The 57,671-nt window shown below is 69.5% G+C and carries 42 protein-coding genes and 7 pseudogenes (1 of these 49 only partly in view); 19 read left to right on the plus strand and 30 right to left on the minus strand.

Features of this window, described 5'->3' with window-relative positions:
• The 4 genes from IE124_RS04375 to IE124_RS04390 all read left to right on the plus strand — a co-directional run.
• A protein-coding gene (locus IE124_RS04375; RefSeq protein ID WP_189505017.1) for a carbohydrate ABC transporter permease crosses the window boundary here: on the plus strand, positions 1-617 show its 3' portion. It extends 226 nt beyond the left edge of the window; only the last 617 of its 843 coding nucleotides appear in the window; the start codon falls outside the window, past its left edge; it ends in the stop codon at positions 615-617.
• Positions 614-1,921, plus strand: coding sequence for an ABC transporter substrate-binding protein (locus IE124_RS04380; RefSeq protein ID WP_189505019.1), 1,308 nt, complete (start codon positions 614-616; stop codon positions 1,919-1,921). The genes IE124_RS04375 and IE124_RS04380 overlap by 4 nt, the downstream gene beginning before the upstream one ends.
• Before the next feature lie 142 nt (positions 1,922-2,063).
• Positions 2,064-2,618 carry a DUF1697 domain-containing protein gene (locus tag IE124_RS04385; protein ID WP_189505021.1) on the plus strand — a complete coding sequence of 185 codons (555 nt, stop codon included), beginning with the start codon at positions 2,064-2,066 and terminating at the stop codon, positions 2,616-2,618.
• A gap of 76 nt (positions 2,619-2,694) precedes the next feature.
• The gene (locus IE124_RS04390) at positions 2,695-3,327 is read left to right on the plus strand and encodes a mycothiol-dependent nitroreductase Rv2466c family protein (protein WP_189505023.1); all 633 of its coding nucleotides are present in this window, start codon (positions 2,695-2,697) and stop codon (positions 3,325-3,327) included.
• A gap of 21 nt (positions 3,328-3,348) precedes the next feature.
• Here IE124_RS04390 and IE124_RS04395 read toward each other — a convergent pair whose 3' ends face one another.
• The 14 genes from IE124_RS04395 to IE124_RS04455 form a co-directional block, all read right to left on the minus strand.
• Entirely contained in the window at positions 3,349-4,095 is a 747-nt protein-coding gene (locus IE124_RS04395) for a sirohydrochlorin chelatase (RefSeq protein WP_189505026.1), read from the minus strand.
• A gap of 8 nt (positions 4,096-4,103) precedes the next feature.
• Positions 4,104-5,006: an ABC transporter permease gene (locus tag IE124_RS04400; protein WP_189505028.1), complete on the minus strand. Its 903-nt coding sequence runs from the start codon at positions 5,004-5,006 to the stop codon at positions 4,104-4,106.
• On the minus strand, positions 4,993-5,787 hold the full coding sequence (locus IE124_RS04405; RefSeq protein WP_189505031.1) for an ABC transporter ATP-binding protein: 795 nt from the start codon (positions 5,785-5,787) through the stop codon (positions 4,993-4,995). Before IE124_RS04405 ends, IE124_RS04400 begins: the two co-directional genes overlap by 14 nt.
• A gap of 34 nt (positions 5,788-5,821) precedes the next feature.
• On the minus strand, positions 5,822-6,931 hold the full coding sequence (locus IE124_RS04410; protein WP_189505032.1) for an aliphatic sulfonate ABC transporter substrate-binding protein: 1,110 nt from the start codon (positions 6,929-6,931) through the stop codon (positions 5,822-5,824).
• A gap of 204 nt (positions 6,932-7,135) precedes the next feature.
• Positions 7,136-8,485 (minus strand): sulfate adenylyltransferase subunit 1, encoded by a 1,350-nt coding sequence (locus IE124_RS04415; protein WP_189505034.1) that lies wholly within the window; start codon positions 8,483-8,485, stop codon positions 7,136-7,138.
• Positions 8,486-8,487: 2 nt separating this feature from the next.
• Positions 8,488-9,423, minus strand: coding sequence for a sulfate adenylyltransferase subunit CysD (cysD, locus tag IE124_RS04420; RefSeq protein WP_189505036.1), 936 nt, complete (start codon positions 9,421-9,423; stop codon positions 8,488-8,490).
• Positions 9,420-10,010 (minus strand): adenylyl-sulfate kinase, encoded by a 591-nt coding sequence (gene cysC / locus IE124_RS04425; RefSeq protein ID WP_189505038.1) that lies wholly within the window; start codon positions 10,008-10,010, stop codon positions 9,420-9,422. Before cysC ends, cysD begins: the two co-directional genes overlap by 4 nt.
• On the minus strand, positions 10,010-10,726 hold the full coding sequence (locus tag IE124_RS04430) for a phosphoadenylyl-sulfate reductase (RefSeq protein WP_189505040.1): 717 nt from the start codon (positions 10,724-10,726) through the stop codon (positions 10,010-10,012). The genes cysC and IE124_RS04430 overlap by 1 nt, the downstream gene beginning before the upstream one ends.
• Entirely contained in the window at positions 10,723-10,902 is a 180-nt protein-coding gene (locus IE124_RS04435; protein ID WP_189505042.1) for a hypothetical protein, read from the minus strand. The genes IE124_RS04430 and IE124_RS04435 overlap by 4 nt, the downstream gene beginning before the upstream one ends.
• An 88-nt stretch (positions 10,903-10,990) precedes the next feature.
• Positions 10,991-12,688, minus strand: a complete 1,698-nt coding sequence (locus IE124_RS04440; RefSeq protein WP_189505043.1) for a nitrite/sulfite reductase — start codon at positions 12,686-12,688, stop codon at positions 10,991-10,993.
• Positions 12,689-12,814: 126 nt separating this feature from the next.
• Positions 12,815-12,898, minus strand: coding sequence for a putative leader peptide (locus tag IE124_RS35595; protein WP_312846743.1), 84 nt, complete (start codon positions 12,896-12,898; stop codon positions 12,815-12,817).
• Between the two features lie 143 nt (positions 12,899-13,041).
• Positions 13,042-13,611, minus strand: a complete 570-nt coding sequence (locus IE124_RS04445; RefSeq protein WP_189505045.1) for a GNAT family N-acetyltransferase — start codon at positions 13,609-13,611, stop codon at positions 13,042-13,044.
• 261 nt (positions 13,612-13,872) lie between these two features.
• Positions 13,873-15,174: a GAF domain-containing protein gene (locus tag IE124_RS04450; RefSeq protein WP_189505047.1), complete on the minus strand. Its 1,302-nt coding sequence runs from the start codon at positions 15,172-15,174 to the stop codon at positions 13,873-13,875.
• A gap of 337 nt (positions 15,175-15,511) precedes the next feature.
• Complete coding sequence (locus tag IE124_RS04455; protein WP_189505049.1) at positions 15,512-17,191, minus strand: acyl-CoA dehydrogenase family protein; 1,680 nt, start codon at positions 17,189-17,191, stop codon at positions 15,512-15,514.
• A 17-nt stretch (positions 17,192-17,208) separates the two neighbouring features.
• Here IE124_RS04455 and IE124_RS04460 point away from each other — a divergent pair, with 17 nt between their 5' ends.
• Together IE124_RS04460 and IE124_RS04465 are read left to right on the plus strand one after the other, a co-directional pair.
• On the plus strand, positions 17,209-18,333 hold the full coding sequence (locus IE124_RS04460) for a YihY/virulence factor BrkB family protein (protein ID WP_150264975.1): 1,125 nt from the start codon (positions 17,209-17,211) through the stop codon (positions 18,331-18,333).
• A 32-nt stretch (positions 18,334-18,365) separates the two neighbouring features.
• The gene (locus tag IE124_RS04465; RefSeq protein WP_229832134.1) at positions 18,366-19,157 is read left to right on the plus strand and encodes a helix-turn-helix domain-containing protein; all 792 of its coding nucleotides are present in this window, start codon (positions 18,366-18,368) and stop codon (positions 19,155-19,157) included.
• A gap of 66 nt (positions 19,158-19,223) precedes the next feature.
• On the opposite strand, the gene IE124_RS04470 is transcribed toward IE124_RS04465, so the two are convergent.
• Positions 19,224-19,646 carry a VOC family protein gene (locus IE124_RS04470; protein WP_189505051.1) on the minus strand — a complete coding sequence of 141 codons (423 nt, stop codon included), beginning with the start codon at positions 19,644-19,646 and terminating at the stop codon, positions 19,224-19,226.
• A gap of 350 nt (positions 19,647-19,996) precedes the next feature.
• Here IE124_RS04470 and rsgA (IE124_RS04475) point away from each other — a divergent pair.
• The 5 pseudogenes from rsgA (IE124_RS04475) to IE124_RS04490 all read left to right on the plus strand — a co-directional run.
• Positions 19,997-20,464 (plus strand): annotated as a pseudogene (gene rsgA / locus IE124_RS04475) (GTPase RsgA); the annotation flags it as partial.
• A 403-nt stretch (positions 20,465-20,867) separates the two neighbouring features.
• A pseudogene (locus tag IE124_RS34625) lies at positions 20,868-21,145 on the plus strand (DUF6332 family protein).
• Positions 21,146-21,154: 9 nt separating this feature from the next.
• Positions 21,155-21,379 (plus strand): annotated as a pseudogene (locus IE124_RS04480) (transposase); the annotation flags it as partial.
• A gap of 169 nt (positions 21,380-21,548) precedes the next feature.
• Positions 21,549-22,239, plus strand: a pseudogene (locus IE124_RS04485) (transposase).
• Between the two features lie 7 nt (positions 22,240-22,246).
• Positions 22,247-22,882: pseudogene (locus tag IE124_RS04490) on the plus strand (IS5 family transposase); the annotation flags it as partial.
• Between the two features lie 76 nt (positions 22,883-22,958).
• On the opposite strand, the gene IE124_RS04495 reads toward IE124_RS04490, so the two are convergent.
• The 5 genes and pseudogenes from IE124_RS04495 to IE124_RS35600 all read right to left on the minus strand — a co-directional run.
• Positions 22,959-23,579, minus strand: coding sequence for a hypothetical protein (locus tag IE124_RS04495; protein WP_189505054.1), 621 nt, complete (start codon positions 23,577-23,579; stop codon positions 22,959-22,961).
• An 867-nt stretch (positions 23,580-24,446) separates the two neighbouring features.
• Positions 24,447-24,953 carry an Imm1 family immunity protein gene (locus IE124_RS04500; protein ID WP_189505056.1) on the minus strand — a complete coding sequence of 169 codons (507 nt, stop codon included), beginning with the start codon at positions 24,951-24,953 and terminating at the stop codon, positions 24,447-24,449.
• The gene (locus IE124_RS04505; protein ID WP_229832189.1) at positions 24,950-31,936 is read right to left on the minus strand and encodes a polymorphic toxin-type HINT domain-containing protein; all 6,987 of its coding nucleotides are present in this window, start codon (positions 31,934-31,936) and stop codon (positions 24,950-24,952) included. The genes IE124_RS04500 and IE124_RS04505 overlap by 4 nt, the downstream gene beginning before the upstream one ends.
• 200 nt (positions 31,937-32,136) lie before the next feature.
• On the minus strand, positions 32,137-35,781 hold the full coding sequence (locus IE124_RS04510) for a LamG-like jellyroll fold domain-containing protein (protein WP_189505059.1): 3,645 nt from the start codon (positions 35,779-35,781) through the stop codon (positions 32,137-32,139).
• Positions 35,782-36,425: 644 nt separating this feature from the next.
• Positions 36,426-36,943 (minus strand): annotated as a pseudogene (locus IE124_RS35600) (transposase family protein); the annotation flags it as partial.
• A 228-nt stretch (positions 36,944-37,171) separates the two neighbouring features.
• Between IE124_RS35600 and IE124_RS04520 the strand changes: the two are divergent.
• Complete coding sequence (locus tag IE124_RS04520; protein ID WP_189505061.1) at positions 37,172-37,759, plus strand: hypothetical protein; 588 nt, start codon at positions 37,172-37,174, stop codon at positions 37,757-37,759.
• Positions 37,760-37,960: 201 nt separating this feature from the next.
• On the opposite strand, the gene IE124_RS04525 is transcribed toward IE124_RS04520, so the two are convergent.
• The 6 genes and pseudogenes from IE124_RS04525 to IE124_RS04550 form a co-directional block, all read right to left on the minus strand.
• The gene (locus tag IE124_RS04525; protein ID WP_189505063.1) at positions 37,961-38,509 is read right to left on the minus strand and encodes an SMI1/KNR4 family protein; all 549 of its coding nucleotides are present in this window, start codon (positions 38,507-38,509) and stop codon (positions 37,961-37,963) included.
• A 222-nt stretch (positions 38,510-38,731) separates the two neighbouring features.
• Positions 38,732-38,974: a hypothetical protein gene (locus IE124_RS04530; protein ID WP_189505065.1), complete on the minus strand. Its 243-nt coding sequence runs from the start codon at positions 38,972-38,974 to the stop codon at positions 38,732-38,734.
• Positions 38,975-39,091: 117 nt separating this feature from the next.
• Positions 39,092-39,337, minus strand: coding sequence for a hypothetical protein (locus IE124_RS04535; RefSeq protein ID WP_189505067.1), 246 nt, complete (start codon positions 39,335-39,337; stop codon positions 39,092-39,094).
• A complete protein-coding gene (locus IE124_RS34630) occupies positions 39,313-40,203 on the minus strand; it encodes a hypothetical protein (RefSeq protein WP_229832136.1) in 891 nt (296 codons plus the stop codon). Before IE124_RS34630 ends, IE124_RS04535 begins: the two co-directional genes overlap by 25 nt.
• Positions 40,115-41,065: a hypothetical protein gene (locus tag IE124_RS04545; protein ID WP_229832138.1), complete on the minus strand. Its 951-nt coding sequence runs from the start codon at positions 41,063-41,065 to the stop codon at positions 40,115-40,117. Before IE124_RS04545 ends, IE124_RS34630 begins: the two co-directional genes overlap by 89 nt.
• 12 nt (positions 41,066-41,077) lie before the next feature.
• Positions 41,078-41,550, minus strand: a pseudogene (locus tag IE124_RS04550) (hypothetical protein).
• A 433-nt stretch (positions 41,551-41,983) separates the two neighbouring features.
• On the opposite strand from IE124_RS04550, the gene rsgA (IE124_RS04555) reads away from it, so the two are divergent.
• A complete protein-coding gene (rsgA, locus tag IE124_RS04555; protein ID WP_189505070.1) occupies positions 41,984-43,105 on the plus strand; it encodes a ribosome small subunit-dependent GTPase A in 1,122 nt (373 codons plus the stop codon).
• A gap of 94 nt (positions 43,106-43,199) precedes the next feature.
• On the plus strand, positions 43,200-44,594 hold the full coding sequence (locus IE124_RS04560; RefSeq protein WP_306432380.1) for a DNA-3-methyladenine glycosylase 2 family protein: 1,395 nt from the start codon (positions 43,200-43,202) through the stop codon (positions 44,592-44,594).
• A gap of 4 nt (positions 44,595-44,598) precedes the next feature.
• Here IE124_RS04560 and IE124_RS04565 read toward each other — a convergent pair whose 3' ends face one another.
• The gene (locus tag IE124_RS04565; RefSeq protein ID WP_189505074.1) at positions 44,599-45,081 is read right to left on the minus strand and encodes a DUF456 domain-containing protein; all 483 of its coding nucleotides are present in this window, start codon (positions 45,079-45,081) and stop codon (positions 44,599-44,601) included.
• Positions 45,082-45,231: 150 nt separating this feature from the next.
• Between IE124_RS04565 and IE124_RS04570 the strand changes: the two genes are divergently transcribed.
• The gene (locus IE124_RS04570) at positions 45,232-46,422 is read left to right on the plus strand and encodes a hypothetical protein (protein ID WP_440862305.1); all 1,191 of its coding nucleotides are present in this window, start codon (positions 45,232-45,234) and stop codon (positions 46,420-46,422) included.
• A gap of 23 nt (positions 46,423-46,445) precedes the next feature.
• On the opposite strand, the gene IE124_RS04575 is transcribed toward IE124_RS04570, so the two are convergent.
• On the minus strand, positions 46,446-47,429 hold the full coding sequence (locus tag IE124_RS04575) for a helix-turn-helix transcriptional regulator (RefSeq protein ID WP_189505076.1): 984 nt from the start codon (positions 47,427-47,429) through the stop codon (positions 46,446-46,448).
• A 233-nt stretch (positions 47,430-47,662) separates the two neighbouring features.
• Here IE124_RS04575 and IE124_RS04580 point away from each other — a divergent pair, with 233 nt between their 5' ends.
• The 4 genes from IE124_RS04580 to IE124_RS04595 all read left to right on the plus strand — a co-directional run bounded on the left by IE124_RS04580 (position 47,663) and on the right by IE124_RS04595 (position 55,264).
• Positions 47,663-51,424 (plus strand): S8 family peptidase, encoded by a 3,762-nt coding sequence (locus tag IE124_RS04580; protein WP_189505078.1) that lies wholly within the window; start codon positions 47,663-47,665, stop codon positions 51,422-51,424.
• Positions 51,425-51,560: 136 nt separating this feature from the next.
• Positions 51,561-53,006: a protein phosphatase 2C domain-containing protein gene (locus IE124_RS04585; protein WP_189505080.1), complete on the plus strand. Its 1,446-nt coding sequence runs from the start codon at positions 51,561-51,563 to the stop codon at positions 53,004-53,006.
• Positions 53,007-53,033: 27 nt separating this feature from the next.
• The gene (locus tag IE124_RS04590; RefSeq protein WP_189505081.1) at positions 53,034-54,776 is read left to right on the plus strand and encodes a pyruvate dehydrogenase; all 1,743 of its coding nucleotides are present in this window, start codon (positions 53,034-53,036) and stop codon (positions 54,774-54,776) included.
• Between the two features lie 83 nt (positions 54,777-54,859).
• A complete protein-coding gene (locus tag IE124_RS04595; RefSeq protein WP_150274242.1) occupies positions 54,860-55,264 on the plus strand; it encodes an ATP-binding protein in 405 nt (134 codons plus the stop codon).
• Between the two features lie 36 nt (positions 55,265-55,300).
• Here the strand turns inward: IE124_RS04595 and IE124_RS04600 are convergent, their stop codons facing one another.
• Positions 55,301-56,428 carry a DUF2637 domain-containing protein gene (locus tag IE124_RS04600; protein WP_189505083.1) on the minus strand — a complete coding sequence of 376 codons (1,128 nt, stop codon included), beginning with the start codon at positions 56,426-56,428 and terminating at the stop codon, positions 55,301-55,303.
• Between the two features lie 204 nt (positions 56,429-56,632).
• Positions 56,633-57,508 carry a (2Fe-2S)-binding protein gene (locus IE124_RS04605; protein WP_189505085.1) on the minus strand — a complete coding sequence of 292 codons (876 nt, stop codon included), beginning with the start codon at positions 57,506-57,508 and terminating at the stop codon, positions 56,633-56,635.
• Positions 57,509-57,671 lie beyond the last annotated feature (163 nt).

The raw sequence follows: 57,671 nt of genomic DNA on the forward strand, positions 1-57,671 counted from the left end.
GCCTGGTCGCCGCGCTCGCCGCGGCCCTGATCGCCGTCCTCATCGCGACCCCGCTCGCCTACGTCACCGCCCGCCACCGGGGCCGGCTCGCGACCGCGGCCACCGGCTGGGTCGTGATCAGCCAGGCCTTCCCCTTCGTCCTGGTGATCATCCCGCTCTTCCTGATCCTCAAGAACCTGCATCTGATCAACAGCGTCCCCGGCCTCGTCATGGTCTACGTGGTGTGGTCGCTGCCCTTCGCGCTCTGGATGCTCATGGGGTACGTCAGGGCCGTGCCCGCCGAACTGGAGGAGGCCGCGGCCGTCGACGGCGCCGGCCGGCTCCGTACCCTCGTCTCCGTCACCGCCCCGCTGCTCGCCCCCGGCATCGTCGCCACCGCCCTCTTCGCCTTCGTCACCGCCTGGAACGAGTTCTTCTTCGCGCTCGTCCTGCTCAAGACCCCCGAGAAACAGACGCTGCCCGTCGTCCTCACCCACTTCCTCGGTGCCGAGGGCGTCGCCGACCTCGGCCCGCTGGCCGCCGCGGCCTTCCTCGCCACCCTGCCCTCCCTCGTCGTCTTCGCCGTCCTCCAACGCCGCATCGCCGGCGGCATGCTCGCCGGGGCGGTGAAGTCATGAGGCGACGGCTCCCCACCACCCTCACCGGCCTCACCGCCGCCCTCGCCCTGCTCCTCACCGGCTGCGCCGGCGGCGACGGGCACCCCGACGACGGCGTCGTACGACTCCGCTTCCAGTCGCTCGCCTGGCAGAAGGAGTCCGTCGACGCCAACAAGCAGCTCGTCGCGGAGTGGAACGCCGCCCACCCGAAGGTCCAGGTCGACTACGTCCAGGGCAGCTGGGACTCCGTCCACGACCAGCTCCTCACCTCCTTCGAGGGCGGTGAGGCGCCGGACATCATCCACGACGCCTCCGACGACCTGGCCGACTTCGCCTACGGCGGCGACCTCGCCGACCTGCGCCCGCTGCTCCCCGAGCGGCTGCGCGCCGACATCCCCGCCCGCAGCTGGGAGACCACCACCTTCGGCGAGGGCGTCCACGGCATCCCGTTCCTCCAGGAACCGCGCATGATCATCGCCAACCGGAAGATCCTGGAGGCCTCCGGCGTCCGCATCCCCACCCCCGAGAAGCCCTGGAGCTGGAGCGAGTTCCGGCAGATCGCCCGCGACCTCACCACGGCCATGGGCCCCGGCCGGTACGCGGTCGCCTGGCCGCTCAAGGAGCCCGTCTCCGTCAGCCTCAACCTCGGCGTCTCGGCCGGCGGCGGCCTCTTCCACCGCGGCGCGGACGGCCGGGTCACCGTCGACTTCACCGAGGCCGACGCCATCGTCCCCGGCACGGTCCACGACCAGGTGGTCACCGACCGGACCGCCCCGCGCACGACCCTCGGCAGCGGCGGCTCCGACACCCTGCCCGGCTTCTTCGCCGGCAAGTACGCCATGGTCCCGCTGGGCTTCGCCTACCGGCAGCAGATCGCCCAGCAGGCCCCCAAGGGCTTCGCATGGACGGTGCTGCCCGCCCCCGCCGGGAGCGAGGGCCTCGCCCAGGGCGTCTCCCCGCAGACCCTGTCGATCGCCGAGGACAGCCCGTACAAGAAGGAGGCGATGGAGTTCCTCGACTTCTTCCTGCGGCCGGCGAACATGGTGCGGCTCGCGCGCGGCGACTGGATGCTGCCCACCGGCAGAGCCGCGCTCGCCGACCCCTCCCTGCGCACCGCCCGCGACGGATGGGCCGTCGGCGCCGAGGTCGCCGAGCGGCTGCGGCCCGCCCCCGCCCAGGGTGTGCGCGGCTATCCGGAATGGAAGGACAAGGTGGCGACGCCTGCCTTCCAGGAGTACTACAGCGGCGCCATCGACGGCGCCGAGCTCCGCAGAAGGCTGGTGGAGGACGGCAATCGGGTCCTCGCCCGCTATCAGCGCAAATGATGGATTCGTCATTACGAAACCTTGTTGAATAAGTCACAGATGAGTGAAGGGTCTTCTCCCGGATCACTTCCATCGGAGAGTGTTCGAACCGGCCACCGTGCCGCCCCCCACGAGGCGCGGTGGCCGCCCTAAGGTGAACCCCATGGCGAAGACATACGCGGCCCTTCTCCGCGGCATCAACGTGTCCGGACACCGCAAGGTCCCCATGGCGGAGCTCCGTTCCGTCCTGGAGGACCTCGGCCACCGGGACGTCCGCACCTACCTCCAGAGCGGGAACGCCGTCTTCACCACGGACTCGGCCGCCTCCGACGCCGAGCTCACCACCGCGCTGGAGGACGCGATCGAGGCCCGCTTCGGCTTCCGCGTCGACTGCCTCGTCCGCGACGGCGACTACCTCGCGGCCGTCGCCGAGGCCTGCCCCTTCCCAGCCGCCGAACTCGAAGGCAAGCAGCTCCACGCGATCTACTACTCGGGACCCGCCGAGCCCGATCGCTTCGCCGCGATCGACCGGGAGGCGTACCTCCCGGAGGATTTCGCCCTCGGCGACCGCGTGCTCTACCTCTACGTCCCCGAGGGCCTCGGCCGGTCCAAGCTGGGCGACGTGCTGTCCCGCCCGTCGGTGGTGAAGGGGCTCGTGGCCACGGCCCGGAACTGGAACACCGTGGTCAAGCTCGTCGAGATGACCCACGAGGACTGAAGGCGCGAAGTGGCCCAGCCGGCCGACTGCCGATTGGCCCAGGCCGACGGGCCACCCGCTGGCTAGATTCGGTCATATGACGAGCACCGCGACCGCCACCGGACCCCGCACCACCGTCGACTTCTACTTCGACCCCGCCTGCCCCTTCGCCTGGATCACCTCCCGCTGGATCCTGGAGGTCGAACGCCACCGGCCCGTCGACCTCCGCTTCAAGGTGATGAGCCTGTACTTCCACAACGAGGGCAACACCCTGCCCGACTGGTACCGCGCACTCGTCGACGCCTCGATCGGCCCGGTGCGCGTGGCGGCCGCCGCTGCCGAGCAGCACGGCGAGGAGATCCTGCGCCCGCTCTACACCGCGTACGGAACCCGCATCCACGAGAAGAAGCAGAAGGACTTCGACGCCGTGATCGCCGAGTCCCTCACCGAACTCGGCCTCCCGCCCGAACTCGCCGCCGCGGCCCACGACCCGGCCCACGACGAGACCGTCCGCCGCAGCCACGACGCGGGCAAGGACCCCGAGGCCGGAGCGTACGTGGGAACCCCGACGATCCACGTCGACGGCACCGTCTGGTTCGGCCCTGTCCTCCGCGCCGTCCCGCGCGGCGAGAAGGCCGCCGAGCTCTTCGACAGCTTCCGCGTCCTGGCCGCCCACCCCGACCTCTTCGAACTGAAGAGGACCCGCACGGGTGGGCTCGACTTCAGCTGACCCGAGCGGCCGACGGGGTCGCTAGCCGGCCGCTGCGGTCAGGTACTCCGAGGCACGCACCGCGCCCTCGTACCGCTCCACGAGGAGCGCCGCCAGTTCGGGCGACGGGCCCAGGACGTCCGCCAGGACGTCCGCCTCGGCCGCGCCCGCCGCGATGCGGTCCGGGAGGCGGCCCGGGGCGATCACGTACGGGGCGACGGCCACCCGGCGCACCCCGGGGTCGGTACGGACGAGCCGGACCGCCTCCTCCGTGCGGGGGAGAGATGCGGAGGCGAACGCGGGCCGCACGGAGCACCAACCGGTGCGCCGCAGCTCCCGCGCCGTTTCTGCGATCACCGCGATCGCCTCCGGGTCGGTGGAGCCCGCCGAGGCCAGGACGACCCCGGTCGCGCTCTTGTCGCCGGGCCTGAGCCCGGCCTCGTACAGCCGCCGTTCCACCGCTGCGATGAGCAGGGGCGAGGGGCCGAGGACCTCCGCCTGCCGGATCCGCAGCGAGGGCGGGGCCTGCCGCAGGACGGCGGGGATGTCGGCCTTCGCGTGGAAGGCCCGGGTCAGCAGCAGCGGCAGCGCCACCACGTCCCGTACCCCCTCGGCGGCGAGCCGGTCGAGGACCCCCGCCACCGACGGCAGGTTGAAGTCCAGGAACGCCGTCTCCACGCGCAGCCCCGGCCGCAGCGAGCCCGCCCGGCGCACGAGCGCCTGGACGGTCGCCGCGTGCCGCGGGTCGCGGCTGCCGTGGGCGATGACGAGGAGGGAGGGCCTGTTCACGGTGCGGCTCAGCCCTTCGCGAGCAGGCCGCGGCGGCGCAGCACCGCGCGCTCCAGCGGGCTGAAGATCAGCAGGTCGATGGCGATGCCGACGATCAGGATCAGGATGATCGCCAGGAAGATGCCCGCCATGTCGATGTTGTTGCGGCCGTTCTCCAGGAGCTGGCCGAGGCCGAGTCCCAGGTCGGGCGAGGAGGCGATGATCTCCGCGGCCATCAGCGAGCGCCACGAGAACGCCCAGCCCTGCTTGAGGCCGGCGAGGTAGCCGGGCAGTGCGGCCGGCATGACGATGTACCAGGCGCCCTTGAGACCGGTCGCGCCGAGCGTCTGGCCGGCCCGCAGGTAGAGCGGCGGGACCTGGTCGACGCCCGCGACGAGGCCGTTGGCGATCGACGGGACGGCGCCGAGCAGGATGACCGCGAACATCATGCTGTCGTTCAGGCCGAGCCAGAGCACCGCCGGTGCCACCCAGGCCACCGAGGGCAGCGACTGGAGGCCGGAGAGGATCGGGCCGATCGCCGCGCGCACGAACTTCACCCGGGAGACCAGCAGTCCCAGCGGGGTGCCGATGGCGAGCGCCATGAGGAAGCCGAGCAGGGCCCGGGACACGCTGGTCCACAGGACTTCGAGGAGCGTGCCCTCCAGCCACATCGTGGTCAGGCTGTCCCAGACCGCGGACGGGGCGGGGAGCTTGTACTCGTCGGTGACCTTGCCCCAGACCAGCAGCTGCCACACGACCAGGATCAGCGCGACCGCGATGACCGGCGGGAACACCTTCTTGAGGAGGACCTCACGGACCGGGGTCCGCCGGATCTGCACGCTGTCCAGGGCGTCCAGACCGGCTTCCAGGCCGGCCAGGTCGTCGGCCTTCCCCGTCTTGGGGGCCTTAGGAGTGGTGTCAGTGCTGGCCATGACGGCGGATCTCCCCACGCAGGTGCTCGGTGATCTCGAGGGACAGCTCCGCGACGTCGGAGTCCTCGATGCGGCGCGGCTGCGGGATGTCGATCTTCCACTCGTGGGCGATCCGGCCGGGCCGGGACGAGAGGAGGACGACGCGCTCGGCCAGCCGCACGGCCTCGCGGACGTTGTGGGTGACGAAGAGCACCGACACGTTCGTCTCCCGCCAGATCCGGGTCAGCTCGTCGTGCAGCACGTCCCGGGTGATGGCGTCGAGCGCGGCGAACGGCTCGTCCATGAGGAGCAGGTCGCTGTCCTGGGCGAGCGCGCGCGCCAGGGCGACCCGCTGGCGCATGCCGCCGGACAGCTCGTGGACCCGCTTGCCGTACGAGCCGCCGAGCCGCACGAGGTCGAGCAGCCGCTCGGCCTCCCCGCGCCGCTCGGCCTTGGGCACCCCGCGCAGCCGCAGGGCCAGTTCGATGTTCTTGCCCGCGGTCAGCCACGGGAAGAGGGCGTGCTCCTGGAACATCAGGGCCGGCCGGCCGCCGGGGGTCTCGATGGACCCCGCGGACGGCCGGTCGAGTCCGGCGACCAGGTTGAGCAGTGTGGACTTGCCGCAGCCCGAGGCACCCAGGAGGGTGACGAACTCGCCGGGGGCGACATCGAGAGAGATGTCGTCGAGGACGAGCTGCCCGCCGGCGGGTCCGGCGAAGGACTTGGAGACATGCTCGATGCGGGCGGCATGGGTCACCGCCGCACGGTCCTCGGCCTTGGCGAGCGTCGCGGTCGTGGCCATGGTCGTCACCTCCTGGGAATGAGCTGCGGGCTGGTTACTTCGCGCCGAGACCGGCGTCGGACACCTCGGGCCGGCCCGCGGCCTTCAGGACCTGGTTGAGCGGCTTCAGGTCGTAGATGCCGGTGAGCTCGGGCTTCTCCAGGAGACCCGCCTTCACCGCGTGGTCGGCCTGCGCCTGCAGGGTGGCCGCCAGCGGGTCGTTGGTGAACTGGATCGACGGCCACGCGGCGTCGATCACCTTGTCACCCAGAGCCTTGCCCGAGAGACCCTTCAGCTTGGCGTTGGCCGAGGCCTTCGCCTTGTCCGGGTTGGCGTTGATCCACTCGTTGGTCTTCACCGCGCCGCGCAGGAAGGCCTCGACGACGTCCGGGTGGGCCTTGAGGAACTTCTGCGACACGATGATGTTCGTGATGACGAACTTCTTGTCCGGCCACAGGTCGGACTCGTCGAGCAGCACCTTCGCACCGTCGCTGACCAGCTTGGACGCGGTCGGCTCGGGCACCCAGGCACCGTCGATGGCGCCGGAGGCGTAGGCGTTCGGCGTCACCTTGTTGTCCGTGCGGACCACCGAGACGTCGCCCTTGCCGCTCTGGGCGTCGACCTTCCAGCCCTTCTCGGAGATCCAGTTGAGGAAGGCCACGTCCTGCGTGTTACCGAGCTGCGGCGTGGCGATCTTCTTGCCCTTGAGGTCGTCGAGCGTCTTGACCTTCGCCGGGTTCACCACGAGCTTCACGCCGCCGGAGGCCGAGCCGCCGATGATGCGGAGGTTGGAGCCCTTGGTCTTGACGTAGCCGTTGATGGACGGCGACGGGCCGATGAAGCCGATGTCGATCGAGTCGGCGTTCAGCGCCTCGATCTCGGACGGACCGGCGTTGAAGGTGGTGGGCACCAACTTCGTGCCACCCAGCTCCTTCTGGAGGATGCCCTCCTGGTCACCGACGAGCGCGGTGGCGTGCGTGAGATTGGGGAAGTACCCGAGCCGTACGGTGTCGGCGGAGAGCTTCTCGCCCTCGGCGGCCACCTTCTTCTCGTCGTTCTTGGCCTCGGAGCCGTATCCGCAGGAGGCGAGTGCGCCGATCAGCAGCGGCAGGGCGGCAGCGGCGGCGAGGCTGCGGCGCAGGGTGGTACGGGTGGTGGCAGGCACGGGAGGTGTCCCCTCGATGTCAACTTCTGCGAAGTCTGCGTTTATGTCGTTCGGGGTGGAGCGGGTGGAGCCGCGTCGCACCGCTCGCGCGGTGCGTGGAGGTCGACGCGCGACATCGCGCAACGCCTCCCTGGCCCGTGCCGAGGGTGCCGCCGCCCACGCGACCACCCTCCTTGGCGAAGGTGGCGTAGATGTCCTGGAACATCAGAAGTCCCACCCCTCCTCGTCCTCGACGACCGCGACGGCCTTGGCGGTGGCGAAGGACTCGCCCGCCATGCCCGCCGCGAGCGTGGTGCCGTCCGCCGGGTCGATCAGCAGGAAGGAACCGGTGCGGCGCGAGTCCGCGTACGCGTCGAGCGCGAGCGGCTCGGCGGTGCGTACGACGACCCGGCCGATGTCGTTGGCGACCAGCTGCCCGGGGTTCGGGTGCTGGGAGAGATCGTCCAGCGTCAACCGCGAGGGGATCTCCTTGACGATCGCCTTGACCGTGCGGGTCGTGTGCTTGAGCAGCACGCGCTGGCCCACGGCGAGCGGCTGGTCGGCCACGTGGCAGACCGTCGCCTCGACGTCCTGGCTGGTCGTCGGGGCGTCACCGACCGGGGCGAGCAGGTCGCCGCGCGAGATGTCGATGTCGTCGGTGAGCCGGATCGTGACCGACTGCGGGGCCCAGGCGATGTCCACGGACTCGCCGAGGGCGTCGATACCGCTGATCGTGGTGGTCTTCCCCGACGGCAGGACGGTGATCTGCTCGCCGACGCGGAAGGCGCCCGCCGCGATCTGACCGGCGTAACCCCGGTAGTCGGGGTGCTCGGCGGTCTGCGGGCGGATCACGTACTGGACCGGGAAGCGCGCGTGGCAGGCCGTCAGGTCGTGGCTGACCGGGACGGTCTCCAGGTGCTCCAGGACCGTCGGGCCGCCGTACCAGTCCATGTTCGCGGACGGCTCCACGACGTTGTCGCCGGCGAGCGCCGAGATCGGGATCGCGGTGATCTCCGGGACGCCGAGCTCGGAGGCGTACGTCGTGAACTCCTCGGCGATCGTGGCGAAGACGGGCTCCTGGTAGTCGACCAGGTCCATCTTGTTCACGGCCAGGACCACGTGCGGGACACGGAGCAGCGCGGCGACGGCGGCGTGCCGGCGGGTCTGCTCGACCACGCCGTTGCGGGCGTCGACCAGGACGACGGCCAGCTCGGCGGTGGAGGCGCCGGTGACCATGTTCCGGGTGTACTGCACGTGGCCCGGGGTGTCCGCGAGGATGAAGCGGCGGCGGGCGGTGGCGAAGTAGCGGTAGGCCACGTCGATCGTGATGCCCTGCTCACGCTCGGCCCGCAGGCCGTCGGTGAGGAGCGCCAGGTCGGGCGCCTCCTGGCCGCGCTTGATCGACGCGGCCTCGACGGCCTCCAGCTGGTCGGTGAGGACCGACTTGGAGTCGTGCAGGAGACGGCCCACCAGCGTGGACTTGCCGTCGTCGACGGAGCCGGCGGTGGCGAAGCGCAGCAGGGTGGTCGCCGAGACGTCGGCGAACTCGGCGAACTGGTCGGTCGTGTTCGTCATGGCTAGAAGTACCCTTCGCGCTTACGGTCTTCCATCGCGGCCTCGGACATCTTGTCGTCGGCGCGGGTCGCGCCCCGCTCGGTGAGGCGGGAGGCGGCGATCTCGGCGATGACGGCGTCCAGCGTGGTGGCGTCGGAGTCGACGGCACCGGTGCAGGACATGTCACCGACGGTGCGGTAGCGGATGAGCCGCTTCTCGACCGTCTCGGTGTCCTTCGGGCCGCCCCACTCGCCGGCGGTCAGCCACATGCCGCTGCGCGCGAAGACCTCGCGCTCGTGCGCGAAGTAGATCTCCGGCAGCTCGATGCCCTCGCGGGCGATGTACTGCCAGACGTCCAGCTCGGTCCAGTTGGAGAGCGGGAAGACCCGGACGTGCTCGCCGGGCGCGTGGCGGCCGTTGTAGAGCTGCCACAGCTCGGGGCGCTGACGGCGCGGGTCCCACTGCGAGAACTCGTCGCGCAGCGAGAACACCCGCTCCTTGGCGCGGGCCTTCTCCTCGTCGCGGCGGCCGCCGCCGAAGACCGCGTCGAAGCGGTGCTGCTGGATCGCCTCGGTCAGCGGGACGGTCTGGAGCGGGTTGCGGGTGCCGTCCGGGCGCTCGCGCAGCTTGCCCGCGTCGATGTACTCCTGCACGGAGGCGACGTGCAGCCGCAGCCCGTGCTCGGCCACGACCCGGTCGCGGTAGGCGAGGACCTCGGGGAAGTTGTGCCCGGTGTCGACGTGCAGCAGCGTGAAGGGGACCGGCGCCGGGGCGAAGGCCTTCAGCGCCAGGTGCAGCATGACGATGGAGTCCTTGCCGCCGGAGAAGAGGATCACCGGCCGCTCGAACTCGCCCGCCACCTCGCGGAAGATGTGGACGGCCTCCGACTCCAGGGAGTCGAGGTGCGACAGCGCGAACGGGCTGTCGGTCGCCTCGTGGGCATTCACGACGGTGGTCACAGCAGACCCCTCTCGGTGAGCAGCGCGTGGAGCTGCGCCGCGGACTCCTGCACGGTCTGGTTCTGGGACTCGATCCGGAGATCGGGCGTCTCGGGGGCTTCGTACGGGTCGTCGACGCCGGTCAGGCCGCTGATCTCGCCGGCGGCCTGCTTGGCGTAGAGGCCCTTGACGTCGCGGACCGAGCAGACCTCGACGGGGGTGGCCACGTGCACCTCGACGAAGGTGGTGCCCTCGGCGGCGTGGCGCTTGCGGACCGCCTCGCGGCTGTCGGCGTACGGGGCGATGACCGGCACCAGGACCTGCACGCCCTGGGAGGCGAGCAGTTCGGCGACGAAGCCGATGCGCTGCACGTTGGTGTGCCGGTCCTCGCGGGTGAAGCCGAGGCCCGCGGAGAGGAACTCGCGTATCTCGTCGCCGTCGAGGATCTCGACGCGGTGGCCCTCGTCGCGGAGGCGGCCGGCCAGCTCGTACGCGATGGTGGTCTTTCCGGCGCTCGGCAGGCCGGTGAGCCAGATGGTGGCACCGGTCACGTGGTTCTCCTGGGAGGTGTGGGAGGTCTCGGGGGAGGTCCGAGGGGTGGGGGTCATCAGCCGTGGAGCCCGCACTCGGTCTTGGTGCGGCCCGCCCAGCGTCCGGCGCGGGCGTCTTCGCCCTCCAGGACGCGACGGGTACAGGGGGCACACCCGACGGAGGCGTAACCGTCCGTCAGGAGAGGGTTGGTGAGGACCCCGTGCTCCATGACGTACGCGTCGACGTCGTCCTGCGTCCAGCGGGCGATGGGGGAGACCTTGACCTTCTGCCGCTTCTCGTCCCAGCCGACGACCGGGGTGTTCGCCCGGGTCGGGGACTCGTCGCGGCGCAGGCCGGTGGCCCAGGCGCTGTAGGCGGTCAGGCCCTCCTCCAGCGGCTTGACCTTGCGCAGCGCGCAGCACAGGTCGGGGTCGCGCTCGTGCAGCTTCGCCCCGTACTCGGCGTCCTGCTCGGCCACGGTCTGACGCGGCGTCAGAGTGATGACGTGGACGTCCATGACGGCGTCGACGGCGTCCCGGGTGCCGATGGTCTCCTCGAAGTGGTAGCCCGTGTCGAGGAAGACGACGTCCACGCCGGGCCGCACCCGCGAGGCGAGGTGGGCGACGACCGCGTCCTCCATGGAGGACGTGACGCAGAAGCGCGCGCCGAAGGTGTCCACGGCCCACCGGAGGATCTCCAGGGGCGAGGCGTCCTCCAGGTCGCGGCCGGCCTGCTCGGCGAGTGCCTTGAGGTCGGCCGCGGTGGCGTCCTGATCGATCTGGGTGACCGTCATATCGTTTCCCTCCCAGGGGTGTTGCCCGAAGTGCCCGGGGCGAGCAGCCCCAGGAACTTCAACTGGAAGGCCCGGCTGCACGCGGCGCATTCCCAGGCGCCGTGACCCTGCTCGTTCGGACGCAGGTCCTCGTCCCCGCAGTAGGGGCAGTGGAACGGTGCGGCACGCTCGCTCACAGTGCCTCCTTGTTCGCTTCTCCGCCCACGCGGCGCAGAGGTGCGGCCGTCATCGTCGGCTGCGGCCCGGCGGCCGCGTGTGCGTCGTTCACGACAGAGCCTCCTCGGAGGCGCGGGCCGTCCAGGTCGCGAACCGCTCGCCGTCCTCGCGCTCCGCCTGGAAGCGCTTGAGGACCCGCTCCACGTAGTCCGGGAGCTCGGCGGCGGTGACCTTGAGGCCACGGACCTTGCGGCCGAAGCCGGCCTCCAGGCCGAGTGCGCCGCCCAGGTGTACCTGGTAGCCCTCGACGCGGTTGCCCTCGTCGTCCAGGACCAGCTGGCCCTTGAGACCGATGTCCGCGACCTGGATACGGGCGCAGGCGTTCGGGCAGCCGTTGATGTTGATCGTCAGCGGCTCGTCGAAGTCCGGGACGCGGCGCTCCAGTTCGTCGATCAGGGAGGCGCCGCGCGCCTTCGTCTCGACGATCGCGAGCTTGCAGAACTCGATGCCGGTGCAGGCCATCGTGCCGCGCCGGAACGGCGTCGGGTTCACCCGCAGGTCCAGCGCCTCCAGGGCGGAGACCGCCGAGTCGAGCTGCGCCTCCTCGACGTCCAGGAGGATCATCTTCTGGTCCGCGGTCGTCCGCAGCCGGCCGGAGCCGTGCTCCTCGGCCAGCGCGGCGATCTTGGTCAGGGTGGTGCCGTCGACCCGGCCCACACGCGGGGCGAAGCCGATGTAGAAGCGGCCGTCCTTCTGCCGGTGCACGCCCATGTGGTCGCGCCACTGGCCGGCGGGCTGCTCGGGGGCGGGGCCGTCGGTCAGCTTCCGCTTCAGGTACTCGTCCTCCAGGACCTGGCGGAACTTCTCCGGGCCCCAGTCGGCGACGAGGAACTTCAGGCGGGCGCGGTTGCGCAGCCGGCGGTAGCCGTAGTCGCGGAAGATCGAGATGACGCCGGTGTAGACGTCCGGGACCTCGTCGAGCGAGACCCAGGTGCCGAGCCGGACACCGAGCTTGGGGTTGGTGGAGAGACCGCCGCCGACCCAGACGTCGAAGCCGGGGCCGTGCTCCGGGTGGTCCACGCCGACGAAGGCGATGTCGTTGATCTCGTGCGCCACGTCGAGCTGCGGTGAGCCGGAGACGGCGGACTTGAACTTGCGGGGCAGGTTGGAGAAGTCCTTGTTGCCCACGATCCGGCGGTAGATCTCGTCGATGGCGGGGGTGCCGTCGATGATCTCGTCCTCGGCGATCCCGGCGACGGGCGAGCCGAGGATGACGCGCGGGGTGTCGCCGCAGGCCTCGGTGGTCGACAGGCCGACCGCCTCCAGGCGGTTCCAGATCTCGGGGACGTCCTCGATGCGGATCCAGTGGTACTGGACGTTCTGCCGGTCGGTGATGTCGGCCGTGCCGCGGGCGAACTCCTCGGAGATCTCACCGATCACCCGGAGCTGCTGCGTGGTCAACCGGCCGCCGTCGATGCGGACCCGGAGCATGAAGTACTCGTCGTCCAGCTCCTCCGGCTCCAGGACACCGGTCTTGGTGCCGTCCAGGCCCTGCTTGCGCTGGGTGTAGAGACCCCACCAGCGCATGCGGCCGCGCAGGTCGTTGGGGTCGATCGAGTCGAAACCGCGCTTCGAGTAGATCGTCTCAATGCGTGTCCGCACATTGAGACCGTCGTCGTCCTTCTTGAACTGCTCATTGCCGTTCAGCGGGGTGAAGTGCCCCACGGCCCACTGACCCTCGCCACGGTGGCGCCCGGTCTTGCGGCGTGCGGCGGCGGGTGTGGGGTTTTCCGGGGTGGCGGCCATGGCGTTTTGTCCTTCGGGACTGCGAGAGGGCGGCTCTGACCTGCACACTCGCGCTGAGGTCAGAGGGTGGCGCGTCAGTGCGCAGCAGGGTCGGGCAGAGGAGATATCGCGGCGGTGCTGGTGGTCTCAGCGCGCCGGACAGATGGCGCTGGACATGCGGCCGAGGTCGACGTGCCGCCGACTCACCAAGGCAGTTCCAGTTCCAGACATGACGGAAGCGTGTCACGGGACTTTGGACCCAGTCCAGCATCGTCCGTAATTTGGACAGAACTGTCTCGGTCTGCGAGATGGTGTGGTCCAGGTCACGCAAAAGGGGCCCCGAGAGGGCCCCTTCACCGTAGTCGCCGCGCGGGTCAGGCGTGGGCCCCGGGCCACGGGCCGGGGGTCTCCGACTCCTCGACCTCCTCCACCTTCGTGTCGAAGAGCCGGAAGCCGCGCCGCTCGTAGTTGGCCATCGCGTGCGGACCGTCGAGCGAGCAGGTGTGCAGCCAGACACGCTTCGTGGCCTCCCGGTCCGGCCAGCGCTCGGCCAGGTCCCAGGCGCGCCGCACGCCCTCGGTGAGCAGGTGGCCGCCGATCGCGCGCCCCCGGAAGGCGGGGATCAGGCCGAAGTAGACGATCTCCACGACACCGTCGGGCTGCGGGTCGAGCTCCACGTACCCGGCAGGCGTCCCCCGGTCGTACGCCACCCAGATCTCGGCGCCCGGCTTCTCGACGATCTCCTGCCACTGCTTGTACGTGAGTGACAGCCGGTCGTTCCAGCGGATGTCACCACCGACCGCCGTATAGAGGAAGCGGCTGAACTCCGCCGATGGAACCTCGGCCCGGGCGATCGTGACGTCGTCGCCCTCCGGTACCCGGGCGGGCCGGAGATCGGCCGGCGAGGTCTGTTCGAGGGACCAGGTGGTGAGCGTGATGTGCATGGGCCCATCGCATCACGAGCCCCGCGGGGGAGTCGACCGGGGTCGTGCGCCGCGGTCCGGGGCTCGATGGGCGGGGTGTCCAAGGAGTGGGACGGAGGTCCGCGGGCGTACGGCTGCGCGTCCCGTCCGCGAGGGATCCGTCCGTGCGGCGCTCCTTGCCCGGCGTCCATGCGCTGCTACGGATCGGTCGGCGTCCATGCGGCGCTACGCCTCCGTCGCCATCCGTACGGTGCTACGCCTCCGTCGTCGTCCCGTACGGTGCTACGCCTCCGTCGTCGTCCGGGCCGCTCTGACCGCCGGGGCCGTCGAGTGGGGGAGGAGGTCCGCCGGGCGCTCCGGGCGGCGGAGCTCCACCGCCACCTCCTCGCGGAAGCGGTACGGCCGGTGGGCCAGGACGCCCGCCAGGTTCCGGCGGACCCGGGACATCTCCGCGCGCACGGTCACCGTCCTCGTACGGTCGCCGAAGACGTCGTCCGCCAGCTCCGCCGCCGTCCGGCCGTCGCGGTGCAGCGCCAGGACGTAGAGGAGCTCCGCGTGCCGGGGGCTGAGCTCCTGCTGCCAGCTGCCCGCCTCCCCCGAGACGTCCACCGTCCAGCGGCGCGGCCGGCTCAGGTCGAGGACGACCCGGCTCGCCGCGGGCGCGCCGGACTCCACCGGCCGGGGCTCCTCCTCCACCCGCAGCAGCCACCCCCCGGGCAGCGGCTCCACCGCGCACAGGCCCAGCGAGGGCAGCCACACCCGGCCCGCGCGGAACGACTTGGGCAGCGCGATCCGGTCCACCGGCGCGAGACCCGTCACCGCCGCCGTCCAGCCGTGGATGTCGACCGCCACGGCCCGCCCGCCCACCCGGCACAGGATCGGCGCGGCCACCGCCCGCAGGCGCTCGACCGACCCCCGGTGCCGCTCCCGCATCTCGGCCTCGGCGAGCTGGGCGACCGAGGCCACCAGTGCCAGCATCGCCGGATGGAAGCTCGACGCGGGACCGCTCACGTCCAGGATCCCCAGGAGCCGCTGGTCGCGCGGGTCGTGCACGGGCGCGGCGGCGCAGGTCCAGTTGTGCAGCGTGTGCACGTAGTGCTCGGCGGAGTGCACCTGCACGGCCCGGCCCATGGCGAGCGCCGTGCCCACCGCGTTCGTCCCGGTCGCGTGCTCGCTCCAGGCCGCGCCCTCCTCCAGACAGATGCCGTTCGCCTGGCGCAGCACCGCGAGGTTCCCCTGGCGCCACAGCACCCGGCCGTGCTCGTCGGTGACCACCATGATCTGGAGAGAGGTGTCGGCGATGCCCGCGAGGCCGCCGCTCAGCGTCTGCATCACCTCGGCCAGGAGCGTGCTCCTGCGCCGCTGCTCCAGCTCGTCCCGCTGGAGCAGCACGCTGCTCGTGCCCTGGTCGGGGTCGAGCCCCAGCCGGGCCATCCGCTGCCAGGACGCGTCGATCACCGCACGGGGCGCGATCGGCGGCGTACGGCCCGCGAGGACCTCGTCGCGGACCCGGTGCAGCAGGCGGGCGGCCTGAGCGGCGTCCATGGCGGCCAGCCGCTTCATGTCGAGCTGCGTGTTCTTCATCGGTCTCTCCCAGCCACCCGTGGTGCTGTATCGGTTCTGCATAGGGCAGATGTCCGGAGTGTCGCTGCCCATCGTGCCGTTCAGGGCCGCCCGGCGCGGCCCGGTTCGGGTAATCCTGCAACCCTTTGCAACTCTGGCGACCCACCGGCCGCGTGCCCGAGGGTGGAACGAGCGGTGGGTGGTGCCGTGTCGGCGCAGCACCACCCCCGCTCTCCGCGCGTGCCGGCCCTGACGGGCCCACCCCTGGTACGCGCGGCTCGACGTTCCGGCCCGCGCGAGCCGTACGACGCGCACGCGCCGAGGAGACCCGTACGACGCGTGTGGGGCGCAGGGCCTGTCAGACCGTCACCCGCGCCCGCTCCACCACCGCCCGCAGGTCCAGCGTGTGCGGCAGAGTCCCGAAGGTCGACCCCCCGTCCCCGCCGAGCCGCGAGGCGCAGTACGCGTCCGCCACCTCCGGGGGCGCCCACCGCACGAGAAGCGCCCCCTGGAGCACCAGTGCCATCCGCTCCACGAGCCGCCGCGCCCGCGCCTCGATCCCCTCCAGGTCGGCCAGTTCGCCCAGCAGTTCCCGGATCGCCCGGTCGAGCCGGTGATCCGCGCCCCGCGCCGCCCCCACCTCCCGCAGGAACGCGTCGAACGCCCCGGGCGAGGTCCGCAGTGCCCGCAGCACGTCGAGGGCCTGCACGTTTCCGGAGCCCTCCCAGACCGAGTTGAGCGGCGACTCCCGCAACAGCCGCGGCAGCCCCGACTCCTCCACATACCCGTTGCCGCCCAGGCACTCCAGGGCCTCCGCCACCACGGGCGTACACCGCTTCGTCACCCAGTACTTCGCCACCGGCACGGCGATGCGGAGGAAGGCGCGCTCGCGTTCGGCGTGGGGGCTGCCGTCGGTCCCGCCGGTGGCGTCGGCGCTGTCCACCGCGTCGTACGCAGCCGCGAGGCGCACCCCCAGCACCGTCGCCGCCTCCGACTCCAGGGCCAGATCGGCGAGGACGTTCCGCATCAGCGGCTTCTCGATCAGCACCCCGCCGAAGGCCTCCCGATACGCGCAGTGGTGCACGGCCTGCGCCACCGCCTGCCGCATCAGCGCCGCCGAGCCGAGCACACAGTCGAGGCGTGTCGCCGCCACCATGCCGATGACCGCCCGGACCCCGTGTCCCTCCTCGCCGATCCGGCGCGCCCAGGTCGTCCCGTCGAACTCCACCTCGGCGGACGCGTTCGAGCGGTTGCCCAGCTTGTCCTTCAGCCGCTGGATCGCGAACGCGTTGCGCGAGCCGTCGGGCAGGACCCGCGGCAGCAGGAAACAGGTCAGCCCCGCCGGAGCCTGCGCCAGGACCAGGAAGGCGTCCGACATCGGCGCCGAGCAGAACCACTTGTGCCCCGTCAGGACGTACTCCCCGTCGGCCGCCAGCGGACGCGCCTCCGTCGTGTTCGCGCGTACGTCGCTGCCGCCCTGCTTCTCCGTCAGCGCCATCCCCAGCAGCGCCCCCGGCTTCTCGGCGACGGGACCCGGCTCCCGCTCGTACACGTGCGACGTCGCCGCCGGCTCCCACACCTCCGCGAGCTCCGGCTCGGCGCGCAGCGCGGGCACCGACGCGTGCGTCATGGACAGCGGACAGACGTGCCCCGCCTCCGCCTGCGACACCACCAGGAGGCCGGCGGCGCGCCGCACATGTCCACCCGGACGGCCCCACGCGTCCGTGAGCCCCGCCGCCACCGACTTGCCGAGCAGCCGGTGCCAGGACGGATGGAAGTCGACCTCGTCGATCCGGCGGCCGTACCGGTCGTGGGTCCGCAGCCGCGGCGGGTACGTGTTCGCGAGCTCTCCCCACTCCCTGACCTGCTCGGATCCCCACGCCCTGCCCAGCAGGCTCAGCTCGTCGCGGACCTCCGCCAGCAGCTCGGGGGCGATGTGCCGCTCGACCGCCTCCGCCAGCGTCCGATCGCACGTGAAGACGTCGTATCCCACCAGGGGCGGAGCCTGGTTGGTCACGGTGTGGGTGCTCGCTGCCATGCCGATACGGTAAGCAGGTGCAGGCAGCAAGCGAAACACCCGATCGGCCCGAGCGGCGGCCCTGGAGCAGGCTCCACCGAGCGCGCGTCCTCTACCGCAACGTCTCCAAGCGGAAGATGGTCTGGCTCCTTCTCAAGGACACCGTCAACTCGTGCATCGAGTACCGCATCCTCGGCCTCGCCGCCGAGGCCGCGTTCTTCACGCTGCTGTCGCTGCCGCCCCTGCTCCTCGGCCTGATCGCGCTCCTCGGCTACGCCGACGACTGGACCAACACCGACACGGTCGCGAGCATCGAGGAGAACATCCTCCGCGCCGCCGGAACGGTCCTCTCCGACCGGGGCGTACGCGACATCGCCAAGCCCCTCCTCGACGACGTCACCCAGGGAAAACGGCCGGAACTGGTCTCCCTCGGCTTCGCCATCGCCCTCTGGTCCGGCTCGCGCGCGGTGAACGTCTTCATCGACACCATCACCGTCATGTACGGGCTCGACGGCCACCGCGGCATCGTCAAGACCCGGCTCCTGGCCTTCCTGCTCTACATCGTGGCCCTGATCATCGGAGCCGTCGTCCTGCCCCTCGCCGTCGTCGGACCGGACCGCGTCGTCGAACTGGTGCCCTGGGGGACAGAAGTCGTCGCCGTGTTGTACTGGCCGGCCGTCATCCTGCTCTCCGTCGCCTTCCTCACGACGCTCTACCACGTGTCCGTACCCGTCAGATCGCCGTGGATCGAGGACATCCCCGGAGCCCTCGTCGCGCTCGGCATGTGGGTCCTGGGCAGCTTCCTGCTGCGGATCTACCTCACCAGCCAGGTCGAGGGACCGACGATCTACGGTTCCCTCGCCGCGCCCATCGCCGTCCTCCTCTGGATCGGCATCTCCGCCTTCGCGGTCCTCGTCGGCGCCGCCGTGAACGCCGCGATCGACCGGGTCTGGCCCTCCGTCGCCACCGCCGCGGCCCGTGAGGCCAACGAACGCGCCCGCGCCGTCCAGGCCGCCGAGCTGGTCGCCCGCGTCCGCGCGGAGGCGGAGGACGTCGACGAGGACGACCCGGACATGCCCTCCGAGTTCCCCGAGCGCTGGTCCAAGTTCCTGCCCCCGGACGACGTGAAGTCGCGGATCCACTCGGGCTGGGAGAAGGAATGAGGCGGCGCGCCGTCCGGTCGTAGGCTCAAAGGGTGTACGAGGAGCGCCCGGCCCTGCTCGACGGAGCCGTCCTGTGGACGAGGACCCTGACGAGGGTCACCCACTCGGACAGCCCCGACAGCCCCGACAGCCCCGACAGCCCCGACAGCCCCGACAGCCCCGTCGGCCCCGCCCTCCCCGCCCTCCCCGTACGTCCCGCCCTCGTCCTCCCCGACGGGTGCATGGACCTGATCTGGGCCGACGGCCGGCTCCTCGTCGCCGGGCCCGACACGCGGGCGTACGCACCGGGGGAGACCGTCACGCGGTACGCGGGCATCCGCTTCGCCCCCGGAGAGGCGCCCGCGATCCTCGGAGTACCGGCCCATGAACTGCGCGACCGGCGGGTCGCTCTCGGCACGCTCTGGGGCGAGGCCGAGGCGCGACGGCTCGGCGAGCGGATCGCGGAGGCCCCCGACCCGGCCACCGCCCTGGAGGCCCTGGCCCTGCGCACGGCGGCCGGCGCCCCCGCCCCCGACCCGCTGCTGCGGGCCGTCGTCGCCCGCCTGGACGCGGGCCGCCCGGTCGCGGAGACCGCCGAGGCGGTCGGACTCGGCGCGCGGCAGCTGCACCGGCGCTCCCTGGAGGCCTTCGGCTACGGCCCCAAGACACTCGCCCGGATCCTCCGCCTCCAGCGCGCCCTGGCCCTGGTCAGGTCCGGGCTGCCGTACGCCGAGGCCGCCCTCCGCGCGGGCTGCGCCGACCAGGCCCACCTCGCACGCGAGACGAGGGCCCTGGCCGGCACGACGCTGAGCGCCTACGAGGCGTCGGCAGGGGCCTCGGCCTGAGGGGTGGAGCCGTCACGATGCGCCGGCCTGAGGGGTCGAGCCGTCACGATGCGCCGGCCCGAGCCGTCACGGGGCGTCCTTCGGCGCGTCCGCGAACAGGGACACCCCGTTGCCGTCCGGGTCCAGGACCACCGCGTACCGCTGGCCCCAGACGGCGTCCCAGGGCTTCAGGTGTCCGCCGTGGCCCGCGCCCACGAGCTCCTCGTACACCGCGTCGACGTCCTCCGGCGTGGCGCACCGGAAGGCGAGCTCGATCCGGTTCCCGCCCTCGGGCCGCCGCCAGGAAGGGTCGAAGGAGCGCACGGTCTCCTCCGTGTCCCAGGCGATGCGCAGCCCGCCGGGCAGGGCCGCCTCCACGTGCGGGGCGGTCTCCGCACCGGCCGGGAGGTCCAGGCCGAGGCGACGGTAGAAGGCGAGCGAGGCGGCCATGTCCGAGACGACGACGCCGACGAGGTCGAGGCGGGGCGATACGCGAGGTGCTGTGTCCATGCCCCGCACGCTAGAACCTGCGGTGCGGTGCCGTCTTGAACGAAACGGACGCGTGCGCCGGCCGACCGCCCGGGCGCCCGGAAGCCCGGGGAAGTCCGCCGCGAAAAAACCCGTGGCGGGTTCTCGGAGCCCCCCGCTAAGGTGTTTCTCGTACAAGATCGCTTGTACGAGATCGCTCGTGCCGGATCACTTGTACGGGATCGCGAAAAGACACAGGAGGTGTGACCGATGGCTGTCATCTCGAAGGGCCTTGCCCACACGCGGATGTTCGTCCACACCACCTCCGCGGCCACCGGCTGACCTCACTCTCTGTCTTTCAGCGCCGGGGCCGCCCCTGTGAAGGGTCCCCCTTGTCTCTCCGTTCTTCCGTTTCGTCTTCTTCCGCTCCGTCTTCCTCCTCCTCGCTGCTCGACGTCCACGGCTGGGACGCCGGCTGGGCCGAGGCCTTCGCCCCGTACGCGGCTCAGGGACTGCTCCCGGGCCGGGTCGTCCGGGTCGACCGAGGACAGTGCGACGTCGCCACCCCCGAGGGGATCGTGCGCGCCGACACGGCGTTCGTGACCCCGCACGACCCCCTGCGGGTCGTCTGCACCGGCGACTGGGCCGCCGTCGACCCCGAGGGCGTCAGCGACCCCCGCTACGTACGGACGCTGCTGCCGCGCCGTACGGCCTTCGCGCGCTCCACCTCCTCCTCCCGGTCCGAGGGGCAGATCCTCGCGGCCAACGTCGACCACGCGGTCATCACCGTCTCGCTCGCCGTCGAGCTGGACCTCGGCCGGATCGAGCGCTTCCTCGCGCTCGCCTGGGAGAGCGCGAGTAATACGCAACAGTCCTCACCTGCACAGATGTAGTTCGGAGCGGCCAGATCCGTGGGGTATGAGGGTGCCAAGATAAGGAAGACACAGACGATTTTCGACCGCCCGCAGCGGCGCCACCCACGTCAAGGAAGCCCTGAACGCGCGGCTTTGTCCGAAGCCAGACCTGACCCTGCTCGCTTGTGCGCCGATGGCGACGGTCGCTCATGATGGGACCAGCCGGCCGGCAGGCTTTCCGGCTTCGAGGGGTCCCTCGACCTCACCAACTGCAGCCCGTTCACGCTGCTGACTGAATACCAGACGCCAGCTTTTCTGCGCCGACTTGGCCCTGAGAAGCCATCTCAATTGGTTGGCACGTCTCGGTGATGCCTTTCGGTGCGCTTGACCGTGATGTGAGACTTGCGGGATGGACATGGGACGTGAGTCGCGGTGGGAGAAGGACGCCATAACGGTGGAGATCGTTTTCGCTTTGGTGACTGCCGTCTCGCTGGCTGCGGCAGTCATTGCCGTAGCCCTGCTTCCTGCCCTGGCTCTCGGGGTCTCTAGTCCAGGGGAAAGGCCACGCTGACAGGGGGCGCCCTGCTTGGAGCGTCGGCCGGAGTGTGGTGTTTAGTGCGGGTACTGCTCCGCTTCGACACGCAGCGTCGTAAGGGGCGCTGCCTGCGGGTCCCCTTCGGTCGGTAGCCTGCCGACGTGGCAATTGTTGAACGGCTGGTGCCTGACGAGTTGTGGGAGTTGTTCCAGCGGGTGGTGCCGGATGCTCCTGTCCGGCCTCAGGGCGATGGCCGGCGTCGGCACGGCGACCGAGAGGTGCTGGCGGCGATCGTGTTCGTGGCCACGTCGGGCTGCACGTGGCAGCAGCTGCCGACAGCATCCTTCGGCTTGTCAGGGGCGACGGCCCACCGACGGTTCAGTGAGCTTCTTCGAGTTGGTCACCGATCGGGTGATGGGCCGTGACGCGCAACGAGCGAGGCCCCCGGGCTGTTGATCGAGATGTCTGAGGTCTCAATCACGTTGCTCGGGGGCCTCGTCGGTCATCCATCCTGCCGCACTCGACCTGCCGCATGCACTCGTGGAGTGGGTCACCATGCTGATCGTCACTCGTGAGGGCGACCGGCGGTGCAAGCTCCGTCCGTCCAAGCGCGCGATGGTGGTACTGGTGTACCTGCGCGAACACACCACTCTCGCGAAGATCGCCGCCGGGTTCGGGATCAGCGAGTCCACCGCCCACGCCTACACCAGCGCGGTCGTCGACATCCTCGCCGAACGCGCACCGGGCCTGCTGAAGACACTGCGCGAGCATGATCCCGAGTTCGTCTGCTCGACGGGACACTCGCCGAGTGCGACCGGGTCGGCGACGGCCGGGCCGACTACTCCCACAAGCACCGGCGCCACGGCGTGAACGTGCAGGTCGTCACCGATCCCGACGGAGGGTTGCTGTGGCTCTCGCCCGCCCTGCCGGGCCGCACCCACGAACTGACCGCCGCCCGAACCCACCGGATCATCCGGATCTGCGAGCGCCAGGGCGTCCCCATCGTGGCCGATCTCGCCTACCAGGGCGCCGGCCCATGGCTGACCACCGGCATCAAACGCAGACCCCTGCGGGAGCTCACCACCACCGAGAAGACCCGCAACCGGGCCCTGGCCACAGCACGGGCACCCGTTGAACGCGGCGTCGCCCGCCTGAAGTCTGGCGGATCTTCCGCAGATCCCGCTGCAGCCCCAACCGCATGACGTCAATCGCCAAGGCCATCCTCACCCTAGAGCGGCAACGCTGAAGAAGCTCAGTGGTCGAAGGCCCGGGTGTGGGCAAAGCTCCACCGCGTGGTGCTCGACGAGCTCGGTGCCCGCGGAGAGCTGGACTGGTCATGCTGTGCGATCGACTCGGTGAACATGCGGGTCCAGAAAAGGGGGAACTGACAGGTCCGAATCCTGTAGACCGGGGTAAGTACGGGTCGAAGATCCACCTGATCACCGAGCGGACCGGTCTGCCCAATTTCCGTCGGAATTTTCGGTGCCAACCTCCACGACAGTCAGGCCCTGATCCCGCTGGTGAAGGGCATACCCCCGATCCGCTCACGCCGCGGGCGACGCAGACGCAAGCCCGGCAAGCTCCACGCCGACAAGGGCTACGACTACCGCCACCTGCGGCAATGGCTCTCCGGCCGAGGTATCCGACACCGCATCGCCCGTAAAGGGATCGAGTCCTCTCAGCGGCTCGGACGGCACCGGTGGATCATCGAGCGCACCATGGCCTGGCTCGCCGGCTGCCGACGGCTCCACCGACGCTACGAACGCAAAGCTGACCACTTCCTTGCCTTCACCAGCATCGCCTGCACCCTCATCTGCTACCGCAGACTGACCGAATGGGATGACGTCTTAGGATCATCGCGCCGCAGCCTATCCCGTGACGGGAGTTAAAAGAAGGGCCCTTGCCGGCCGCCTGAGGAAAAATCACCGGGCGGCCGTCACGGGCGAGTACGATGGAGTCTAATTCCTACTTCTGTCGAACTCGCCATTCGATACCAGCCAGCGATTTGAGGAAAGCGATTGATTCACTCGAACCGGCACCCACGGTAATCGAGAATGAATCCGGAGCCCACTTGCTAGGCCCCGCATCCGCGATCATTCCGTCTGCGATGTAGAAGGCCCATCCCGCAGTAGGCCACATCGAACCCGCGAATGAAACCTTTCGAAACTTCGAGAGGGCTTCATTTACGGCTTCGGTGGAAGCGTTTGATGACCACTGTACGAATGGAGCATGCTTGACCGCTTCACTAAATGAGTGCCAAAGGAGCATCTCATCCCAGTCCGCATCAAGTCGCCGCCACGGATCGTCATCCTTCGCTTCAAAGATGAAGGATGGCTCGGCCAAGTCGAAAGCCCATGCCCATCCGCCCTGATCCATCAGGAAGATGAACTTTCCTTCTTCTTCCGAAATCTCGGAAGGAGGGATTAGGCGCTTCACTCCCTCGACCGGAATTCCCCACCGAGAGCTGATTTCATACCACTTTTTCAGCCCGGTCGGGATCCAGTCAAACTCAGGGTCGATTCCCTTCGCACTCGATTCGGCTGGACCGAACCACGACGCGAGGAACGAATCCATCTCGATTTCCACCGGACTCAAGGCATCCGCTCCCATGGGTATTAAATCCCACCAATCTCGACTGAGATACGTCTCTCCGTGCGCTTCTCCGTCTTTCCTGTAGTAGACAGTGCGTACGAGTTGGATGGAAGCATATCTGGAAGCGTAGGACGGCCGGCAGACTTCGCAGCTGCGGGCGGTCCCTCGACCTCACCATCTGCAGCAAGTTCACGCTGCTGACCGAATTCCAGACGCCAGCTGCTCTGCGCCACCTTGCACAGATTGCTGAACGCCAACCGCCGGGAGAAGTTGACCCACAGACGGTCCGTACGCTGGTCAAGGCGGCGATGGCGCTCAACCAACAGGTGGCTGAGCTGGACAACCTCATCGAGACCCGGTCGCGGCCATCCGTATTTCGACGTGCTCACCAGCATGCCTGGCCTCCGAGTCACCTCGGCGCCGAATTTCTCGCGGCTCACCGGCTGAGGTATGACTGCCTCTGGAATAGTGTTTAGGATCATGGCGCCGCACCCTATTGCGTGACGGGAGATGCTCAGAAACTTCCTCCGTGATGTAATCACCCGTCGCGGTATCGCTGAAAAATCCCTCCCAGAATCCAGATGGGCGGATGTGGGCGGCTCAGGCGGCCGAGTTCGATACCGAGGTATGGCTCACAGTCCTGGTCGATATTCCTGGAAACCACCCATCATCGAGAAACTCGGATGGTGTTCATAGTGAGAGCCGTACTGGACGCTAGGGGGGCGTGATCGCGAAAGCCCCGTCAGGGCAACCTGACGGGGCTTCAGCTCTTACGCCGGGAATCCGATTCTTGCCGGAGGTCCTCCACTTGGGTGACGCAGGGACTATCGCCTAAGTGCCACGCTAGCGGCGTTAATTAGTCTATGAATGGCGCTCGCCATTCAATTCTCCGTGGACCCACGCTACGCACTCGGGGCGATTGCCTGATTCATTCCGACAGAATTCCTCAAGCGCTGCTCTGATCTGGTTGACAGGGAGGGTGCTTCTCGGGTCGAAGAAATACGGGACCCCAGGATCTGATACCACGCGCGGATCGAAATCTGGAGGATTCGGATTATTGGAGACCCAGATGTGTTCGGAGATCTCGTCCCTCGTGATCCGATCCTGATTTGCAGACCAGACGAGACCGCCGTATCCAGACTCCGAATTTACCGCAACCTGAAGGCAGTTGTCGGGCCACCAGTCGCGCACCGTCTCCGAGTGGCGCCGTTCGGCGAACATGAACGCCGCGGTCTCTCCGGCGCTGATCCATGGCCCGCTACGGTCCTCATGCTGAAGATTCTCCAGGACCTCCGTGATTAGTGCAGATTTCCCGTTCCAATCATCGGCGTACTGGTATCGCCCGTGGATTATTGCGTTAAGGATCATGGCGCCGATCCCTCTCCGTGTATTATCTTCGCAGCCTCCGCGCCAGGATACCAGACTTCCATTGTGTAACCGACGGGAAGGATCTTGGCAACTGCCCCTTGACAGCCGTACATGTCGCCACACACGCCCGCTCTATTGTTCATGACCACAGTGGCTGATTTCGTTCTCCCTTCGCGCATTACCATGGCGTATTGCGCTTCGACGTGCTGCGCTGCCGGGTAATACTTCACCCTTGGGTTGATGGGTGCTCCGTGCTGCCTCAAGTACGCGTCGGTCGCTTGAACCAGAGGACTGTTTCCTCCGGCCTCAATCTCAGCATGCATTTCCTTTGAGTTGCTAAACAGGCGCCCCGTCGTGACGCGCTTGTTCGCGAGTTCGCTCAATATCTGAGCAACATTGAGGCAGGTGTTGTGGACGAGGACTGGGGTCTGGCCGGCCAGCACGTAGTACGTGTGTAGATCGTCAACGGTGAAGTTGTACGTCTTTACGTACTGGATGAAGGAGGTGTTCCCGTTGACGGCGACGGTCTCGCCGTTGTCGGTGAGCAGGGCCATGCCCGGCTTCAGGTCTTTCGCGGCAATCCAGGAGTGCTGTGAAGCTGACCAGAAGGGGTGCTCGGAGGTTGCCGTGAGGGTCTCGGTGCCGTCGGGGGTGGCGATGGAGAGCGTGTTGAGGTGCTTGGTTTCCTCGGTGCGGATCAGTTGAGTGACGGGTCGGGCACCCGTTTCTCCGGTCTCGGGATCCGTTGCCAGGACCTCGTCGCCGACCTCGACGTCCTGGATCTCCTTTGTGCTGCCGTCGCCCATGAGGACTAGCGTTCCGGCGAGGAAGCAGTTGCCGCCGGGCAGCGGCGTTGTCTTGCGAGGCTTTGTTCCGGCCCCGCCGCCAGCGCGGCCGTGGGCGATCATTTCTCCGACGAAGCCGGGTACTTGGTACCAGTCTGACGTCGAGTCCACACCCTGCTCAAGGACCCATTGGTCGAAGGTGGCTCCGTAGTCGCAGCCAGGGGCGCCAGCTCCGCCGTTCCAGCAGTCGGAATCACCTATCCAGCCAAAGAGCGATGATGTGTGTGCGCCGATGCTGATTACGCCCCAGAAAGCTTCGCTGACTGGGTTCGACCAGGAGAGGTCGTGACTTTCAGGGGCACCACTTGACCCTGCGTTGCCACCGCCACCGCCACCGCTGGAGCTAGCCGTTCCAGTTGGGGCGGTGGTCCGGCCGAAGTGAGTTCCGCCGTGGGTGGGGTTGCCACTTCCGTTTCCGTTTCCCGCGCCGCCCTTTCCGGCATCTACACCGTCGCTACTGCTGCAAACGTATATGTAGCAATAGTCACGGTTCGGGTTCGAAGGGACATCATCCGTACGAAGGCCGGTGGGATCAGCAGTGGTGGTGGGGTGTTGGTTGGCGTAGCTGTAGCCGTTGAGGGATTGGTGTTGGTCGGTCGAGAGGAGAGGATCGACGCTGATGAACTGGCCGATTTTCGGGTCGTACTGACGGGCGCCGATGTGTGTAAGGCCCGTGGATGCGTCGGTGGTCTTGTTGAGGAAGCCCTTGTCGGTGGGCCAGGTGCCGACCGCGCCGCCGCGTTTCGCCCCGAATGGCGTCATGTAGCGCTTGGTGGGCTTCTGTGTAGCGTCTGAGGTGACGGCAAGGCTTTGGGTGCCGTGGTGGTCGCCTGCGAGGAACTGGAGCTGGGTCGTTCCGGTCTCGTTCGTGCGGACGGCGATCGGGGTGCCGTTGGCGGTGTAGCTGCGTTGGGCCCAGGTGGTGCCGTTGTCGCGGCGGTGGAGTTCTGTTGCGCCGGTGTACAGGACGCGTTCGCCGGCCTTGGTGTTGCGGATCAGCAGAATGCCGTCGGCGTCGTACACGTAGTCAGTTGACTTGGTGCTTTCGGCGAGTGTCGCGAGCTGACCTTCGGGCGACCAGGTCAGGTTCTGCTGCGCGGTGTCGCCGGGGCGCTTCGTGGTGTTGCCCGTGGCGTCGTAGCCGTAGACCTTGTCCTTGGTGGGGTCTGCGGCGGTGCCGCATGTGGTGCGCGGGGTGGTGTACCGCAGTGCGTGCGGCTGCTTGGCCGGGTCGTAGCAGTACGTCGTAGTGGTGCTGCCTGTGGAGAGGTGCTGCGTCTCCGTCTTGCGCTGGCCGGCTGTGTTGTAGGTGTACGACGTCCAGTACGGCGCCGGCCCGCTGAGAGCGCTGGCGTTGCGCGCGTCACCGCAATTCTGGGAGGTCGGGGTCCAGGCTTCGGTGAGGCGGCTGTGGCCGTCGTAGGCGAAGCACTGGGTTTCGGCCTTGGTGGTGCCGCCGAGGATCGTGGGGTCGGCGATCGAGGTGACGTTGCCGGCCTGGTCGTAGGTGTAGGTGAGGTGCTGCAGCATGTACGGGTGGGTCTGGTCCGTGACATGGCTGAGGGTCAGGCGGTCGGTTCCTTCTTCGAAACGGTTGGTGATGTAGACATTGCGGTCACCTGTGCCGCCCTTGCCGAGGGTGAGCTGCAGGACCTGGCCGGTCTCGGAGTAGTCGGCCTGCTGCAGGTAGCCATTGAGGCCCTTCACGGACGTGAGCTGGCCCAGAGAGCCGTAGCCGTACCCGATGACCTCGCTCGGCAAGCCGCCCAGAGCAGGCTCGCTGGTGCTGCCCACGGTTCCGTCGTTGCGGTACGTGGACTGATACGTGACCTTCCCGCCCGGCACGGACGGGCTGATCGGGTCCGTGGCGGGGAGGGCCAGCTCGGTCGTTGCTGGCCGGCCGAGGACGTCGTACGCCGTAACCGACTTGGTGTATACCTTCCCGGTCTTGCCTCCGACGTAGCGGGTGGAGGTGGCGGGAAGACCCTTGAGAGGGGTGTCGTAGGTGCGGCTCGTCAGGAGCGTGGCTTCCGATGCCGTGCCCGACCAGGTGTTCGTCGGACGGCCGAGAGCGTCGTATCCGGTCACGACCGTGGAGCTTCCGGTAGTCACCTTCACCGGCCGGTCAAGGCCGTCGTACTCGGTACGAGTCGTACCCTTGTCAGGGTCCTCCGTGGTCTTCTGGCGGCCGTACTGGTCGTAGACGTACTTCCACACGGCGCCGTCCGGCCCCGAGATCTTCGACTGCTTGCCGTCACGGGTGTACTCGAACTTCGTCGACGTGTACGAGTTTCCGAGGCTTGCCCCGTACTGCAAGTCTGCCGGGCTCGGACCCGCGTACGCACGAGTCTCGACCGTCCGGCCGAGGGCGTCGGTGATCGTACGGGCCGCGGAGCCACCGTTGAGAGCAGTGGTGGCGGTGGAGTCTCCGGTGTAGCTGGTGTTGGTGGTCCACGTGAGCGTGCCCTTGACGTACAGGGCGTTGGATGTGGGCCGTCCTGCTCCGTCGAAGACCGTCTCGGTCTGCTTCGGTGCTCCTCCGTACAGCGCCCGCGCGTACTTCGAACCCGGTGCGCTCGTGTCGAAGACGTCGGAGTAGGTGGCGTACGCCATCCCGAGGGTGTTGTAGCGGGTGTCCGTCAGCAGGCGCCCACCCTGAGGGGTCGGGGACTGTGTCTGAAGCGGTCGCAGCAGCGAGTCGTAGATCGCGTAACTCGTGTTGTACGTTTCGCCGTCGGCCTTGAGATTTGCTGTCGAGACCCAGGACTCGACGGTGTTATTGAGCGAGTACCTGTACTGGATGTTGGGCACCTGCGTGCTGCGGTTGCGGTTCGGCAACCACACGTCGGTCAGGCGGCCCATCGCGTCGTACGCGAGCTCGGTCTTCTTCAGGTTCGCGTCGTAGGTCCGCTGGGCGAGACCGCGACGCGGGTCGAGGTAGCTGGTGACCTTGTGCGTCAGCGGATTGGTGACGATCGTTCGCGTCAGCGGACCTGAGTCCACGGGTGAGTACGCCGTGGTCATGGTGCTTCCCTGGGCGTCGGTGACCGTAGTGGGCCGGCCGAGGTCGTCGTAGGCGGTGACGCTGGTCTTCTGCCACGTCACAGCTCCGCCGGTGCCGTATGCGGAAGCGCGTCCGGTCCAGGTGGGAAGACCCTTGACAGGCTTCATCGTCGTGGACCAGGCGATGTCGTCGTAGGAGATCGCCGTGTCGGCCATGACGTTGGCACGTGTGCCATCGGCCGCGGCGAGCTGGAGATCGGCTTCCGCGTACCCGCAGTTGAGGCCCACGGTGCGCACGCGCGAGACGAGGTTGGTCAACCCCGCGTCGACATTGCGGGCGTACCAGGTCTCGGTGCAGACTTCGTCGCCCGACTTGTCCTCGTCACCCAGGTCCACCGCCTCGGTGGGCATTCCGTAGCCGTCGAACGAGAGGGTCGACGTGGCACGTGAGCGCCAGGAGTCGGAAGCGGTGAGGTAGGTGTAGGAGGTCGTGCGCTGCGTGCGGACGAAGCGCGAGACGTGGTCGTCGGCGTCGGGAACAGCGGATTGGCGCGCTGTCTCGCGTGACCAGGGAAGGTTGACGGTCGCGGCGATCGGAGTCACACCGTTGTAGGTGACCTGCTCGCGCAGTGTTCCCGCGTGCTGATTGGTGTCCGGGAGCGAGGCCACTCCGATTGCGGGCTGAGTGAGCGCGGCGATCGTCACGGACTTGGTCGTGCCGTTGCTGTTCTTGTCCCCGTTCATGCCTTGCATGTAGAGCGACACGGTCTTGGTCCGGTTGACTCCGGGCCTGACAGCACCCTTGTAGACCGTGACCTCACGGTAGCCGCGCCAGTCGGACCAGGTCCGTTCGTCCTTCGGCGTGAACGGGTCGTCGTTGTAGTGCCAGGCGGCGCCGCTGTAGACGTACTCGTTCTCGACAGGGTCGTTCCAGCCTGCCAGGTCGGACTGGAGAACACCGATCACACGGTACTTGTGGAACCAGTCGACCGACGCTATAGAGCTGCCATTGATGTTCCAGTACTGGGGATAACAGCTACGGGTGTTGGTGTCCTCGGGGGCGGTGAGAACCTGGCTGCGCACGCACTCCGCGGGGGACATCTCCACGGTGGTGATGCCGCCGGTCTCGGAGACGATTGTGCGGATGCGGGGACGGGTCAGAGCCAGGATGTGGTCCTGGTCGTCATCCACGCGGTTCGGGCGCTTGTCGTACGTGAAGACCACCGGGTTCGTCTTGATGGCGGTCGTCCCGGCCTTTGCCGTCCGTGTGATCGACTTCAGTGTGAGGACGTGGTCGGAGGTGTCACCGATGTCGCCACCGTCTTGGTACTCCTGGACCAGGTCCCAACTGTCGACCGCGTCGTAGGTACCTGTGGACGCGTTCCACGAGGAGGTGTCAATGCCGGTCAGCCGCTTGCGGGTGAAGAACGAGGGCGATTGGGGCAGACACTCGGTGGAGCCACTGGCGCAGATGGCGTCGAAGGGCACGTCCGGCCAGGTCTCGGCCGTCTCCTTCGTCAGCGACGAGCATGCTCCCTCCGTGCAGCGCTCGGCGTAGCCGAAGGCGACCTTGGCGTCTGCGTCGTCCGTGAACAGGGCGCCCTTACGAAGTCCGTACTTGATCTCCTTCAGATAGCCGCCGCGCACGTACTCGGCATCGGCCTTCGCGGCCTTGTTCTTCCTGTAGTAGTTCTTCTCTGGTGTGTACCAGTAGGTAGTGGCATTGTCGTGGGGGTCCTCGACATAGTCGAGGTTCCAGCGCCAGGCCTGTGTCACCGATCGCTCGGCGAACGCGGGACCCGCGTCGTGGCCGGGCTCACCGGCGTCGTCGCCGAATACGGGAGTGGTCCACGTCGAGTTGGTGCGCTCGGTGGTGGCGCCGTCGAGCTTGTTGCGGCCGAAGACGTACTTCGTTCCGTCGCCGGTGATGACAGTCCAGTACTCACCGTTGTCGTCGTTGTTATCGGCGCCGATGGAACGGGTCACCTTCGACGCGTCGTCGTTCTCCAGCTTCCACTCGCTGGTGGCGGCAGTCGCGTTCGTTGCGTCAGCCTTCACCAGGCGGGACGATTTGCCGTTCAGCACGATCCGTGCGTTGTCGTACTTCCAGCAGCGGTCGAACACGTCAGTGTGTCCGTCCTTGTCGCAGCTGCCGTAGGAGCGTTCGATGTAAGACTCGGTGAGGGAGAATCCTTCGCCGATGGAGGTTCCCTGATTGTTTGTGGTCGCAGTGCGCCCATCGATGCTGCCTGAGTCATAGCCCAGGCTCAGGGATGGGGTCGGGCCCGCAGCCGCAGGCGGGAGAGCGAAGCCGTACGACCAGGTGAACGAGCCGGAGCTGCCTCCGGCGGACCATGAGGACGAGGCTGAAAGCGGCGTCGCGCTGTAGTCACCGGTGCCGTTCGGCGATGCGCCATCGGCGCCGGCCGCAGTCAAAGCCATGACTGTCGCGCCAGAGGCCGAAGACCCGAGCTGGGCGTTGATGCCCTCCCCATCGGTGCTCTCGGCGAGAGCGACACGGGAGGTGACCGTCTGGTTCTTGGGATCATTGTGCGAGGGAAGAGGTGCCTGGGTCCGACACTCGGCCTTCTGCGGTGTGCTCAGAGAGCACGCCGGGAGTTGCACGAGCCGGAGTCGGCCGGCCCAGCCACCTCCGATGGCGGATGCGAAACCGCCGTAGTCGATACTGACCTCGGCCCCGCCGGCCCGTTCGGCTTCGGCGGTCAGCACAACGCCGAATATCCCGAGCTGGTCTGCCGCCTTCTGGTCCAGCACCGTGATCGTCGCGTTGTCGTTCGCCCGGAGAGTGTTCTTGCCGCCGGAGGGAGCGAGGGTGACGGGTAGGCCGCCGGGTGCCGCCTTGATGCGTCCGGCCGCTAGCGCGACATCGGCATTGCCGGCTTTGGGCCAGCTCAGTCGAAGCTGCTCAGCCCGGGCGCGCAGCACCTGGGCTGTGTTTTTCTGTAGTTCCTTCGCAACCTGTTCCCGGGCCCGTTTGGCGCCCGGACCGGGGCCCTCATGGATCCTGCCGACCCGAGGCTTGGGCACGTCCGGCCGGCCCAGGCCGCCCGTAGCTTCGGCAGCTACAGGGCTGAGGCCGATCGGCACCGACAGCGACAGCGCCAGCGGCACGATGACGAGCGCTCTGCGGCGGCTGCGCCGTTGTCTTCCCTCTCGGGAGGTTGTCCTGCCTATTTTGGGTTTCACGAATACTCTCCCCCACCCCTTCGAACTGCGGATTGACAGAGACCTCGGGCTCCTTGCCCTGGTCTTGAAGAGCAGAAGTGGGTGGCACCAGGCACCTGGTGCCACCCACTTCTTGCATGGCTACACCGTCAGGAACCGGTCAGCGCCTCGATCTGAGTCTCGTTATGCACAGCTCCCGACCACACCCGCAGGTCGGATACGCGAGTTGCGAGGAAGTACTTCCAGGTCGTCCCAGACGACAGTCCCTTGGCGATCGCAAGTTCCCCGCTGCCGAGTTTGGCTGTGAATGTCTTCGGAACAGCGTTGAGCTCCGTCCCGACGCGGAGTGAGATCGTTTCGTCCTGAGCGTCGTAGACTCCGGTCAAGCGGACAGGCGTACCCAATTCGGACTCCTTATCAGAGCGGACCGAAGAGAAGGTTTTGCCATCCGTATTAAGTCGTCCGAAGTGCCAGTAGCCCACTGGTACTTCCTTTTCGACGAGGTCCTTCGTGCCATCCGGGAGCGTGATCTCGACAAGGTCCAATTTGGTATCGGCGGCTTCATACCACAGACCCCAGGCCGAGCCGTCCGCGGTGCGCTGCCCGAGGACCTGGCCGACATAGCCAACGCTCTTCTCGTTGATCTTGGCCTTGTCCAGAGCCACCTGAGTCGTCACTGTGAAGGACCCCGTGTCATCGACCAACGGGCCCTTGTACGTGGCAGCGTCGTCGACACCGTCGAAGACGAGGTTCTCGCCATCTGTCGCGGCGCCGCCGGCCAGCGTCAGCGCCTTGCCGTACCCGGATGACTTGTCGGCGACAGTCGCTGCGGAGGCTCCGCCAGGGGACCAGTCGGCCACAAGCTCGGCTGCATTGAATCCTCCCGGAAGGAGGGCTCTTGCTTCGTCCAGGATGTCCGTGGCGTCCACCTTGCTCTGCCACACGGTGACCTCGTCGATCGAACCCTTCCAGTGGTCGTAGTACGCCCCACGCCACCAGACACGCCCGATCTGGAACTTGCCCGTGGACGCCCACGACGGGGCCACCTGGTCCGTTCCCTGATGCTCGCCGTTGACGTACAGGCTGATCTCTGTGTTGGTAGCGTCGTAGACGGCCGCGAGGTGAGTCCAGACACCGAGCGTGGCTGGCTGCTTGGACTGCACGAACTGGTTCGTGATGTCGCCTTCGGTGGTGTCCTTCGGAGAGGTGCGTATCTCCCATTTTTTCGACTCCGAGCGATACCCGAGGTAGAAGGCGCTGTACCAACCGCCGGTCATCGTGCCGTCTTGTCCCAGCGCGGTTTGATTCTGGCTACCGTCTTCCAATCTGACCCACGCAGCAATGGTGTAGGAGGAGCCGGTCGTTACCACGGGGCCGGCGGTGGAGGCGTAGCCGGTGGTGCCGCCGAGGGAGAGACCCCTGTCCACCACCTGCGGATCCAGCAGCGCCCCGTCCTTGTCGTGGGTGATCACTCCCCGACGACCGCGATTGTCTCGAGTCGCGGCCCCGTACAGGGTCGCGGAGGAAGAACCCCCGTCCGGTGCGCTGTCGAGTGCCGCGCCGGATGTCTCGGTGAACTGCCATCGGCCGACAGGATCAGCTCCCTTGGCCACTCTGAAGTCGAGTGCTGTCGTGGCACCCCACCGCCCCTGCGGGTCTTTGGCTCGGACGAACAGCGTGTACGTACCGGCTGTGGGAGGCTTGATCGTTGCCGTCACATTTGAACCGGACAGTTCAACCCAGGAACCGTTGGAGATCCGGTAGCGGTACGACACGACGGTGTCGCCACTGGCGGGCTTGAAGGAAACCGTCCCAGGTACGCCGGGGGCTCCGTAGAGAGGGCAGTTGTTGGGGTCGGAGCATGCCTTGTAAGGGCTTCCGAACGTAACGATGGGTGCCTTCGGCGCCGTCGCGTCGACCATGAAGTAGCACCACGGCGCATACCCCGAGGAAGATGCATAGGCATTGGTGTCCTTGAACACCTGCGTGGCGGCCGAGTATCGGTAGAGGCGCCCCTCGACCAGCTTCGTGGGCCACGTTGCCGTGGTCTTCCAGTTGTCCGGGATAGTGCTGGTACTCGGACTTGCCATACCGCCGCCGGTCCAGACGCCGTCAGAAACCCAATAACCAACGTGCATCCACGCCCTCAGTTTGGCCTGAGACTCGCCTCCAGCAGCGGTTTGCGGGGTTGCGGTAAAGGTGGGCTGCGGAGAGTCCAATATTGTCGGGTCCGAGCCATTGGTGTCGCATATCCGGCTGCTACCGCTCACGATGCCGACGTTGGTCGGCGTTGCAGGCTTGGCGACGTACAGCACGCGCAGGACTGCGTCATTCCTGAAGCGCTTCCACGCCGAGGTATCAGTCTCATTCCCAGCCCGGAGCTCCAACGTCAGCCGCGCAAACTTGCCGGCTGCGAATGCCTGCACAGTTGGCGTGAGGTTCTCGTTCGGCTCCTGCGGATTGTCGTTGAACTCGATCGGAGCATCAGGAGAGTCCGGATCACACAGCGATCCACGTCCGGCGGAAACCCACAGGTCGGCCATCCAGTCGAGCTCGGCGGGCCGGGACGCCCAGGTTGTGGACGAGGAGATGTTGTTCGTCCGGACCAGGTCAACCTGTCGGGGATCGCACTGGAAGGACCACGGCTCGGTGACCGCGAACGTGGCGTCGAGTACCTGCTTGCCCTTGAGGTTGTCAGGAGCGAACTCGAAGTACAGGCGCTGGACGTAGCCGGGGCCGCAGTAGTAGCCACTCCAGGAGCCGCACTCACCAACGCCCTGACCGCGGTTGTCGTCGCCGTTGCCCCACCCGTAGGACTCGTAGCCGTCGCTGCGCAGCTGCGTCCGCTCCGACTCACCCCATGTCACCGTCGGGTCGATGAACACCGGGTAGTCCTCGGATGCGGTACTGCTGAGCATCGAGGCGTCCGGAACAACGGTGAGCGCATCTGCCGTGACGTCGACATCCATGCGGGCGACGTTGTCACCCTGCCCCGGCTGGAGACCGCTACCGGAAGGAGCCTGCTCAGACGGGTCGGCAGGACCCGACGGCGCGTCGTCCGCCGATATGGCAGTCAGCCGCGCCATCTGTGGTGCCAAGCCAGGTGCGCCCTCAATTAGTCCGGCCGAGTCCCACATTCGGGCCGGCGGAGCACGGAAGACTGTGGTTCCGCTGCCGTCGACTGCGGCAAGACTCCCGCTGGCGCCTTCGAGAACCGTCAGGTCATGTGCCTTCAGGCCGAAGGTGAGCTCCTTGAGTGCCGGGTTCGCGGCTGCTGACGGCGTCTTGACCACCAGTACTTGCTGGAAGCTCTCAACTGTGGCGGTCAGCTTGAGGTCGACGTCAGGCAGTACATCGCGGTAGACCGCGTTCGCTCCGTCGACTTCAGGAACTGGCAACTTGCCTGGCCAGTCAAGCAGAAGCGAACGGCCGCGATCGGCGATCTCGACCAGCGGGGCAGCGTCGCCGCCCCCAGAGAACGACATTGCGGCCGACGCGGCTTTGGGGCCGATTGACCCGTCCTCACGCCGCTCCAGCGTTGCGTCGGGCTCCTGCCAGCCACCACCGGGTTTCGCCACGCGCACCGGCACCGTGTGCTGCTCCAGCGTGAAAGTGAACCCGTCGGGGTTCGCGAACACACTGGCTCGCTCGGAGCGCTTGCTCTCGACCTCGACACGCTGGCCGGATTCCTTCGCCGTCTCCAGTGCGAGGTCCGCCTCGCCAAGGACAGGCGCATCAACGGTCGGCACGGCTGCCAGTGCTGCCTGAGACGGAACCACCAACCCCATGGCCATAGCAGATAGGGCGACTCCCGTGCTCCAGGCACGTTGATACGCCCGACGTCTCTTCACAATCCCCACCCCTGCTTAACGCAACGCTCACAGTAGGTGGGTCACCCAACGGCATGACTTGACATCAGATCAAGGCGCATTCAGCGAATATGGCAGGTTGAGCGAGGAAGCGTAGTAGCCCGGCACACCCGGATCAGGTCGAACCCGTACACCACTTCTCTGCACGAACATGCAGCTGAGAGTGATCTCCTCGGAGCGCAGCCCAGGCTCGTGTGGACCTCACCTTGTGCGGGCCGGGAGCCGAGGTTGAGGGCGGTGACGGTGAGCGCGCACCGTGCGGTCTCGTGTCGGCCGTGCCCTTTCTGGCGGTCGTGGCGACGCATGGTCACCTCCGGCCAGAGCGGGACATCGACCGGCGAGTGACGCCGTCCGCGTCGGTCACGCGGGTTGGCCTGGGTGTTCAGTCGGGTTGCCAGCGCGAGGACTGTCCGGAAGTGAAACAGACACTCCCTCCCCAGGGACGCGAGTGCGCAGACCGCGCCCGTGTGTCCCTGCAGGACCCCAACGGCCTCGCACCCGCGTGACCTAAAGCGTGCTGCAGAAGGTCGCGTTCAGGCAGGTCAGGACCTGGTTTGGTGCCGGTCTGGTCATGTGGTGAGGGCGAGGTTGTGCATGTGGGCGACGGCCTGGGCCACGTGATGGAGGCCGCTGCCGCGCTGGCGGCAGTCGTGGAGGATCTTGTAGTGCTTCATGCGGGCGAAGGCGTGCTCGGCACGGGCCCGGACCTTTCGGCGCTCGGCGTTGGCCTCCTCCTCTCCCGGCAGGAGGGCTCGGCCGGGGCGTTTGCGGTGAGGGGACGACGAGCCCGGTGCTGATGTGGGCGCCGTCGCCCAGCATGGTGACCCCCTTGTAGATGGGGGGCCAGGCCGGAATCGGCGCCGATGATGACCTGCACGTTCGCCGAGAACCGGTAGTTGCGTGAGGACGCCCCGGTCTTCCGGTCGCGGACAGGGATGAGAGCGCCGTCCATGATCCACAGCCGTTCCACCGCGTCGGTGGGACGGGTGGCCGGCTCGATGACCAGCAGCGGCCGCAGCCGCTGGATCACCCGGCAGGCCGTCGCCGACGAGACGTCGAACAGCGGAGCGAGCTGCTGCATCGTGAGGCGGCCCTCAACACCCCACGCATACAAGGGAAATGTTCACTCCGCAGCCTTCTGTGACACGCTTAGGTCCGGCCGACCGTGCCGGGCTCGCGGGCCCGGCACCGCACCGGCCGGGTCCGCGCCCTGCCCCGGTCGACGGCTTCGACACGAACGCGACGGCGGTGGGGCCGCTGCGACGGTCCGTGGCGAGACGTACGGTACGCAGGTACGAGCACGGGAGGGGAGACCATGGGCGACTGGTTCCAGACGATCGTCGACACCGAGGCCACGCCGGAGGAGGTGCAGGGGCTCGCGGCGAACGTACTCGACTGGCTGATCGCAGACGGCTTCGTCTCGGCGGAACGCACCGACTGTGTCCTCGGCGCCGACGCCGGGCACGCACCGGGGCCGCGGTACGGCGAAGCCGTCAAGGACCCGGATCCCGAGCTGGCCCATATGTGGAGCAACGGCCTGCACGTCACCGTGGAGCGTACGGTCTTCGATGCCGGGCAGGGTGAACCCTCGGCCGTCACCTGCCCGCACTGCACAGCGGAGGTACCCCTCGTCGACGAGCGCTGGTCGCCCCTCGACGAGAAGTGGGCACTGTTCGCGGACGCGGTGGGCTCCTGGGCCGAGGGGGAGGACGAGCCCGTCGCGTGCCCGTCCTGCGGCCGGACGGCTCCCGTGCACACGTGGCGCTGGGCGGACGACTACTTCGCGTTCGGCCATCTCGGCTTCACATTCTGGAACTGGCCCACGCTGCGCCCCGAGTTCGTCGCGGACTTCTCGCGCCGCCTCGTTGGCCACCGCACCGTACTGCTCGAAGGCAAGCTCTGATGGGACATGAAGAGCGAGGGCCTCGTCCGCCGGCGCGTGACCGACGGCATCGAGATCGCAGTCGCGCGCTGCACGGCCGACTGCGAAAGCTCCGCGCCCGCCGCCTGCTCGACCGGATCACGGGAACCGTCATCGCCGCCTTCGGCGTCCGAACGCCCTCGGCGACTGAGCGGCACGACCGGGAAGCGGCACGGGACCGGATCAGGACGCCGGCCGGTCCCCGTTCCCTTCTCCTGCGTCGGAATCGGCACCGGTATCGAACGACGTGGCCGGGGCCAGGCGCTCGACGAACGTCCGGAAGTCCGGGGCCAGGGGAAGTTCCATGCCGTCCTCCACATCGAACCACGTCACGGACGGTTCCCCGTCCCTCCCGCACGCCCGGTAGTCGAGGGCGATCCAGCAGTGGCCGTCACCGGACAGCAGGACCAGAGGGGAGGGAAGACCCCACTCCTCGACGAGGTAGGGGGTGTCCAGCAGGGACAACTGGTCCTCGTGGCGGCCGATGCCCATCAGGTCGTCGAACGGGACGTGGTCCTCGCTCCACGATGTCGGTACGTCGGTCGGGAACGCGTTCCACGACTCCGCCACCGCGCCGCCGTTCCGGACCTGCAGTGCCTCCAGCAGCGACGTCGGCAGACGGACGCCGAGCCGACGCTCCGCGTCCCGGACGGCGGTGTCCGTGAGTGGGGGCTGGACCCCGTACCGGCCCTCGCCCCAGAATTCCGCCCCGACCTCGTCGGACCGTGCCATGAACGCATCCTACGGATCCCCGCCCACGGGTCTGTCGACCCGTGTCGTCCGCCGGGGCCAGCAGGCGTCCGAGCTCCCGGTCCCCAGGGGCGAACGGGCCGGTCGCGGGGGTCACGCACTTGTCGACGACGGTCTCCGCGCCGGCCGCCGTGCCCTCCAGGCAGAGCTTCCCGCCCTTCTCCCGCAGGTCGACGAAGAACAGGGTGGTCGCACCGGCCTGCTTCAGGCCGTGGACGCGGTCGTCGGCGTAGCCGAGGCCACCGAGAATCGTCCTGACCTTCGCGGGGGTGGGGTCGGCCAGTCCACGAGGGCCTCGGCGACGCGCTGCTCGTGGTGGACGCCCGCGCACCAGTCACGTCCGTCCAGCTCCACCTCCAGCTCCACCTCCGGCCCCGCCGGGGGGCCGGGGACCGGCGGGGCGACGGGCCCTGCTCCCCGCCAGCGTCCGTCTTCGCGGTACCGCACGCACCGAGCGCCAGTACTGGGCGGCCGAAGACCAGGTTGAAGTCCCCCCACCTCTCAGTGAGTTGAGTGCACGATCCCGCCCATGTGAGTACGCGTACTCACGCACGGGAACGGCCGTCAGTCGGCGCCGCTGAGGTAGACCCGGCTGGTGTGCGCGTCGACCTGCGTCACTGCGATCTTCAGCCAGTCGAGATCATCCTCGCAAGGCGCGCACACCTGACCTTCACGGACATTCGCCGACAGGTCGGGCTCCGGCAGCCCCAGGTGCGAGAACGGCGTCGACGGGTTGGTGTTGCGGGCTAGTGGCTGTTCCCGCAGGCTGAGCGGTTCCTCCGGCTTCAGCTGAGCGACGAAGCCGTCCACCTCGTAGGGAGGACGAAAGCCATGATCAGACCGTCGTCCTGGAACCCCGCCAAGTGCGCCGCCTTCGTCTCCGTCGCCGTGGCGGGCATCCGTACGTGTAGCGTCTCGGCCACCGACTCCACGGTGGCCGTGTCCACCCAGTGCGATACCTGTCCCGAGGAGCGGTCGGCCGTCGGAGTTCGGTTCTCCGCCGCCCCCGAGCATCCGGCCACCAGCAGAGAAGCGAGGATGCTCATCGCCCCGGTAAGCGGGGGGTGCCACCTGCTTCGCGGGTCCACGTTCATCGGGCGTCCCCGTTCCGGCCGATGTCGGTACGTGTGCCGTCCCGTCCAGGTTCCTTGGGGTCGGGCCAGGCGCCGCCCGACGTCAAGTCGTGCTGCTGCACCGAAACTGCTCCCTCTCATGTCGAACTCCCTGGCCTGTCCCGTCGTGTGCATGCGGGCCATGTCGGCGTCGGTGACCGTGGTCGGACCGATGGGCGTTGCCTTGCCCGGGTCCCAGTTGTACCGGTCCCAGACGTTGACCTGATAGTCGATGCTGACTTGTGGCTTGCCGTCCGGGCCCGGCATCGCGGTCACGACACCCGTGGTGTTCGTCATGGCACTGCCCACCGCGAGGTACCAGTTCGCTCTGCCATCCGGGCCCTTGTCGTGGGTGTACCCCACCCCTGCGGTCTCCCCAGGGATCGCCACGGGCTTGCCGCCCGACTGCGCGAAGGCTTCAAGCGCCTGACGGCGCCACTCGTCCTCCTGCCTGGCGCGCGTCGCCGCCGACACGTCACGCAGGACCGTGTCGTCCTCGTCGCTCAGCATCCTGTCGACGTCGAGGTCGAGAGACCTGCCGGTCTCGTTCAGGTAGTGATCCATGTGCCGGGCCGCGTCCGTCTTGCCGAGGAAGTCGCCGCTGTTCGACATCCCCGTTGGCCTGCAACTCCATCCAGTAGTCCCCGAAGCCCGGTGAGTCGACGTCGAACGGTCCCGCCCCGTCGTCGGCGGCCACCCGCTTGACCGACGGGGTGAGCAGATCGGCCGCCAGCAGCCCGTCCTTGTGCCGCATCCAGAGTTGCGCCCGGGCCTCAGGACTCAGGGACTGCCACAGTCGTCCCAGCTCCCCGCGCTGTTTGTCATCGGCGTCTTCGCCCAGCCCAGCGAGTTTCATGGCACGCGGGAGCATGTCCTCGTCGAGTGACGTGTATGAGGTATGGCCTGCGTCGGCCGGATCACCGCCGTGGCTCGCGCGCAGCGCCCGTACCGCGGCCGCGTCCACCTCGGTGGCGTGGCTCATGATCCCGGCCAGTCTGTCGGCGTACCACTGCATCGTGTCGCGCTTCTTCTGTCCGGGCCCGTCCACCTCGCAGATGAGGGCATCCGCGATCGCTATGCTTCCGTCCTTGTGGCCGGTGACGCTGAAGCCCTTCTCCTTGGCCTCGGCGGTCACGCTCCTGGCCTGCTGCTGGAGGCCCTTCAGCTCGGTGAGTGCGTCATCAAGGACACTGAAGATGCTCTGCGCTTCCTCGTGAAGGTCCTTGAACTCCTTCACTGTCTTGCCGACGAAGTCCCGCGTAGCGTTCGCGTTGACTCCGTCCCAACGGGCCTTGTCAGCCTTCGCCTTCATGCCGTCTCGGGCTTCGCCGCCGAGCCGCTGCATCTTCTCGGCCATGTGCTTCCAGCCGGCGGCCGCCGTCCCCAGTTTGCCGAGGTCGACTTCCATGAGCTCGGTGTAGTTCATGAAGTGATCCCCCTACTTGAAGTGCTCGGCGAGGCGGGAGACGGGCACGGCCGAGCCGTCCCGGTTCCTGAGGGACGCGGCGATCGCGGCGTCGTTCTCCGCGTGTGTCTTCTTCGAGTAGTCCAGGTGGTTCGAGATGTGTGCACATGCTTGAAGGACACTCTTGACCTGGGAGGTCCAGACGGACACCGTCGTCTCCAACTCACTCCCGAGGGCGAAGTTGCTGCCCTTTAAGGCTGCTGCCGCCTGCATCGTGGAGCCGGCCCCGTCCGCGTCGGCGCCGGCACCGGCGATATCGGCCTCTTTCTGTAACTGACTGTGCAGCACGAATGCCTCATGGCCTACCGCGCCCAGGTCGTCCTGGTTCACGACGAGGTCGGCTTGTCTGTTGCCTCCTGGCCGCCTGGCACTTGATTGAGTCGCATCGACGCTTGCTGTCGGGCGGTCACGTCTGCTTTCGCGCGGTCCCAGTCATCCCATGCCATCACACCATTGGATCACGGCGCCGCGAGGTTCCCTTCGCAGCGTGAAGTCCGTGGCAGCAGGGGATGTTGGTTGTCATGGCAGAGAAGTGACGCAGGTTCACGGCGAAGTTGTCAGGTGCCGGCCCGGGACACCGTGCGACTCGCGGCGTAACGGCGGAGCGTCCGCAGCTGATGTCGGTGGGCGAGGTCTCGGATTTAATCGGTGGTGCCGCGTCCAGAGCGGCACTATGGTGCTGCTCATCCGTTCCCGAGGGGCAACGGTGTTGGTTCGTTGAGAAGAAGCAGGAGGTGAGGACATTGATGACTGTCACGGTGACGGGCTCTGCCCGCATTCAGGAGTTCATCGTTCCCACCCCTGTGGTCTCCGGCTGACACCCACTCGATCCGCGCGCTCGGAGCGCGCCGCCGGGGCCACCCTTCGAAGGGTTCCCCCTTGTTCAACGCTTCGCTCCACCCGTTTTCCTCTTCCGCTGTCCAGCACCCGCTCGCCGTCTACGGCTGGGACGCCGGCTGGGCCGAGGCCTTCGCCCCGTACGCGGCTCAGGGACTGCTCCCGGGCCGGGTCGTCCGGGTCGACCGAGGACAGTGCGACGTCGCCACCCCCGAGGGGATCGTGCGCGCCGACACGGCGTTCGTGACCCCGCACGACCCCCTGCGGGTCGTCTGCACCGGCGACTGGGCCGCCGTCGACCCCGAGGGCGTCAGCGACCCCCGCTACGTACGGACGCTGCTGCCGCGCCGTACGGCCTTCGCGCGCTCCACCTCCTCCTCCCGGTCCGAGGGGCAGATCCTCGCGGCCAACGTCGACCACGCGGTCATCACCGTCTCGCTCGCCGTCGAGCTGGACCTCGGCCGGATCGAGCGCTTCCTCGCGCTCGCCTGGGAGTCCGGCGCGCAGCCGACGATCGTCCTCAGCAAGGCGGACCTCGTGCCCGACCCCGTCGGGCTGTCCTACCTCGTCGAGGACGTCGAGACCGTCGCGCCCGGCGTGCAGGTCGTGCCCCTCAGCTCCGAGACGGGCGAGGGCCTCGACGTGCTGTCCGCGGTGGTCGCGGGAGGCACGACCGTCCTGCTCGGCGTCTCCGGCGCCGGCAAGTCGACCCTCGCCAACGCACTCGTCGGCCACGACGTCATGACCGTCCAGGCCGCCCGGGACGTCGACGGCAAGGGCCGCCACACCACGACCACCCGCAACCTCTTCGTCCTGCCGGGCGGGGGCGTCCTCATCGACACCCCCGGGCTGCGAGGGGTCGGCCTCTGGGACGCCGAGACCGGCGTCGGCCAGGTCTTCTCCGAGATCGAGGAGCTGTCGTCGGAGTGCCGTTTCCACGACTGCGCCCATGAGTCGGAGCCCGGCTGCGCGGTGGCGGCGGCGATCGAGGACGGCTCACTGCCCGTGCGCCGACTGGAGAGCTACCGCAAGCTGATCCGCGAGAACCAGCGGATCGTGGCCAAGACCGACGCCCGTTTGCGCTCCGAGATCCTCAAGGACTGGAAGCGCAAGGGCGCGGAGGGCCGCGCGGCCCTGGAGGCCAAGCGCGGACGCGTCCGCTAGCCGTGTCCGGAAAGTCCCGCCCGGCCCTCCTTGCCGGACATCCCCTGGAACCCGGTGCGCTGTGGTCCGGGACTCGTTCCCGGGCCGCAGCGCCATGTCCGAAATCCGCGAGTCGAGTCCCTTCGGGTCCCGCACACTGGGAGACATGAGGGACGACGACACCCGCTACGAGGCGGTCAGCAGCAGGGACGCGCGGTTCGACGGAGAGTTCTTCTTCGCCGTCCGCACCACCGGCATCTACTGCCGCCCCAGCTGCCCCGCCGTCACCCCCAAGAGGCAGAACGTCGCCTTCTTCCCCACGGCAGCCGCCGCCCAGGGCCACGGCTTCCGCGCCTGCCGCCGCTGCCGGCCGGACGCCGTGCCCGGCTCCGCCGCGTGGGACGTCCGGGCCGACGTCGTCGGCCGTGCGATGCGCATGATCGGCGACGGGGTCGTCGACCGCGAGGGCGTGCCCGGACTCGCGGGCCGCCTCGGCTACAGCACCCGTCAGGTGCAGCGCCAGCTCACCGCCGAGCTCGGCGCCGGTCCCGTGGCGCTCGCCCGCGCCCAGCGGGCGCACACCGCGCGGCTGCTGCTCCAGACGACGGGCCTCCCCGTCACCGAGATCGCCTTCGCGGCCGGCTTCGCCAGCGTCCGCCAGTTCAACGAGACCGTCCGCGCCGTCTACGCCCGCACCCCCACCGCCCTGCGGGAGGAGGCGGGCAGCGGCGCCGGAGGCCGTACGGCGCTCGCAGCCGGGGTCCCGCTCCGGCTCGCCCACCGGGGGCCGTACGCCGCGGGGGAGGTCTTCGACCTGCTCGCGGCCGAGGCCGTACCCCGCGTCGAGGAGGTCGTCGGCGCCCCCGGAGCCCGCACCTACCGGCGCACGCTCAGCCTCCCGTACGGCACCGGGATCGTCTCCGTCGACGAGCGGTCCGCCGGCCGCTGGCTCGACGCCCGCATCCACCTCACCGAGCTGCGGGACATGACCACCGCCGTGCACCGGCTGCGCCGCCTCTTCGACCTCGACGCGGACCCGTACGCGGTCGCCGAGCGGCTCGGCGCCGACCCCGGGCTCGCCGCCGAGGTGACGGCCCGGCCCGGCGTGCGCTCCCCGGGGACGGCCGAGCCGGAGGAGTTCGCCCTGCGGACGCTCCTCGGGCCCGCGGAGTCGGCCCGGCTCGTCGAAGCGCACGGCGCGCCCCTGGCCACCGCCTGCGGCGGCCTCACCCACCTCTTCCCGGCCCCGGCCGACCTGACCGGCCACCCCGTCGCGGGGCCGCTGGCCCGGGCGCTCGTCGACGGAGCCGTACGCCTCGACCAGGGCGCCGACCGCGACGATTCGGAGCGCGCGCTGCTCGCCGTCCCCGGCGTGAGCCCCGAGTCCGCAGCCGTCATCCGGATGCGGGCCCTCGGCGACCCGGACGTCCTCCTCGGGGGCGCCCGGGGGGCGGAGGAGTGGCGCCCCTGGCGCTCGTACGCGGCGCGCTACCTCGCGACCACGGCCTGAGGTCTCAGCCCCAGAGCACCGCGCCCGCCCACGCGCCCACGATCAGCAGGCACGAGAAGAGCTCGACGAGGACGCTCGTACCGGCCGCCCGCATGACGGTCCGGGTCGCCGCCCTGGCCTGGCCGTGGCCGCCGAGGCGGAGCCGTTCCGAGAGGTAGACCCCGCCGACGAAGCCGGGGATCGCACCGAGGACGGGGACCAGCACGAAGCCCACGAGCGCGCCGAGACCCGCGTACACGATCATCCGCCGGGTGATGCCCACGCCCCGGAACCGGCGTGGCGGGAGCTGCCAGACGATCACCTGCGTGAGGAGCAGCAGACCGGTCGAGGCTGCCAGCAGGATCCAGGCGAGGTCCGACCGCTCGTGCAGCGACCACCAGAGCATGGCGGCCCACACCAGCCACGTTCCCGGTACGCCGGGGGTCAGCACCCCGAACAGACCGAGCAGCATCACCGTCGCGACCATCAGGAGCTGCCACACACCCACGCTGCCCAGCGTCCCCCAGAATCCGGGTCCGCGCAGGTCGCACGACCCGTACGGGTCCGGAGGAGCGCCCCGGTCCGGTCGGAAACCCGGTGGATCCGCCGCGACGGGCGAGGCACAATCCCCGAGGAATCGGGGCGAGGGGGAGCTTGTTTGTACGTGTTCATGTGTGTCGGGTGCGGCACGGAGCTGACGGCGCCGGTGTCCCGGGTCGCCCTCCCCGTCCACACCCACTACGGGGCGTGGGAGCAACTCCACCCTCCGCTGATGGAGCCCGCGACCTATGCCGTCGAGCCCCGGCCCACCGGACCGCCCTGGCGGTCGTGGGACGAGGTCGGCGAGGACGAGGCCGCCCGGCGGGGCCTGTACGCGCGGGTGCACTCCGTCTCGTTCGGCGCGCGCAACAGGATCGTCATCGCCCCCGGCGACTCCCGGTCCATGGCCCTGATCCCCGAGAGGTGCGAGGGCTACTGCCGGGGCGTGGACGGCCGGGACGGCCCGAACCTGGCGTGCGAGGGCTGCGGGCGGCCCGTGGCGACCCGCAGGGACGACTGCGGCATGTGGCAGACGGTGTGGCTGGAGCCCGACGCGGTCGAACGCCGCCCCTCGGGGCTCCCGGCCGGTCCGCCTCCCGACTGGGACGACCTGGAGCGCGCCGAGCACCGGGTCCCGCCCGTCGAACCCGACGGGGCGTGGAGCACCCGGTGGGAGGCGGCGCTCGGGGTCGCGCTGGCCCACCTGGTGGCGGTCACAGGGAACCGCCCGGTGAGCCTTCCCGCGGGCCCGGTCACCGAGCTGTTCGGCCACGCGGTCGACCGTTGCGTGCCTGTCGAGTCCTTGGCCAGGCCGTGGGGCGAGCCCTGGACCGGGGCCGCGTCCGGGTCCGAGGCGGTCGTGAGGACTGAGGACGGCCCCGAACCCGGGCTCGGTCCTGGATCCGGGCTCGGCCCCGACTCCGGGCTCGGCCCCGAATCCGGGCTCGCGACCTGGTCCGTGGAGCTGGCCGGTCCCGGGATCGGCACGCCCCGTCCCCGCCCCGACGTCCTCCTCGTCCCCCGCCACCCCCTCACAGGCGACCCCTGGCGCCCGCCCGGCGACGAGGGGGCCGTGGTGCCGCTGGACAGCGGGGTCTGGGCGTACCTGGCCCACCCGGGCGAGACCTCGCCGCTGCCCGTGACCGGGGTGCTCCCGGAGGGCGTCCTGCGCGACGACTACCCCCTGCCGCAGCGCCCCAGGCGCCTGCTTGAGCCCGACCGCCATGCCTTCGAGGGCACCCTGGTGCGCCTGCCCGAGGTACGCCACCCCCGGCTACGCGGATTCCGCGACAGCAGACACACTCCCTAGGGGTGTCTTGCCGACGACACCCCCTAGCCGCGCGCCACCCAGCCCTTCTCGTACGCGTGCCAGCCCAGCTGGAGGCGGGTCGTCACGCCGGTCAGCTCCATCAGGCCCTTGACCCGGCGCTGGACCGTCCGCAGGCCCAGGTCCAGCTGCTTCGCCACGCTCGCGTCCGTCATCCCGGCGAGGAGCAGCGACAGGATCTCCAGGTCCATCACGTCCGGGCCCGGGGCCTCGTCCTCGGTGATCTGGGCGCCCGCGCCGAGCCGGAGCGGCAGGGCCTCCCGCCACACCGACTCGAAGAGGCCCATCAGCGATTCGAGGAGCCCGCTCGCGTGGACGACGATCGCCGCGGGCTCCGCGCCCCGTCCCGTCAGCGGGACCATGGCGAGGGAGCGGTCGGCGACCACCAGCTTGGTGGGGACCCGGTCCGCGACCCGGATGCGCTCCTCGCGGCTGAGCGCCGCCGAGAGTTCCAGCAGCCCGGACGGCAGGCCGAGCACCTCGCGCTCGATCACCACCCGGTAGCGCACGCCCCGCCCGGCCGCCTGCTCCTCCGCGTCGTTCTCCATGCCGGTGACCGCGATCGGCTTGCCCGTCACCAGGGCGCAGACCTCCTCCTGCGCGCCCAGCTGGAGCTGGAGGAAGCGGTGGGTGACGGCGCTCGCGCCCGTCACCACCTCCACCAGGTCGTGGACCGCCGCCTCCGCCGCCTCCGCGCGGTACTCCTCCGCCAGCAGCGCCGCCGCCAGCTCCGCCTGCTCCAGCTCGTGGCGCTGCTGCGTCAGCAGGGCGCCCAGAGCCACGCCCGGCGGCGCCGCCACCCAGCGTCCGGTCCTGGCCGAGGACTGCGCGGCGAGCCCCTGGGACTCCAGCCGGCGCAGCGCCCGCTCCGTGTCCTGCTCGGGCAGGGCGAGCCGGTGTGCGAGATCGGTGACCTCGGCCGCGCCCAGCGCGACCAGGGCGCGGTACGCGGCCTCCTGGCGCTCGTCGAGCCCTATCGCTCCCAGCATGGTTGCCCCACCCCTCGCCGTACATCCGATGGGCCGCGCCGGATCTTCCCGGGACCTTCACCGGAGGCATTCGTTCCGTTGGTGACCTGGCGGGAAACGGCCACGGCGTATTCCCGCCTTGCCCATCATCCCTGTACCGCCCTCACCTCTGCCAATGTGGCGCCACCGCAGCACCAACAGCCTCCGGAGACGGGTGTCTTGTGCCCTTTTTCCGGAATCAGATGGGGAGAGCGATGCGCCCGATTTCGCGTACGGCCCTGGGGGCGGCGACCGCCGCCGTGCTGGCCGTCACCGCGGTCGCGCCGTCCATGGCGAATGAGCCACAGGACGGTACGGCCGGCAAGCGACCGCTGGTCGGCAGCGAGGCCTCGGCCCGCGCCGGTGACCGGACCGCCACGGTCACCCTGGTCACCGGGGACCGCGTCCTGGTCAGCCACGACGCCGACGGGAACCCGGCGGCCACGGCGCTGCCCCGCGAGGACGGCACCGTCCCGCTCGTCCAGACCCGCCGCTCCGGCCAGGACCTGTACGTCTACCCCGAGGACGCCACCGACGCGCTCGCCGCGGGCCGCGTCGACGAGGAGCTCTTCAACGTCACCGGCCTCATCCGCCAGGGCTACGACGACGCCTCCACCACCACCCTGCCGCTCATCGCGGTCTACGGCTCCGACCTCGCCCGCTCGGTCCCCGCCGCCCCGCGCGGCGCCCGGCGCGGCCAGGTCCTCAAGACCGTCGACGGCGTCGCACTCAAGGCCGACAAGAAGCAGGCCGCCACCTTCTGGGCCGACGTGAACACCCCGCGGGCCCGCTCCGCCGCCGGCATCGAGAAGCTCTGGCTCGACCGCAAGGTTCAGGCCACCCTGGAGCGCTCGACGAAGCAGGTCCACGCCCCCGAGGCCTGGGCCGCCGGCTACGACGGCACCGGCACCAAGGTCGCCGTCCTCGACACCGGCGCAGACACCGAGCACCCCGACCTCAAGGGCCGCGTCACCGCCTCGGAGAACTTCACCGACTCCGAGAGCGCCGGCGACCGCCAGGGCCACGGCACCCACACCATCTCGACCGTCGGCGGGTCCGGCGCCGCGAGCGACGGCAGGAAGAAGGGCGTCGCCCCCGGCGCCGACCTCCTCAACGGCAAGGTCCTCAACGACTCGGGCTCCGGCGCCGCCAGCTGGATCATCGCGGGCATGGAGTGGGCCGTCGCCCAGGGCGCCGACGTCGTCTCCATGAGCCTCGGCAGCTCCGTCCCCACCGACTGCACCGACCCGATGAGCGTCGCCGCCGAGGAACTCGCCCAGGAAAAGGGCACGTTGTTCGTCATCGCTGCCGGAAACTCCGGCCCGACCCTCAACACCGTCTCCTCGCCCGGCTGCGCGCCCAGCGTCCTCACCGTCGGCGCCACCGACCGCGACGACTCCACCGCGTACTTCTCCAGCCGCGGCCCGACGATCGTCAACCACACCCTCAAGCCCGAGATAGCCGCGCCCGGCGTCGGCATCTCCGCGGCCGCCGCCGGCGGCCGGGGCGTGTACGCCTATCAGTCGATGTCCGGTACGTCGATGGCCACCCCGCACGTCGCGGGCGCCGCCGCCATCGTCAAGCAGCGCCACCCCGACTGGACCGCCCAGCAGATCAAGGCCGCCCTCGTCTCCTCCGCGGAGAGCGACCTCCCCGGTGACGTCCGCGAGGTCGGCGGCGGCCGCCTCGACGTCAAGGCGGCCATCGACCAGACCGTCCTCGGCGCCCCCGCCGTCCAGGGCGGCACGTTCGACTGGCCGCAGGACAGGAGCGACCGCACCACGGTCTCCGTCCCGTACACCAACACCTCCGAAGCCCCCGTCGCCCTGAACCTCTCCGTCGAGAAGGTCACCGGCAACGACGGCTCGGGAGTCCGGAGTTCGGTCGCCCGCCTCGCCAAGCGCACCGTCACCGTCCCGGCCGGCGCCACCGTCCAGGTCCCGCTGGAGCTCGACCCCGCCGCTCGTCTGGACCGCGCCCAGTACGGCGACGTCACCGGCCGCGTCCTCGCCACCGGGCCCGGCGGGATCCACGTCTCGACCCCCTTCTCGCTCTACGTCGAGCCCGAGACCGTCACCCTCCGGGTCAAGCTGATCGACCGTCAGGGCAAGCCCGCCGACGGCGCGTCCTCCCTCGACCTCATCGGCACCGACGACGCGAGCGGAGAGCGCCGCTTCAACGAAGGAGCCGCCGACCAGGTCTACCGCCTGCGTCCCGGCAGCTACTTCCTCTCCTCCTTCGTCACCACTCCGGACGCCGGAGAGGGCGCCACGCTGAACGACTCGCTCAGCTACCTCGGCCGCCCGCAGCTGGAGCTGAAGAAGGACACCACCGTCGTCCTCGACGCCCGCAAGGCCCACAAGCTGTCGGTGAAGACCGACGGGACCACCGAACTCCGAGGCGCCACGCTCGCGTTCAGCCGCTCCTGGGACGACACCTGGATGCACGCCGGCACCGCCGCCGGACCGCGCACCATCCGGAACTACTACGCCTCCGTCGAAGGCCGCGCCGACGAGGGCGACTTCGAGTTCGGCAGCTACTGGCGCGCCGCCGCACCGCAGATCACCTCGCTGCGCACCGCCGACGGACTGACCCTGCACCCGCTCACCGCCTCCCTCGGCTCCGACAACCTCGACGGCACGGGCTCCGCCCGCCTCGTCGACGCCGGAACCGGCACGCCCGACGAGCTCAGGGCCGCCGGGGTCGAGGGCCGCGTCGCCCTCGTCCGACTGCCGGACGACTCCACCGCCGCGGGCACCCTCGCCCGTAACGCCAAGGCCGCCGGCGCCGTCGCCGTCGTCACGTACCACTCGGCCCCCGGCCGCTGGTACCCGACCGGCGGCTTCACCGGCCTCGGCCTGCCCGTCCTCGGCGTCCCGTCCACGGAGGCGACCGCGCTCCTCGGCAAGCTGGCGGCCGGCGAGGTCACCCTCGCCTGGAAGGCCACGGCGAAGAGCCCCTACGTCTACAACCTCGCGTTCCCCGAGACCGGCGCGATCCGCGACGACAAGGACTACCGGGTCCGCGACCGCGAGCTCGGCCGCACGGACTCCACCTACGGGTCGGCCGGTATCGCCACCGACTTCATCGACTTCGCGGGGGCGCGCCGCCCGGACGGCGTCCGCGTCGGCTTCGGCTCGCTGGAGACGGTCCCCGCGCCCGGCGCCCGCACCGAGTACTACTCGGCCGGCGACACGAGCTGGGAGCCGATGGTCGGCAGCAGCTTCCCCTTCGGGGAGATCATGGTCGGCACCCCGCACGCCTACACCCCCGGAGAGAAGCGCACCGAGAACTGGTACGACGGGGTCATCGCCCCCACCGCCCCGCGCGACGCGGCCGGCGAGCCGGTGCTCGTCGCCGAGCGCCAGGGCAACCTGATCGGCTTCGCCGACGCCATGTGGGGCGACCGCACCCACCACGCCGTGCCGGGCTCCTTCGGGGACATCGGCAACGTCAGCCTCAGCCGCGACGGCGAGGTCCTGGGCACGAGCAGCTGGCCGTTCGGAGTGTTCGAGGTACCCGCCGAAGCCGGGACGTACACGCTCGAACAGAACACCATGAAGATCGGCAGCAAGGTGTGGGCCCGCTCCACCTCCGTCAATTCGAAGTGGGAATTCACCTCCAAGCTTGACGAGAGCGTCTATTCTCAGGGCATCCCGATTCTCTTCCCCCGGTACGACCTTCCGGAGGACGGACTCAAGACCCTCGCCGCGACCGATGGCCAGCAGATCGGCCTCACCGCGACGGGTCACGCGGGCTACACTCCCGCAGCGCTCACCTCGGCGAAGCTCTCGTACTCCTACGACGAGGGCACGACCTGGACGGAAGCGCGGGTCTCCCAGCAGGGCGGTCAGTGGACCGCGACCGTGAACCACGCGGGCGCGTCCGGTGAGCCCGTCACCCTGAGGACCGAACTGACGGACGCCAACGGCAACTCCGTCACCCAGACCGTGGTCCGCGCTTACGACGTGCGCTGATCACGACGGTCCGCCGGGCGTCCTTCCCGTGGGGGGTGGGGCCGCCCGGCGGACCACTCATGTCGCGTCACTCTTTCGCAGCAACGGTTTTCCTGATGTCCGTTTTCGGGCGCCGTGTGCGGTGGACAATAAGGGCATGACTCAGCAGGGGGACAACTGGTGGGACAAGCTCTACGACGAGCCGGCGCCGGACACGGCCCCGACGGTCCCGGGTGAATCGCTGGACGACCACTTCGCCACGGCGCCCCGCGCCACCACGGGCCCGCCGGGCCCGAGCCCGGTCCTGAAGCCGGAGGCACCGTCCGACACGGCCCCGGCGCAGGCCGAGGAGCCCGCGCCGGATCCTCGGGCCGTCCCGACCGGCCGGGCGCCGGCACCCTGGGAGACCCCCGAGCAGGGGCCGCGCTCCTTCCCCGGGCCGCCGCCCGCTGCCCCGCCCCCGCCCCCCGTCGCCCCGCCGGCCGAGACGCCCACCGTCCAGGTCGCGATGCCGGAGGCGGCTCCGGAGCCCCAGGCCGGTGCGGACGTCGACGCCGACCCGGAGACCGGGCCCGACGCCGATCTCACCGTCCAGGTGCCCGTGCCCCGCCCCCGGGCGGCCGGATTCGTCGGCAACAGACCGCCGACCTACGAGGCCGAGCCCACCGCCCTCCCCGTAGCCCGGCCCGGCGAGCTCGCCGAACTGGTCGCCGACACCGTCCTGGACGGCGCCCGCTACGGCACCTGCACCCTGCGGGCCGCCTCCGTGCGCGGCGACTCCGCCCGCTACCGCGGCGAACCCCGCCGCGACGCCCTGCTCACCGCCCGCTTCGGCCACGACGAGGCCGCGCTCGTCCTCGTCGCCGTCGCCGCAGGCTCCCGCGCCGCCGAGGACGCCCATCTCGCCGCCGCCGACGCCTGCCAGTGGATCGCGGAGGCCGTCGGCCGCAGCCACGCCCGGCTCTCGGAGGACATCAGGAGCGGCCGCCGCGGCGACCTCAAGTCCGGACTGCACCGGCTCACCGACCGTACGTACGGCAAACTGCGCGCCCGCGCCGCCGACCGGGGCCTCGCTCCCGACGAGTACACCGCGACCCTCCGCTGCCTCCTCGTCCCGGCCGACCCCGAGTGCCGCACGCGCGTCTTCTTCGGGATCGGCGGCGGTGGCCTCTTCCGGCTCCGGGAGGGCTCCTGGCAGGACATCGAACCGCTGCTGCCCGAGCCCGCGGCCGTCACCGGCGCCCCCGTCGTCGGCTTCGGCTCGCCCTCGCCGAAGGACGCGGCCGAGACCGAGGAGGGCGACCGGCTCACCATGAACCTCGGCGTCACGACCCCACCGGGCCCGCTCGTGGAGGAGCCCGTCCCGCCGCCCGCCGAACCGTTCCGCTTCCGGGCCTCCGTCGCCCGCCCCGGGGACACCCTGCTCCTCGCCTCGCCCGGACTCGCCGAGCCGATGCGCGGCGAACCCGCTCTCGCCCGCGAACTCGCCACCCGCTGGGCCGACCAGGAGCCGCCCGGCCTCGCCGCCTTCCTCACCGACACCCAGCTGAGGGTGACGGGGTACGCCGACGACCGCACGGGGGTCGCCGTCTGGGAGGCGTAACGCGCCGGGCCGTGTGTTGATGGAGCCATGGCCAAACAGAACGTCGCAGAACAGTTCGTCGACATCCTCGTGCGCGCGGGCGTGAAGCGTCTGTACGGCGTCGTCGGCGACAGCCTGAACCCGGTCGTCGACGCCATCCGCCGCACCTCCGCGCTCGACTGGGTCCAGGTGCGGCACGAGGAGGTGGCCGCCTTCGCCGCCGGTGCCGAGGCCCAGATCACCGGCAGCCTCGCCGCCTGCGCGGGCTCCTGCGGCCCCGGGAATCTGCACCTCATCAACGGCCTGTACGACGCCCACCGTTCCATGGCCCCGGTCCTGGCCCTCGCCTCGCACATCCCGTCCAGCGAGATCGGCCTCGGCTACTTCCAGGAGACCCACCCCGACCAGCTCTTCCGCGAGTGCAGCCACTACAGCGAGCTGATCTCCAACCCGAAGCAGATGCCCCGGCTGCTCCAGACGGCGATCCAGCACGCCGTCGGCCGCAGCGGCGTCAGCGTCGTCTCGCTGCCCGGCGACATCGCCTCCCTGCCCGCACCCGACAAGGCCGCGGAGACCGCGCTCGTCACCTCCCGCCCCACCGTCCGGCCGGGCGACGACGAGATCGACGCGCTCGTCCGGATGATCGACGCGGCCGACCGGGTGACGCTCTTCTGCGGCAGCGGCACGGCGGGCGCGCACGCCGAGGTGATGCAGTTCGCCGAGCGGATCAAGGCCCCGGTCGGCCACGCCCTGCGGGGAAAAGAGTGGATTCAGTACGACAATCCGTTCGACGTCGGCATGAGCGGGCTGCTCGGCTACGGCGCCGCCTACGAGGCCACCCACGAGTGCGACCTGCTGATCCTGCTCGGCACGGACTTCCCGTACAACGCCTTCCTGCCCGACGACGTGAAGATCGTCCAGGTGGACGTCCGGCCCGAGCACCTCGGCCGGCGCTCCCGCCTCGACCTCGCGATCTGGGGGGACGTCCGGGAGACCCTGCGCTGTGTCGTCCCGCGCGTCCGGGCCAAGACCGACCGCCGCTTCCTCGACAAGATGCTCAAGAAACACGCCGACGCACTCGAAGGCGTCGTGAAGGCCTACACCCGCAAGGTCGAGAAGCACGTCCCGATCCACCCCGAGTACGTCGCCTCCGTCATCGACGAACTGGCCGACGGGGACGCCGTGTTCACCGTCGACACCGGCATGTGCAACGTCTGGGCGGCCCGCTACCTCTCGCCCAACGGACGGCGCAGGATCATCGGCTCGTTCAGCCACGGCTCGATGGCGAACGCACTGCCGCAGGCCATCGGCGCGCAGTTCACCGACCGCAACCGGCAGGTCGTGTCGCTCTCCGGCGACGGCGGATTCTCCATGCTCATGGGCGACTTCCTCACCCTCGTCCAGTACGACCTCCCGGTGAAGGTCGTCGTCTTCAACAACTCCTCTCTCAGCATGGTCGAGTTGGAGATGCTGGTCGCCGGACTCCCCTCGTACGGGACGACGAACAAGAACCCGGACTTCGCGGCCATCGCGCGCGCCGCCGGGGCCTACGGCGTCCGTGTCGAGAAGCCCAAGCAGCTCGCGAGCGCGCTCAAGGACGCCTTCAAGCACCGGGGCCCGGCCCTCGTGGACGTCGTCACCGACCCCAACGCCCTCTCCATCCCGCCCAAGATCAGCGGCGAGATGGTCACCGGCTTCGCCCTCTCCGCCAGCAAGATCGTCCTGGACGGCGGCGTGGGCCGCATGCTCCAGATGGCCCGCTCCAACCTGCGCAACGTCCCCCGGCTCTGAGTCCTCCCGCCCCGGGGGAATGCGGGCGGTTTGGTGGGGCATGCATCCCCGTGAGCCTGTTCGACGACGTGTGGGTGGGGGATATGGCCGGGGAGGCACGACAGCCGACTCAACTTCTCAGAAAGGTGGGATGCGCGGATCTCACCGCGGTGCCGGAGGTGCGACACGCCTTACGGAAGATGCTGCGGAAGTGGGGCGGGCCGGGCGCCTCCGACGTGGCCGAACTGCTCACCAGCGAGCTGGTGACCAATGCCCTGGTCCACACCGAGCACGGGGCCGTCGTGACCGCGACGGTCGTCCCCGAGCAGCTGAGGGTCGAGGTCCGCGACTTCGTCCCAGGACTCGACCGGCCGCACGCACCGCCCGCCGACGACGGTACGCACGGCAGGGGACTCGTCCTCGTCCAGGCCCTGGCCGACTCCTGGGGGGTCGAGGAGCACGGCGTGGGCAAGGTGGTGTGGTTCGAACTGAACGGCGGGGCCGCCTGAGAGGCGGCCCCGCCGGTATCCGTGTGTTCCCGTGGTTCAGCCGAACTGCTGCTCCAGGTCCTTGAGCTTGCGCTCCAGGGAATCGAGCCGGGGCAGCGTCTGGGTGTCGTCCTCGGCGGTGAGGTCCACCGTCCGGGAGTCTCCCGCGCGGGGCTCAGCGCCCCTTACGGCTTGCAGGGAGGGCCGGGGTCGAAGCGGCAGTTGTCCTGGATCCGCTATGGCGGGCTCCGCGACGGCGGCCTGCACGGCCGTCGTCGCGGAGCCGGAGCCCGCACCCGATCCGGAACCCGGGCCGGGGCCCGTACCGGCGCCTCCCGCGGCGCCGAGCGCAGCCATCTCGACCTGGCGGGCGTCGCCGCCGCGGCCGAGCCCGAAGGCGCGGTGCTGGCGGTTGATGGCCTTGAGCCGTGCCCGGTCGAGCTTGACCTGGTCGCGCCGGCGGATCCGGTTCTGTTCCTTCTCCCGCCGGTCCTCGCGGACCTCGTCGACCGCCTCGTCCAGCGTCCGTACGTTCTCCAGGAGCATCAGCGACCAGGCCGCGAAGGTCTCCCGGGGCGCGCGCAGCCAGCGGACGATCCGGATCTGCGGCAGCGGGCGGGGCACCAGGCCCTGCTCGCGGAGCGCCGCCCGGCGGGTCTGCTTCAGCGCCCGGTCGAAGAGGACCGCCGCCGAGAGGGACATGCCCGCGAAGAACTGCGGTGCCCCGTCGTGGCCCAGCCCGCGCGGGGCGTGCACCCAGTTGAACCAGGCGGCCGCGCCGGCGAACAGCCAGACGAGGAGCCGGGAGCCGAGCGCCGCGTCGCCGTGGCTGGCCTCGCGGACGGCGAGGACCGAGCAGAACATGGCGGCGCCGTCGAGGCCGAAGGGGACGAGGTACTCCCAGCCCCCGGAGAGGCTGAGGTTCTGCCGGCCGAAGCCGACGAGTCCGTGGAAGGAGAGCGCCGCCGCGACCGCGGCGCAGCAGAAGAGCAGGACGTAGGAAGCCGTTCCGTACACCGCCTCCTTGCGTCTGCGGCGCTCCTCGTTGCGTTCCCAGGAGTCCTCGGCCGCGGCCTGGTCACCGGCGCGCTTCCCGCGCGCGAGCACCGCCACCGCCGTCAGGACCCCGGCCACCATCACGCCGCCCGGAAGCAGCCAGTCCAGCGATATGTCGGTCAGTCTCATGCGGTGTCCCTTGCATCGCAGTAGGGCGTTTGGCGGCCCATACTGGCCGACCCCGTGCGGTGCTCAAGCGGTTTCGGGGCAAGAGCACGCCATCGGGGTCCCAGGGCATACGAATAGGTGCGATCTACTCGAACGCCCGTGCAAGGAGGGAGAGTTGAGTTCGATTCACGCCACCCTTCCGGGTGGCGTAATCACCCGGGAGCCTCAGGCGGTCGCGGCCAGACGACGGACACGCTCGGTGTCGCAGGTGCGCGGGCAGGTGAGGCAGGTGTCCTCGGGGCGCAGCGTGTAGAAGAAGCAGCAGGCCGCCCGGTCCCTCGTGGCGCGCGGGGCGCCGTCCGGCCCTTCGGAACCGGCGAGCTCGCGGAAGCCCGCCGACCCGGCGTACGGCTTGTGCTGCTTGCGGGTGACGGTGGTGCCCGGCAGCAGGAGGTCGAGCTCGGTCATCGCCCGCTCCTCCTCGCCGAGCAGGGCGCCGATGTACCAGAGGCCCTCGACGATCTCGTCCGTGGCCATCCCCCAGAGAGCCCGGCGGCCGCGCTTCATCCGGGGGCCGAAGCCGCCGAGGATCGCCTCGAAGTGTTCGGCGAGCGAGGCGCGCACCTCGGTCCGCAGTGCCTCCTCGTCGGCGACGACTCGGGCGCCGGGCAGGCCGGCCGCGGGGTCGCCGGGCAGGCAGGCGAACTCCTCGATGCGGACGGACATGCGGCCGAGCGCGCGCTGGAACGACACGTTCGCGGCGGGCAGCCGGGGCACCCGCCGGTGCAGGAACCAGGGCACGGTGACGAGGAGGCAGGCGGGCCACGCGTACCGGTGCAGTCCGAAGCTCGCGACGACGTCGGGGCGGGCCTGGGTGCCGTAGTCGCGCAGCACCTGGGCGTTGTCCCAGGCGAGGAAGGCGTCGAGGGCGGATCCGCCCGCCGCGAGCTCGTCGGCCCCGACCCAGCCCGCGCCGCGCGGCAGCCGTTCGTCCCCGGTCGGTTCCTCTATCCGCAGGCCGGAGAAGACCTCCGCGAGCCGGGCGTAGGAGGCCTCGACGGGGGAGGTGAGGGGTGCGGCGAGCAGTGCGGGGACGGTCATGCGGACCACCGAATCGCGATCGTTAGCAGGTAAGCCTTACCTTACCCGAATCTCGATCGCCTCTCACCCCCGCACGGACTCCGGTCGCCCGCGGGTCCGACGGATCGGCCCCCGTGCCCCATATGTCGGTCCGTTCGCCTATGGTGCACAGGGGACCCGGGTA

Source organism: Streptomyces narbonensis, assembly GCF_014649015.1.
In the GTDB taxonomy this organism is placed as follows: domain Bacteria; phylum Actinomycetota; class Actinomycetes; order Streptomycetales; family Streptomycetaceae; genus Streptomyces; species Streptomyces narbonensis.

Bases quoted from the DNA above. Each gene is read 5' to 3' on its own strand.
- IE124_RS04380 (WP_189505019.1), top strand. From the start codon at position 614: ATGAGGCGACGGCTCCCCACCACCCTCACCGGCCTCACCGCCGCCCTC.
- IE124_RS04385 (WP_189505021.1), top strand. From the start codon at position 2,064: ATGGCGAAGACATACGCGGCCCTTCTCCGCGGCATCAACGTGTCCGGA.
- IE124_RS04390 (WP_189505023.1), top strand. From the start codon at position 2,695: ATGACGAGCACCGCGACCGCCACCGGACCCCGCACCACCGTCGACTTC.
- IE124_RS04400 (WP_189505028.1), bottom strand. From the start codon at position 5,006: ATGGCCAGCACTGACACCACTCCTAAGGCCCCCAAGACGGGGAAGGCC.
- IE124_RS04405 (WP_189505031.1), bottom strand. From the start codon at position 5,787: ATGGCCACGACCGCGACGCTCGCCAAGGCCGAGGACCGTGCGGCGGTG.
- IE124_RS04415 (WP_189505034.1), bottom strand. From the start codon at position 8,485: ATGACGAACACGACCGACCAGTTCGCCGAGTTCGCCGACGTCTCGGCG.
- cysC (WP_189505038.1), bottom strand. From the start codon at position 10,010: ATGACCCCCACCCCTCGGACCTCCCCCGAGACCTCCCACACCTCCCAG.
- IE124_RS04430 (WP_189505040.1), bottom strand. From the start codon at position 10,726: ATGACGGTCACCCAGATCGATCAGGACGCCACCGCGGCCGACCTCAAG.
- IE124_RS04440 (WP_189505043.1), bottom strand. From the start codon at position 12,688: ATGGCCGCCACCCCGGAAAACCCCACACCCGCCGCCGCACGCCGCAAG.
- IE124_RS35595 (WP_312846743.1), bottom strand. From the start codon at position 12,898: ATGTCTGGAACTGGAACTGCCTTGGTGAGTCGGCGGCACGTCGACCTC.
- IE124_RS04445 (WP_189505045.1), bottom strand. From the start codon at position 13,611: ATGCACATCACGCTCACCACCTGGTCCCTCGAACAGACCTCGCCGGCC.
- IE124_RS04450 (WP_189505047.1), bottom strand. From the start codon at position 15,174: ATGAAGAACACGCAGCTCGACATGAAGCGGCTGGCCGCCATGGACGCC.
- IE124_RS04455 (WP_189505049.1), bottom strand. From the start codon at position 17,191: ATGGCAGCGAGCACCCACACCGTGACCAACCAGGCTCCGCCCCTGGTG.
- IE124_RS04470 (WP_189505051.1), bottom strand. From the start codon at position 19,646: ATGGACACAGCACCTCGCGTATCGCCCCGCCTCGACCTCGTCGGCGTC.
- IE124_RS04500 (WP_189505056.1), bottom strand. From the start codon at position 24,953: ATGATCCTTAACGCAATAATCCACGGGCGATACCAGTACGCCGATGAT.
- IE124_RS04510 (WP_189505059.1), bottom strand. From the start codon at position 35,781: ATGGCCATGGGGTTGGTGGTTCCGTCTCAGGCAGCACTGGCAGCCGTG.
- IE124_RS04520 (WP_189505061.1), top strand. From the start codon at position 37,172: ATGGGCGACTGGTTCCAGACGATCGTCGACACCGAGGCCACGCCGGAG.
- IE124_RS04525 (WP_189505063.1), bottom strand. From the start codon at position 38,509: ATGGCACGGTCCGACGAGGTCGGGGCGGAATTCTGGGGCGAGGGCCGG.
- IE124_RS34630 (WP_229832136.1), bottom strand. From the start codon at position 40,203: ATGGATCACTACCTGAACGAGACCGGCAGGTCTCTCGACCTCGACGTC.
- IE124_RS04545 (WP_229832138.1), bottom strand. From the start codon at position 41,065: ATGAACTACACCGAGCTCATGGAAGTCGACCTCGGCAAACTGGGGACG.
- IE124_RS04560 (WP_306432380.1), top strand. From the start codon at position 43,200: ATGTCCGAAATCCGCGAGTCGAGTCCCTTCGGGTCCCGCACACTGGGA.
- IE124_RS04575 (WP_189505076.1), bottom strand. From the start codon at position 47,429: ATGCTGGGAGCGATAGGGCTCGACGAGCGCCAGGAGGCCGCGTACCGC.
- IE124_RS04580 (WP_189505078.1), top strand. From the start codon at position 47,663: ATGCGCCCGATTTCGCGTACGGCCCTGGGGGCGGCGACCGCCGCCGTG.
- IE124_RS04585 (WP_189505080.1), top strand. From the start codon at position 51,561: ATGACTCAGCAGGGGGACAACTGGTGGGACAAGCTCTACGACGAGCCG.
- IE124_RS04590 (WP_189505081.1), top strand. From the start codon at position 53,034: ATGGCCAAACAGAACGTCGCAGAACAGTTCGTCGACATCCTCGTGCGC.
- IE124_RS04595 (WP_150274242.1), top strand. From the start codon at position 54,860: ATGGCCGGGGAGGCACGACAGCCGACTCAACTTCTCAGAAAGGTGGGA.
- IE124_RS04600 (WP_189505083.1), bottom strand. From the start codon at position 56,428: ATGAGACTGACCGACATATCGCTGGACTGGCTGCTTCCGGGCGGCGTG.
- IE124_RS04605 (WP_189505085.1), bottom strand. From the start codon at position 57,508: ATGACCGTCCCCGCACTGCTCGCCGCACCCCTCACCTCCCCCGTCGAG.